The following is a 57,153-nucleotide window of genomic DNA, read 5'->3' as shown; positions in this document are numbered from 1 at the left end:
GGAGCTCGACGCGATGCGCGACGTGATGTCGCTGAAGTCGCGGCTCGATCCGACCTCGATCAACGCGCTGATGCAGATGCAGCATGCGCAGGGAACCAAGACGCCATGACCACCCACAGCATCATCCAGCGCCTTCAGGATTTCGTCTTCTACTATCCGTTCTTCATGTCGTATCTGTGGATGATCGGTGGCGTCGTCCATTACTTCCTGCTCGAGGAAGGCCGCGAGCTGTCGACGCGCACGATCGCGGCGAGCGGAATCCCGAAGATCTCGATCGTCGTGCCGTGCTTCAACGAAGCGGCGAACGCGCGCGCCGTGATCCGCCACCTGAACGCGATGGACTACCCGAACTACGACATCATCGCGGTCAACGACGGCAGCAAGGACCGCACCGGCGAGATCCTCAACGAGCTGGCCGTCGAGATCCCGCGGCTGCTCGTGATCCATCACGCGCGCAACGAAGGCAAGGCGGTCGGGCTCACCACCGCGGCCGCGGTATCGAACGCGGAATACCTGCTCTGCATCGACGGCGACGCGCTGCTCGCGCACGACGCGATCGGCTGGATGCTCGAGCATTTCCTGACCGATCCGGGCGTCGGCGCGGTCACGGGCAACCCGCGCATCCGCACGCGCACGTCGCTGCTGGGGCGCATGCAGGTCGGCGAATTCTCGTCGATCGTCGGGCTGATCAAGCGCACGCAGCAGGTGTACGGCCGCATCTTCACGGTATCGGGCGTGATCACGATGTTCCGCAAGACCGCGCTCGCCGATGTCGGCTACTGGAGCTCGGACATGCTGACCGAGGACATCGACATTAGCTGGAAGCTGCAGTGCCGCGACTGGCGCGTCGTGTACGAGCCGCACGCGCTCAGCTGGATCCTGATGCCCGAGACGCTGAAGGGGCTCTACCGGCAGCGGCTGCGCTGGGCGAAGGGCGGCATCCAGGTGCTGCTCAAGTACGCGGGCACGCTCGCGCGACCGACGCAGATGATGATGTGGCCGCTGTTCGTCGAGTACCTGATCGGCATCGCGTGGGCCTATTCGATGTCGTTCATCCTGCTGCTCGCGCTGATCGACGTCGTCTATCCGCTTCCGCAGACCTGGCATGTGTCCGTGGTGCCGCACTGGCACGGGATGCTGCTGGTCGCGACCTGCATCCTGCAGCTGATCATCGGCAGCATGATCGATCGTCGTTACGACGAAAAACTCCTGATGTATTTCCTTGACACCGTCTGGTACCCCGTCGCGTTCTGGTTGATCAGCATGGTCACCACCGTCGTCGCCCTGCCCGCCGTCGTATTGCGGGGCCGCGGCAAGCGCGCCGTTTGGGTCAGTCCCGACCGAGGCATTCAACATGAAGAACGCACCGATTATTGACCTTTCCCTGCGCGCCCCGCGCGAACTGATCGCCGAACGCGGCGGCATCGTCGGGCCCGTGCTCGTCGCGTGGTTCCGCCTCGTGCGGCCCGCGCTGGTCGGAGGTGTGTGGGCATCGATCTGCATCTATACGTACCGCTACCTGCTGCCGTTCAACCAGGCCGAGATGCCGATCGAGCAGATCGTGTTCTACGTGACGAGCATCGCGCTGATCGCCGGCACGATCGTCACGTGGCTGATCGCGGGACGTGTCGTGCACCCCCTCGCGTACCGGTTGCGCGTCTCGAAGATGCTGCGGCGCTCGGCCAGCGTGAAGATGCGCTCGCTGCCGCCGACCGCGCTCGCGGGCGCCCGCCGGCGCGGCGCGCGGCGCACGTCGCGCATTCTCGTCGCGTCGCACGATGCGAACGGCTCGATCTCGGGCATCGAATGGATCGCGCACGCGGGACCGCAGCCCCGCGAATAGGTCACCGGAGACGTGCCGCGCCGGACGCGACGCATGCCGCGCGACGCGACACCGCTCCCGGATTCGCGCCGTCGCATGTCGTGCGCCGGCCTGCAACTTCCTGTAGACGAGGTGAATCATGTGCGGAATCGTCGGAGCAAGCGGCCTGAACAATCAGGTGCCGCAACTGGTCAATGCACTGAGCCGGCTCGAGTATCGCGGTTACGACTCGTGCGGCATCGCCGTGCTGCGTGACGGCCGCCTGCGCAGCGAACGCACGCTGCGGCGCGTGGCGGACCTGCAGGACCGCGTGCTGACGCTCGGCCTCGAAGCGCAGACGTGCATCGCGCACACGCGCTGGGCGACACACGGCGCGCCGTCGGAAATGAACGCGCACCCGATCATGTCGGGCGACACGATCGCGGTCGTGCACAACGGGATCATCGAAAACCACGATGCGTTGCGCGCCGAACTGCGGGAGCGCGGTTACACGTTTCGCGGCGAGACCGACACCGAGGTGATCGCGCATCTGATCCACAGCATGTATCGCGACGACCTGTTCGATGCCGTCACCCGCGCGGTCAAGCGGCTGCACGGCGCGTACGCGATCGCCGTGCTGAGCGCGCGCGAGCCGCAGCGGCTCGTCGCCGCGCGCGCGGGCTCGCCGCTCGTGATCGGCATCGGCGCGGACCAGAACTACCTCGCGTCCGACTGCGCGGCGCTCGGCGACCTGACCGACCGCTTCGTCTACCTGGAAGACGGCGACGTCGCGCTGATCACGCCGGAACGGATCGACGTGGTGGACGCGATCGGGAGCGAGGCACAGCGTCCGCTATGCCTGGTCAAGGCACGCGACGACGACGCCGCGCTCGGCCCGTATCAGCACTTCATGCAGAAGGAAATCTTCGAGCAACCGAAGGCAATCGCCGCCACCATCGACGGTGTCGACACGATCTCGCCCGCGCTGTTCGGCGGCAGCGACAGCACGCGCGCGCTGCTGTCGAAGACCCGGAGCGTGCTGCTGCTCGGCTGCGGCACCAGCTACTACGCGGGCCTGACCGCGAAATACTGGCTCGAGGGCATCGCGGGCATTCCGGCGCAGGTCGAGATCGCGAGCGAATACCGCTACCGCGACACCGTGCCCGATCCGCGCACGCTGGTCGTCGGTATTTCGCAGTCCGGCGAAACCGCCGACACCATCGGCGCGATCGAGCGCGCGCGCGCGATGGGCCAGGATATGTCGATGGCGATCTGCAACGTGGCGACCAGCTCGATCGCGCGCGGCGCGCCACTCAGCTTCCTGACGCGGGCCGGCATCGAGCTCGGCGTCGCATCGACCAAGGCATTCACGACACAGCTCGTCGCGCTGTTCGTGCTGACGCTGACGCTCGCGCAGCAACGCGGCCGGCTCGATGCGGCGCATGTCGCGATGCACCTGAAGAAACTGCACGAACTGCCGGATCGCATCGCTCACGCACTCGCGCTGGAAACGCAGATCATGGGCTGGGCCGCGAAGTTCGCGCGCACCGAGAACGCGCTGTTCCTCGGGCGCGGCATTCACTACCCGATCGCGCTGGAAGGCGCGCTGAAGCTCAAGGAAGTCTCGTACATCCATGCGGAAGGCTATCCGGCCGGCGAACTGAAGCACGGCCCGCTCGCACTCGTCACGAGCGCGATGCCGGTCGTCACGATCGCGCCGGACGACCGCCTGTTCCAGAAGCTGAAGTCCAACATGGCCGAGGTGCGCGCACGCGGCGGGCGGCTGTACGTGCTCGCGGGCCATCATCTCGAGATCGACGCCGACCGCGATACGCACCTGATCCGCGTACGCGAATCCGGGGACGCGCTGTCGCCGATCGTCAATGTGATCCCGTTGCAGCTGCTCGCGTATCACGTCGGGTGCGCGCGCGGCGCCGACGTCGACAAGCCGCGCAACCTCGCGAAATCGGTCACCGTCGAATGATGCGACGGCCGGTCGCGACGCCGATCGCCACCGTGCGCGCCCATGCGGGCGCGCGCGCCGCCGCGTGGCGTGTCGCGACCGTGCTCTGCGGCGCGTGTTGCGCCATCGCGGCACCGTCGCACACGTTCGCCGGCCCGCCGGTCGTGCATACCGTCACCGTGCAGGCGCCCGCGTCGCCGCAGGACAGCGGCGACCCGCGGCGCTTCATGCACGGAATCGGTGTGGCCGACGCCGGCGACGGCCGGCGCTGGGTGTTCTTCAGCAGCTCGGGCATCGCGCCGCGCGGCGCGCTGCGCAACGGCAACTGGCCGCACGACGTGTACGTCGGCGAATGGCTGCCGGGCAAGCCGCGCCTGCTGCGCGTCCGCACGTTCATCAGCCGTCCGGAAGCGCAGGAGCCCGTATCGATCGCGCAGAATCCGCGCGGCGACATCTTCGTCACGTTCGAGGACGGCTGGAACACGCCGCAGGAGGTCAGCCAGCGCTACGGCGTCTATCGGCGCGACCTGAAGCCGATCAAGCCCTACCCGAACGACGTCGAGGCGGGCGGTCACTCCGGGCATGTCGCCGCGGTGGGCGAACGCTTCGTCGTGTTCTATTCCGCCGACTGGATCGACGGCGGCGGCGTCGACAACCTCGGCACCGGCAACGGCGTCTACGTGAAAACCTACGATGCCGACGGACGCGTGCTGAATCACGTGCCGGTCGCGCCGCACCGCCGCGAATGGTGGCCCGTGGTCGCCGGCTCGCCGCACCGCGCGCTGCTCGTCTGGCAGAAATACATCGAAGGCAGCACGGACGCGACGCTCGAATACGCGATGTTCGATCCGGTCACGGCGAAGCTCGACAAGCTCGGGCCGCTGAGCGACGCGATCCAGTACTACGTGTATTCGTCCGCGTACGTGCCGGCGATCGACCGCTTCGTCGTCGTCACGACGACGGCGGACAACCGCGGTGTCGCGATGCTGATCGACCCGGACGGCCGCCGCCTCGCGACGCTCGACTGCCTGCCGGCGTCGGTGCGGGAATCCGGAATCGGCGTCGACGGCACGCATGCGTATGTGCCGACGCGCGACGGGCGGCTGCTGACGCTGGCGCTTTCGGCAACCGGCATGTCGGTGAGCGGCGCGCAGCGCTCGCCGATTCCGTGGGGCTCGACCGGCATCGCCGGGTTCGCGGCACGCGGCGGCACGATGCATTTCGTGTCGCTGACGCCGTCCGGGACGCGCGAAGCCGATTTCGATACGGCACGGGAAGCGCCTTTACCGAAGACCGACGCGCAGTGTCCGACACATTGACGGCGACGCGAACGGGACCGGACCGACACCGCCGCCCCGTGTAATTGCGCCGATCCCCCATCGAATTCGCCAGCGACGCCCGTACCGGCTAGACTGTCGCCCGATTCCATCCATCGGCCGCGCGCTCGCCTTTCTGCCGCCGCCGGAACGCCCCCACGGAGAACGAATGCTGAAGCGCCGGTGGTTTTCGCTGTTGCTGGTGACGGTGTGTCTGATCGCGACGCGCGCGTCCGCGCAGGGCTCGCTCGAACTCGAGACCGACGGCACGCCTCGCGTGCTGACGCGCCAGGCGCTGCTCGCGCGCGCCGACGCGACGGACATCCACGTGCCGCGCGACATCGCGTACGGCCGGCCGATGACGTTCCGCGCGGTGCCGTTCGCCGCCCTGCTCGGCGACACGCCGCTGCCGGCGGACGGCGTGCTCGAAACGCGCGCGGCCGACGGTTTCGCCGCGCAACTGCCGCTGGATCTCGCGCGCCGCCGTGCGCCGGCCGGCGCCGTCGCGTGGCTCGCGATCGAGGACCCCGCGCATCCGTGGCCGAAGCTGCCGGGCAAGCAGGTCAGCGCCGGGCCGTTCTATCTCGTGTGGCTCGGGGCGGATGCATCGTCGGTGCGCGGCGAGCAATGGCCGTATCAGATCGTGCGCATCACGATCGAATCGTCGCCGCTCGCGCGCTGGCCATCGCTCGCCGTCGATCCCGCGCTGCCGGCGAACGATCCGGCCCGCGCGGGCCAGCGCCTGTTCGTCACGCAATGCCTCGCGTGCCATCGCCTCGACGGCGCGGGCAGCAGCCAGGCCGGCCCCGACCTCAACGCGCCGATGAATCCGGTCGACTACTTCCAGCCCGCCGCGCTGCGCCGCTACATCCGCAATCCGGCATCGGTGCGCGACTGGCCGGGTCGCGTGATGCCGGCATTCCCGCCCGATCAGTTGAGCGACCGGGAGCTCGACCAGATCGTCGCCTACCTCGCGTTCATGGCGCGGCACAAGTCGGGCAAGTAAGCCGCGCCCGTCACGCGCGCATCACGCGCCCGGTTCCTGCGCGCTTTGCAGCACCGCGCGCAGCAGCACGTCGGCGCCCGCCGCCGACCATTCCGGCGTGATCGCCTCGGCCTCGTTGTGGCTCAGCCCGTCGACGCACGGCACGAAGATCATGCCCGTCGGCGCGACGCGCGCGATGTAGCACGCGTCGTGACCCGCACCGGAAACGATGTCCATGTGCGGCAGCCCGAGCGCCTGCGCCGCATCGCGCACCGCGTCGATGCAGCGCGGTGCGAACGGCACCGGCGGGTACGTGAAGATCTGCTCGATCCGCGCACCGAGGCCGGCGTCGGCCGCGACGCGGGCCAGTTCCGCACGCAGCGCCGCGTCGAGCTCGTCGAGCACCGCATCGTCAGGATGACGAAACTCGACCGTGAAGAAGCAGCCGCCCGGCACCGTGTTGCGCGAATTCGGCCGCGCCTCGATCATCCCGACCGTCGCGCGCGCGTGCGGCGCATGGCGACGGCCGAGCGCATCGACGAATTCGATCATCCGCGCGGCACCCACCAGCGTGTCGCGCCGGAATTCCATCGGCGTGGTGCCCGCGTGCGCGTCGACGCCCGTCAGCGTCACCTCGTACCAGCGCTGCCCCTGCCCGGCGGTCACGACGCCGATCGTCTTGCCGGCGCGTTCGAGAACAGCGCCCTGTTCGATATGCAATTCGTAGGCGGCATGCACCGGATAGCCGCCGACAGGCTCGGCGCCCGCGTACCCGATCCGCGCGAGTTCCTCGCCGATCGTCCTGCCCGCGCCATCCGTTCGCGACAGACCGTATTCGAGCGGATAGACGCCCGCGAACACCCCGGCCGAGATCATCGCCGGCGCAAAGCGCGAACCTTCCTCGTTGGTCCAGATCACGACGTCGATCGGACGCTCGGTCTCGATGCCCGCATCGTTCAGCGCACGCACGACCTCGAGGCCGCCGAGCACGCCGTAGATGCCGTCGTAGCGGCCGCCGGTCGGCTGCGAATCGGCGTGCGAGCCCGTCATCACCGGCGCGGCATCGGGATGGCGGCCCGCGCGGCGCGCGAACACGTTGCCCATCCGGTCCACCCGCACCGTGCAGCCGGCATCGCGCGCCCACTGCACGAACAGGTCGCGCGACTCGCGGTCGAGGTCGGTCAGCGCGAGACGGCAGACGCCGCCTTTCGGCGTCGCGCCGATTTGCGCCATCCGTTCGAGCGACGCCCACAGCCGCGCGCCGTCGACGCGCGGCGCATCCGCGAAATCGTCACGCATTGCCGGCCTCCGGGGCGCCGACCTGCGGCGCCGCCCGCAGCGCATAGCGGAAATCGCAGCGCGTGCCGCCCTGCATGATCGTGCTCGTGCGCGTCAGCGCGATGCGCGGGTCGTAACCCTCGATGAAATAGCTGTCGCGCGCGCAGCTCAGCAGGTGGCCGATCTCGCCAAGCCCCATCGCGTGATACATCTCCGCGTAGCTGCAGCGATGCACGTCGTAGTCGTAGTGCGCGTCGTCCGCGCGATGCACCTCGACGTCGAGCGCATCGTCCTTCTCCCACAGCACCTGCAGCGCGATGAACGATTGCACGCTCGTGCCGTCGGGCTCCTGCGCCGCGAACGTGCGGCCCGCGTCGACGGCCGCGCCGCGCACGGCTTCCGCGATCACGGCCTGCGCGCGCTCGGCGCCGAATTCGCGCTTCATGACCTCGTAGATCGGCTTGATGATTTCCGCTTCGATGCGGCGCCGCGCGAGGATGCCGAGGCGCGTGTCCTCGGGTGCCGCCGTGGATGCGTGTGTCGTGTCGGTCATGGGATTCGTCTCCGTCGTCATTTCGTTGCCGGGTGCGCGCCGCCGAGCACGTCGACGACGGTCCACTTGCCGCCGCGCACCTGGTAGATCGTGAATGCCGGGTCCTTCAGATTGCCTTCGGCGTCGAACGCGACCCGGCCGGTCACGCCGGGCCGGTCGATCGCGCGCACGGCCGCGACCAGCTTCGCCGGCTGCGTCGTGCCGGCCTTCTGCGCGGCCGCGATCAGCGTGGCCGCCGCGTCGTACGCGAACGGCGCGTGCAGTTCGATCGGCGCGTGAAAGCGTGCGCGGTACTGCGTGTCGAACGCCTTGCCGCCCGGCATCCGGTCGAGCGGCAGGCCCGGTTCGAGCGCCGTCACGCCGTCGCCGTCCTTGCCCGCGAGCGACAGGAAGGTCTGGCTCACGAAGCCGCCGGCGCCGAGCAGCGGCGCGTTCACGCCGAGCTGGCGCATCCGGCGCGCGATCGGCGCGGCCTGCGCGTCGAGCCCGCCGAAGAACACGAGATCCGCGCGCTTGCCCTTGATCGCGGTCAGCACGCCGCTGAAGTCGGTCGTCTTGTCGTTCACGTACTGGCGATCGACGATCGTGCCGCCGTTCGCCTGCACGCCCTTGATGAACTGGTCGGCCAGCCCCGCGCCGAACGACGTGCGATCGTCGATCACCGCGATACGTGTGGCCTTCAGCGTCTTCACCGCATAGGCGCCGGTGAAGTTGCCGCCCGCATCGTCGTGACCCATGATGCGGAACGCCGTCGCGTAGCCCTGCTGCGTGTACGGGTGGCCGGTGGACGCCGGCGCGATCTGCGGAATGCCGGCATCTCGATAGACGCGCGACGCCGGCACGCTGCAGCCCGTGTTCCAGTGACCGACGACGCCGATCACGTGCTGGTCGACGAGCTGCTGCGCGACCGCGACGGCCGTGCGCGGATCGGATTGATCGTCGGCCGCGACGAGCTTGTAGACGACCGGCTTGCCGCCGATGCTCGGATGCGTCGCGTTCGCGTCGTCGATCGCGAGCTGCGCACCGTTCTGCAGGTCCTTGCCGATCCGCGCGGACGGGCCGGTGAGCGGCGCGGCGAGACCGATCAGGATCGTCTGCGGCGCGGACTGCGCGAAGGCGGGAACGGCGGCGATCAGCGTGGCCGCGGAGAATGCGAGGCTGGCGGGAAGAAAAGCGATTTTCATGTGCGGGGATCGGGGACTCGAATCAAAACATGAAAAATATTAAATATTCAGCTCCAACACCCCAAATACTCAATTGTTGGATGCTTATGCCATTCCCGACACAATAACGTAATCGCCTGTAAATACGGGATATTTTCATGTTGTCGCTTACCCTGATTTTTCGATAAAATTCGACACATGAAAAATATCGAACAATTGCCGCACGATCCGCCGCTGCGCGCCGTCCGCGCGTTCGAGGCATTCGCGCGTCTCGGCTCGGTCACCGCGGCGGCGCACGAGCTCGACATCACGCCGTCCGCGGTCAGCCACCAGCTGCAGCTGCTCGAAGCGTTCATCCAGACGCCGCTGACCGTGCGCGAAGGCCGGCTGCTCGCGCTCACCGACGAGGGGCGCGACTACTACCGCTCGATCAGCGCCGCGTTCTCGGTGCTGCGCAGCGCGACGCGCTTCGTGCGCGATCGGACGTCGCTGCGGCAAATCACGATCAGCCTGATTCCGCTGCTCGGCATCGGCTGGTTCATTCCTCGGCTGCACGCGTTCCTCGCCGACAACACCGATGTCGACGTGACCGTGCTGTATGCGCATCACCGCAACTATCGAAGCGACGCGTCCGACCTGTCGATCCGCTTCGGCACCGGCGACTGGCCCGGCTACCGCTGCGAGCGGCTGCTGCCGGGCGCGATGGTGCCGATGTGCAGCCCGTCGTTCCTGAAGCGCCACGGGCCGTTCCGCACGCCGGCCGATCTCGCGCGGGCGCCGCTCGTGCACGACGAGGATCGCAGCACCTGGGTCAACTGGCTGCAAGGCGCCGGCGTGCGGCACGTGTCGCACGCGGTGGGGCCGATGTTCGAGGACGGGCAACTGACGCTGAGCGCGGCGCGCGCGGATCTCGGCGCGGCGCTGCTGCGCCCGCCGCTGGTCGAGCGCGAACTGGCGAGCGGCGAACTCGTGAAGCTGTTCGACCATGCGCTCGACGACGGACGCGACTACTACCTGTGCACGCGCGAGGATACGGACATGCCGGACGGCGCGAGACGGCTGGCGGAATGGCTCAGGCGGATGGCTGCATAAGCGCGCGGGCCCGCCGTTGCGTCACACCGCCCGCCCCCATCCGCGCGCGACCGCATGGGCGACCGTCGCGCGCGCCAGCTCCTGCGTGCTGTCGATCAACGCGAACGGTGCATCGCGCAACGCGCGCGCCGCGATCGGAATTTCCGTGCAGCCCATCACCGCCACGCCCACGTCCCGTCGTACCAGCGTCGCGAGCGCGCGCGTCAGGCACCGCACCGACGCGTCGATCTTCCCCGCCTTGACCGCCGCGATGCACGCGGCGATATCGCGCTGCGCGGCCACGCCCGGCATCACCGGCTCGAAACCGCGCGCACGCAGCGCCGCCTGGTAAAAGCCCGACACCAGCGTGCCGCCCGTGGCGAGCACCGCGACGCGCCGCACGCCAGCCGGCAACGCGGCCACCGACGCATCGACGATATGCAGGATCGGCGCCGCGCTGCGTTCGCGCAGCGGCGCATACCAGTGATGCGCCGAATTGCACGGAATCGCGATCACGTCCACGCCGCAGCCGTTCAGCAGCGCGATGCCATCGAGCAGCGCCGGCAGCGGATCGGTCCCGCCGCCGATAATCGCGCGCGAGCGATCGGGCGTTCGCGTCAGGTTCGCGACGATCATCGGCAGGTGCTCCTGGTCGCAGCGTGCGCGTGTCAGGCCAATCACGCGATGCATGAAGTCGACCGTGGCCAGCGGCCCCATTCCGCCCAGTACGCCGACGAGTGCCATGACGCTTCTCCTCCTTCACGCGCGCGGCGGCCGCGCGCAGATCGCGGATACGACGGCCGAGTTGCCGATCACCAGCAACAGCGTCCGCAATATTTCGCAGAACGGATCGATCGCCGCGAACAGCACGAACGCGGCCTCGAACGGCAGGTGCAGTGCCGCGCACACCATGCCGGCGAGCGACACCGTCACGACGCCCGACGTGCCGGTCGACGCGAATCCGGCCAGCACCGATGCGACCAGCACGACGCAAAGCTCGCCGGGGCCGAGCGATCGTTCGTAGAGTTGCGCGACGAACAGCGTCGCGCTCGCGTAATAAACCATCGGCCCGACGCGCAGCAGCGACACGGCAAGCGGAACGACCAGTTCGACGCGCGCACGGGCGAAACCGAAGCCGTCGGCCAGGCACTCGATCATGCTCGGCATGCAGGCCACGCTGCTGCGCGTGGCGAGCGCCATCGCGAACGGCGTGCGCAACCCGGCGAGCGTCTCGGCCAGCGTCGCGCCCGAGCGTTTCCAGATCACGACGATCGCGGCCGCGATCAGCACGAGCGCGACGACGGCGAACGCGGCGACGAAGCGGACCATCGCCTCGAGCGGCCCGAACCCCGACGTGCCGATCTGCGCGGCGCCGCCGCAGAACAGCACGATCGGCGTCGGATACGCGAGCCAGTGCATGATTTTCTGACACGTGAAATAGACGGTCTCCAGCGTCTGGCTCAGCGCCGCCGAGATGCTCGCCGGCACGCGTCCCGACGCGAAACCGAAGAACAGCGAGAACACCAGCGCCTTCAGCGTGTCGCCGCTCGCGAGCGCCGCGAAGAAGTTGCCGGGCACCAGCGCGATCAGCATGTCGGCAAGGCCCGACGATTTCTCCGCGGGATCGGTGCCGTACAGCGTCATCACGGTGTCGCTCGCCGCGCTGTCGCTGCCGACCAGCGCGCCGAAGGCCTTCAGCGTCGCGTTCGACAGATGCTCGCCCGGCCGCATCGCGACCAGCACGACCGCGCCGACCGCCACGACGAACACCGACGCGCAGCCGAAGGTCGCGATCACGCGCATCACGAGATCCGACGCGCTGCCGTCGCGCAGCAGCCGCTGCAGGCTGAAGATCACGGCGGCCGTCATGAACGGCAGCGCCGTCATCTTCAGCAGGCCGACGTATACCTGGCCCACATAGTCGAACTTCGGCGCGGCGGCCGGCCACAGCACGCCCGCCACGATCCCGAGCGCGAGGCTGCCGAACACCGTCAACGGATGGATCGCGAACGCATGCAGCCGCTCGATGCGGGGCATGATCCTGATGTTCTCGTTCATGTTCATGTCAGCGACCCATCGCATCGAGCAAGGATTTCACGTCGAGCCGCTTGTTGCGCTCGGCCAGGAACTGATTGACGAACGCGAGCAGCGTCGGCGTGGACACCGGCACGCCGACGGCAAGCGCGTCGGTGAGGTCGTCGAAGGTCGCGACGCGCAAGCGGATCGGCGCGGTCGGGTCGTCCTGCATCACCAGCTTGATCGCCAGTTCGTCGCGATACACGGCCGTGACGGCACCGGCGTTCAGCGCGTCGAGCGTCGCCTGCCAGCTCGGATACGTGCGCACCCGCGCGGCCGGGAAGTCGTTGCGCACGTATTCCGCGTAGGCCGACCCCGCGACGACGCCGATCGTGCCGCGGTAATCGCGCACGACTTCCGGCAGCGCGCGCCCTTTCGCGAGTTCCGCGAAGCTGACGCGGTTGATCAGCAGCGCGCGTCGCAGGTTGATGTACGGCGTGCTGAAGCGGACCACCTGCGCACGCGGCAACGTGCGCGACAGCTTGCTGATCGCGACGTCGGCCTGCCCGGTCGCGAGCAGGTGAACGACATCGTCGAACGTGCGCGCATCGCGGTCGAACTGCACGGACACGCCGAGCTTTTTCGCGAGTTCGTCGGCGAGATCGATGTCGACGCCCGCCAATGCGCCGTTGCGCGACATGAAGAACGGCGGCTGATCGACGCCGAGCACCGCGACGACGAGCGCGCCGCGCGAGACGATGCGGGCGAACTCGGGCGCGAGCAGCCGGCCGTCGGGCATCTGCACGAGGCCGGTCGACGTGGTGGCGGGTGTCGCCGTCGCGGCCGGCGCGGACGCATCGACGGCGAGCGCCGGCGCGGCACACGAGAGGGTCACGAATACGCAGGCCACACCGCGCAGGAGCCGATGCAGGCATCGCCGCGTGGGGACGATCTCGCGGAACCACGCGAGCAGCGCACACAGGACGCGTCCGGAAAAAAGGTTCATGGCGGCAGTGGGACGAAGCGTGTCTGACGACCGCGCAGCCGTTCGTGCCGAACGGGCGCCGGGCCCTTGCGCGGGGCGCGTCGCCGTCGCCCGGCGCCGCGCCCTCCCGCACGCCCAATGTGTCAGAAGCGCCGGCTGGCCGAAATCCGTCGGAAGGCCCGGCCCGGATGGCACGGGTCGACCGGACGGCCCGTCGCGACGGGGGCCGGAAGCAGATAGAAATTCCCGATGCCGCGGATTGAAACAAGCAATTTCACAAACCTGGGGTGAACCCGGATACTGGCAACACTTCATCAACACCCAAGCAAAGGAACTCGCAAGATGCCGATCATCAACACCCAAATCAAACCGTTCAAGGCAACCGCATACCACAACGGCGATTTCGTGCCCGTGTCCGAAGAGAACTTCAAGGGCAAGTGGTCCGTCGTCGTGTTCTACCCGGCCGACTTCACGTTCGTCTGCCCGACCGAGCTGGGCGACCTCGCCGACCGCTACGCGGAATTCCAGAAGCTGGGTGTCGAGATCTACGGCGTATCGACCGATACGCACTTCACGCACAAGGCATGGCACGACACGTCGGACACGATCGGCAAGATCAAGTACCCGATGATCGGCGACCCGACGCTCACGCTGTCGCGCAACTTCGACGTGCTGATCGAGGAAGAAGGGATGGCGCTGCGCGGCACGTTCGTGATCAACCCGGAAGGCGAGATCAAGCTGTGCGAAATCCACGACAACGGCATCGGCCGCGACGCAGGCGAACTGCTGCGCAAGGTGCAGGCCGCGCAATACATCGCGGCGCACCCGGGTGAAGTGTGCCCGGCCAAGTGGACGCCGGGTGCGGAAACGCTGACCCCGTCGCTCGACCTGATCGGCAAGATCTGACGTTCGCGCCGCGCGCCTCGCACGAGGCGCGCGCGTCACGCGAATGCGGGCCGCCTCGTGCGGCCCGCGCCCTTCTCCGGCACGACGTGCCCGACCATAATTATCAATACGGAATCCGAAACGCCATGCTCGACGCCAATCTCAAGAACCAACTGAAAGCGTACCTCGAAAAGATCACGCGCCCGATCGAACTCGTCGCGTCGCTCGACGACAGCGCGAAATCGCAGGAACTGCTTGCGCTGCTGAACGAGATTGCGTCGCTGACGTCGCGCGTGACCGTAACCGAACGCCGCGACGATGCCGAGCGCAAGCCGTCGTTCTCGATCGGCGAACCCGGCAAGCCGGCCGGCATCCGCTTCGCCGGCATCCCGATGGGCCATGAATTCACGTCGCTCGTGCTCGCACTGCTGCAGACGGGCGGCCATCCGCTCAAGCTCGACGACGACGTGATCGAACAGATCCGCGCGCTCGACGGCGATTACGCGTTCGAGACGTATTTCTCGTTGTCGTGCCAGAACTGCCCGGAAGTCGTGCAGGCGCTGAACGTGATGTCGCTGATCAACCCGCGCATCCGCCACGTCGCGATCGACGGCGCATTGTTCCAGAACGAAGTCGAAGCACGCCAGATCATGGCCGTGCCGACGATGTTCCTGAATGGCGAATCGTTCGGCCAGGGCCGCAGCAGCGTGAAGGAAATCCTCGCGAAGCTCGACACGGGCGCCAGCGCCCGCGCCGCGAAGTCGCTCGAGAACAAGCCGGTGTTCGACACGCTGATCGTCGGCGGCGGCCCGGCCGGTGCGGCCGCCGCGATCTATTCGGCGCGCAAGGGCATCGCGACGGGCGTCGTCGCCGAGCGTTTCGGCGGCCAGGTGCTCGACACGATGGCGATCGAGAACTTCGTGTCGGTGCAGGAAACGGAAGGACCGAAGTTCGCCGCGGCGCTCGAGCAGCACGTGAAGCAGTACGACGTCGACATCATGGACGTGCAGCGCGCCGACGCGCTGATTCCGGGCGACGTGCACCAGATCCGCCTCGCGAATGGCGCCGTGCTGAAGGCGAAGACGATCATTCTCGCGACCGGCGCGCGCTGGCGCGAAATCAACGTGCCGGGCGAGCGCGAATACCGCAACCGCGGTGTCGCATACTGCCCGCACTGCGACGGCCCGCTGTTCAAGGGCAAGCGCGTGGCGGTGGTCGGCGGCGGCAACTCGGGTGTCGAGGCCGCGATCGACCTGGCCGGCATCGTGAAGGAAGTCACGCTGATCGAATACGGCGCGCAACTGCGCGCGGACGAAGTGCTGCAGCGCAAGCTGCGCAGCCTGCCGAACGTGACGATCGTCACGCAGGCGCAGACGACCGAGCTGACCGGCGACGGCAGCAAGCTGAACGGGCTCGTCTACAAGGATCTGCGTTCGGGTGAAACGAAGCGGGTCGATCTCGAAGGCGTGTTCGTGCAGATCGGCCTCGTGCCCAACACCGAATGGCTGAAGGGCACGATCGAACTGTCGAAGCACGGCGAGATCGTCGTCGATGCGCGCGGTGCGACGTCGGTGCCGGGCGTGTTTGCCGCCGGCGACGTGACGACGGTGCCGTTCAAGCAGATCGTGATCGCGGTGGGCGAAGGCGCGAAGGCATCGCTCGGCGCGTTCGATCACCTGATCCGGCAAGACGCGACGCCCGCTGCCGCCGACGCCCCGCAGGCCGAAGAAGCGATCGCCGCGTAACGCGCGACGCACCACACAGGTTCGTGTCTCTTGGCCCCGCATGCCCTGGTCGGCGTGCGGGGCCCTTTTTCATCCTGCATCGAGCGGCGCTGCGCGAGCGCGGCCGCTCCCTTCTCACTGCGCCACGCCGGGCCCCGCGTTCGCCGGTGTGGCTGCCTTGAAGCTGCTCGACTGCTTGACGAGCTGGTCGGTCATCGCGGCGGCGACCGGATTCGCGCCCGTCGTCGCGTGCTGCCGATCGGCGCTCGGCGTCGCCACGTATTGCGGCGGCGGCAACGATGGATCGAGCTTTGCCGATTCCCGCACGAGTGCAGCGGTTTCAGGCGTTTCGGATTTCATCGCGGGAGTCGCGGCCGCGTGCCGCTCGAGCCCGTCGCGCTTGCGCGCCGCGCGCTGGGTCGGCTGCTCCGCCTGCTGACTCGGCCGAGCCGCCTGCGTCGCCTGGGCCGGCGGCGTCGATTGCACGGGTTGCGCTGCTTGTACCGGCGCTTTTACGGGCGGAGCGGGCTGGGCTTTCGGCGGGGTCGCAACCTCCGGCTCGACCGTCACGACATGGACGGTCGGCGGCGGCGCACTCGGTTTCGCCGGTGGCGCCGGCGCGGCGACGACCGGCGCAACGGCAGCGGATGCCGGCGCCGCCCTCGTACGCGCAGGAGCCGCGGACGGCGGCCGTGCGGCCGCTGGTTGCGGCACGGCCTCATCGACATGCTTGGAAGGGACGGCGACCGCCGCAGGCGGCGCGATCGCGCCTTGTGCGGTGTGTCCGTCGTTCGCTGCCGTCATGGCGGCGGCAGGCGCCGTAGAGTCGCCGATACCGGCCTCCGCGATCGCGCGGTGGTCCGCACGCAGGAGCATCACGTAGCCGGTGCCGGCCGCGGCAACCAGCAGGCCGCCGGCGATCATCAATGTCTTACGGGTACTAGTCATGCTTGCTCACCGATCTTATCGACGTGAACAAGCCATCATACGCGTGCGATCGCGGCTGATCCCGCACGAATACAATTGGTTTCATTGATGTCGACCCCAGAGCGGCGCGGCCTTGCAACACCGCCTCGCCCTATCGTCAGACGGTTCGACATCGCCCCCAGCGATATTGCATCGGACGATCGAAGTCGCGGAAGGTCGGCCATTCTCGCCGCACCACCGCGAGCCAGGGAACGTACCGCGTGTCGAGAAACGGCGCCACACCTTGCCGCGCCGGTGCGTATGAACGACACACGCAATGAACGCGATCAACAGCCCCCCGCATGCGGCGATTACTCCGGAAACGGTAAATCCGTTTGTCCGTTCGCGCGCATGCCGAACGTGTTGAGCGTCATCGCCACGAGCGCGTAATAGCCGAGCAGCGCGACGAGGTTCACGACGGTCTCGTGGCCGAAACGCGCCTGCGCGCGCGCGAACGTCGCATCGCTCACGCGCCGCGTGTCGTACAGCTCGGTCGCGAACGCATGGATCAGCGCATCGTCGTCCGATTCGAACGCCGGCTCGACGCCGCGGCGGATCGCGTCGGCGGTCGCGGCCGGCACGCCGGCATCGAGCGCGATCGGATGGTGGATGTGCCACTCGGCCTGCGAGCGCCAGCGCGCGGCCGTCACGAGAATCGCGAGCTCGGACAGACGCAGCGGTAGACCCGTGCGATAGCGGCAGAACGCGCCGAGCCGCTGCGCATGCTGCGCGAGCTCGGGACTCGCGATCCAGCCGAGGAACGGCCCGTTCAGGTTGCCGCGCGGGCCGCTGAGAATGTCGGCGAGCACGGCCTTCTGCTCGTCGGTGGCCGATGCGGGATCGAAGGGAGGCAGTCTGTCCGTCATGGTGAGGATTCGATGAGATAAAGGTTCACGCGCCGGCCGATGCGAGCGCCGCATCGATCGCGCCGGACAGCCGTTCGACGATCGTGTCGATCTGCTGCGCAGTGCACACGAACGGCGGTGCGATCAGGATGTGATCGCCGTGCACGCCGTCGATCGTGCCGCCCATCGGATACACCATCAGGCCGCGCTGCATCGCCTCGCGCTTGACCGCCGCATGCAGCTTCAGCGCGGGATCGAACGTCGCCTTGCTGTCGCGATCGCGCACGAGCTCGACGCCGACGAACAGCCCGCGGCCGCGCACGTCGCCGACATGCGGATGCGCGCCGTAATGCTCGCGCAGCGACGCGCGCAGTTGCTCGCCGCGCGCCTTCACGTTGTCGAGCAGCTTCTCTTCGGCGATCACGCGCTGCACTTCGAGCGCGGCCGCGCAGGCCGTTGCATGACCGAGATACGTGTGGCCGTGCTGGAAGAAACCCGAGCCGTCGACGATCGTGCGGTAGATGTGATCGCTCACCAGCGTCGCGCCGATCGGCTGGTACCCTGCGCCGAGCCCCTTCGCGATCGTCAGCAGGTCGGGCGCGACGCCATCTTCGTCGCACGCGAACAGGTAACCGGTGCGCCCCATCCCCGACATGATTTCGTCGAGGATCAATAGCACGCCGTACTTGTCGCACACCGCGCGAATCTTCTTCAGGTAGCTACGCACCGGCGGCACCGCGCCGGCCGTCGCGCCGACCACCGTTTCCGCGACGAATGCCGCGACGTTTTCCGCGCCGAGCTCGACGATCTTCCGCTCCAGCTCGTCAGCCAGTCGCTGTGCATAGGCTTCGTCGGTTTCATCGGCCTGCTGGTCGCGATACGCGTAGCACGGGCTCACGTGATGCGCCTCGATCAGCAGCGGCAGGAACGGCTCGCGCCGCCATGCGTTGCCGCCGATCGCGAGTGCGCCGAGCGTGTTGCCGTGATAGCTCTGGCGACGTGCGATGAAATGGCGGCGCTGCGGCTCGCCCTTCTCGACGAAATACTGACGCGCGAGCTTCAATGCGGCTTCGATCGCCTCGGATCCGCCCGACACGAAATACACGTGTTCGAGACCGGCCGGCGCGGCCTCGACGAGCCGGTCGGCCAATTCTTCCGCCACGTCCGTCGTGAAGAACGACGTATGCGCGTACGGCAGTTGCTGCACCTGCCGCTTGATCGCATCGATCACGCGCTGGTTGCTGTGGCCGAGGCACGACACGGCCGCGCCACCGCACGCGTCGATGTAGCGTTTGCCGGTCGAATCGATGATCTCGATGCCGTCGCCTGCAACGGCGACGGGCAAGGTGGCGCGTGGAGCGCGATGAAAAACGGTCGTCATGCGTTGCCTCATGGATCAGGACGCGCTGCGCGCGTGCGCGGACGGCACGATGCGCGACGCGAAGCGCCGCGTGCCGTGCTGGTGAATGGTGAAGTCGATCGCGGTGTCGCGAATCGCGAACACGGCGGTCGCCAACGTGTTTTCGTCGTCGGGGTCGGCCGGATCGTCGCGATAGATCGGCAGTCCTTCCGGTGCGCGGTCGCCGAGCACGCGCAGCAACGCGGCTTCGTCGATCGCGTCGATGCCCGGCGTCAGCGCATCGACACGCCGCTGACGATCGCCGGACGATTGCGTGACGATCTGCGCTTCCCCCTCGCATCCCGGATGCACGAGATGGTTCGCGTGACCGGCAAGACGCGCGACTTCGACGACCGAGCAGCGCGCGACGCTCGCCTCGATGCTCAGGAGCCGCGGATCGCCGGTCGCGCCGAGCGTGTGGTGAAAGCCGCTCGCGCGCGCATGCGTGCGCAGCACGTCGGCGGCCGCATCAAGCGATGTGGCGTCGAGCACGGCGCGCGCGAGGATCATCCGCGGCACGCCGAGCGCCGGCGTGCGGATCCGCAAGTTGTTGATCGCCTGCGCGATGCCCGCGCGGTTCGCGGCGAACGTATGCCCGGGCAGCGAGCCCGGGTAGTAGAAACTGATGAAGCCCGGCTTGCCCTGCGGCTGCACATCGACCAGCAGGCAGCGCTCGCGCAGGTACGGATCGCCGTCCTCGTTGTGCGCGATCCAGCGCGTGCCGTGCGCGTCGCGCCCGGCGAGCGTCGTGCAGCCGTCCGGTGCGTGATGGATCAGTTCGCCGCGGCAGTTCCACAGAAAGATGTCCTCGGCCGGCCAGCCGACGCCCGCCGCGATCCCGTCCAGTTCCGCGACGAGATCGGGGTACGCGGCCAGCGCGGCCTGTCGCAGCGCGGCGACGAACGGATGGCCGCGCCAGCGGCGCACGGCCTGCCATGCTCTGCTCTGCTGCATGTACGCATCGAACACGGGGCGGGCAAGCTCGCCGAGGCGCACGCCGATGTCGAACGGCGTGCCGGCGATGACGGGAGATGGGGAAAGCGGCATGTCGGATGATTCGGTTTCGTTCAGGACACGTGTTTCAGGAATTCCTTCAGGCGCGGTGTCGGCGGGCGGTCGATCAGGTCGACCGGATGGCCGTCCTCGGCGATGCCGCCCTGATCCATGAACAGCAACCGCGTGCCGACCCGCTTCGCGAAGCCGATCTCGTGCGTGACGACGATCATCGTCATCCCTTCGGTCGCGAGATCCTGCATCACTTTCAGCACCTCGTGGCGCAATTCCGGATCGAGCGCCGACGTCGGCTCGTCGAACAGCATCAGCCGCGGCCGGATCGCGAGCGCGCGTGCGATCGCGACGCGCTGCTGCTGACCGCCCGACAGCTCCGACGGATAATGATTCGCGCGCGATTCGAGGCCGACCTTGTCGAGCAGCGCCATCGCCTGGTCGCGCGCGTCGGCGCGCGACGCGCCGCGTACCTGGGTCGGCCCGAACATCACGTTCTCGAGCGCGGTCATCTGCGGAAACAGGTTGAACTGCTGGAACACCATGCCGGCTTCGAGCCGGATGTTGCGGATCGTCGATGCGTTGCCGCGCACGCTCTGGCCGTCGACCAGCAGCTCGCCGCTCGTGATTTTCTCGAGCGCGTTGATACAGCGCAACATCGTCGACTTGCCCGAGCCCGACGGACCGATCACGACGACCACCTCGCCCGCATCGATCTTCAGGTCGATATGCTTCAGCACCGGCACATGGCCGAAGCTCTTCGACACGTTCTGGAATTCGATCATGCTCATAAGATGCGCATCCTCTTTTCGACGAGCCGAAGCGTCAGCGTCATCGCGCCGGTCAGCATCAGGTAGATGACCGCCACCGCGGTCCAGATCTCGACCGCCTGGAAATTGCCGGCAATGATTTCCTGCCCCTTGCGCGTCAATTCGCCGACGCCGATCACGATGAACAGCGACGTGTCCTTGAGGCTCACGATGCATTGGTTGCCGAGCGGCGGAATCAGGCGCCGGAATGCGAGCGGCCCGACCACCTTCAGCAGCACGCGCGGCATCGACAGGCCCATCGCGAGCCCCGCTTCCGTCAGCCCCTTCGGGATCGACAGCAGCGCGCCGCGCACCACTTCCGCGAGATACGCGCCCGAATTCACCGTGATCGCGATGATCGCGGCCGTCAGGCCGTCGATCCGGATATGCGCGAGCAGCGGCAACGCGAAATACAGGAACATCACCTGCACGACGATCGGCGTGCCGCGGATCAGTTCAATATAAACCTGTGCGAGCACGTTCATCGCCTTCGGTCCGTATGCGCGGAACATGCCCGCGATCATCCCCACGACGAATCCGCCCACCAGCCCGAAAAATGCGATGAACACCGTCAACCGGACCCCGTCCATCAGGTCCGGCAACGCCGCCCAGATCGCCGACCAATCGAAATTCACCTGTCGCTCCCCGTCCGATTCAAGACCGGCGCGGCCGCCCGGCCGCGCCATACTGTGCCGTCACGCTCACATCTTCGGCGGCTCGGCGCCGAACCACTTCTTGTAGATCTGCGCGTAGCGGCCGTCGGCCTTGATCTTCACGAGCGACGCGTTGACCTTCGGCACGAGCGCGCTGCCCTTCGGAAAGCCGATCCCGTACTTGTCGCCGCTGACCGGCTGGCCCGCGACCTTCACCTTGCCCTTGCCCTCGTTGTTCACGAAGAACAGCACGTTCGGCGTGTCGTGCATCGCCGCGTCGACGCGGCCGGCCTCGAGCGCGAGATATGCCTGGTCGATGTTCGGGAACTGGCGGATCTCCTTCGGCTTCAGGTGCGCCTTGATCCAGTCGATCGTCGCGGTGCCCGTCTTCGCGGCGATCACCTTGCCGTTCAGGTCGTCGATCGACTTGATCGTCGTGTTGTCCGTCTGCACCATCGCCGCGAGGCCGCTGTCGTAGTACGGCGCGGAGAAGTCGATCGCCTTCTTCCGCTCTTCCCTGATGGTCATCCCCGACAGCGCGACGTCGATGTTCTGCGTCTGCAGCGCCGGGATCAGGCCCGCGAAATCCATCGGCTGGATCGTGTATTTCCAGCCCTGGTCCTTCGCGATCTCCGCCCACAGGTCGAGATCGAAGCCGACGTACTTGTCGCCCTGCTTGAACTCGAACGGCATGAACGACGTATCGGTCCCGACGACGAGCGTCTTGGTATCCGCGTGCGCGATGCTGGCGCCGAGCGCGGCGACCACCGCGACGGCTTTCAGGAAGGAACGGCGACTCATGACTTTTCTCCGCATGGTTGAGCGATGTAACCGGCCGGCTGGCCGGGGAACGACGACATCAAGCCGCACCGCAACATGCGATGTTGAATTAGACCTTAGTGCAACAAGTGTTGTCAACACGGATACTACGACAACAAAAAAATACTCAACAGGAAAATGAATCGAGACAAACCCGAGCCGCACGGGCGGGATTGATCGGAGGAAAGGCGTGCGCGGATGGGCGCATGGCGTGGAAGCGGGGAACGCCCGGCAATTCGGCGTGACCGGAGGGCCCCGTTGCGCGCCGACGCCGCGGCGATCGTGATGCCGGCCACCGCCGGCGCGGCTCAACGAACGGCGTGTACCGCGAGCGACAACGCCGTTCGGCACGGCCTCGAAGCGCGGTCGGTCACGCCGCCACCCCGCTCGCCTGATGCGAGACCAGCCGCGCATACGCGCCCTGCCGCGCGATCAGCGCCGCATGCGTGCCCGCCTCGATGATCCTGCCGTGCTCGATCACGAGGATCGTGTCCGCGTTGCGGACGGTCGACAACCGGTGCGCGATGATGATCGACGTCCGCTGCGCCATCAGGTCCTCCAGCGCCGCGCGGATCTGCTGCTCGCTGATCGTGTCGAGATGCGAAGTCGCTTCATCGAGGATCAGCACCGGCGCATCCTTCAGGAACGCACGCGCGATCGCGACGCGCTGGCGCTGCCCGCCGGACAACTGCACGCCGCGCTCGCCGACCCGCGTCGCGAGCCCGTCCGGCAGCCGCGCGACGAAATCGCCGAGCGCCGCCTGATCGATCGCGCGCTGCACGTCCTCGTCCGATGCATCGTTCGCGGCAAGCCGGATGTTCGCTTCGAGCGTGTCGTTGAACAGATAGGTGTCCTGAGCGACGAGTGCGATGTGCCGGCGCAGATCGTCGAGCCTCAGGTCGCGCAAATCGGTGCCGCCGAGCGTCACGCGCCCGTGTTGCGGATCCCAGAAGCGCAGCAGCAGGCTCGCGACGGTCGACTTGCCGGCGCCCGATGCACCCACCAGCGCGACCGTGCTGCCGGGCGGCACCTCGAAGCTCACGCGATCGATCGCCGGCACCCCGCGTCCCGGGTACGTGAAACCCGCTTCCTCGAACCGCACGGTCGCGTTGCCGGACAGCGCGTGCGTGCCGTCGACGACCGTCACCGGCTCCTTCTCGAGCGCGCGCAGGCGCCGCGTCGACGCGATCGTGTCGGCCAGTTGCCGCGCGACCTGGCCGATCTCCGCCACCGGCATGAACGCGGCCACCGCGACCAGCACCAGCAGCGGCAACGATTCGTGCGCGAACCAGCCACGCGCGCACAGCAGCGCGCCGAGCGCAGCGACGGCCAGCCCGCCGAGCCCGCTCGCGACTTCGAGCGCGGCGCTCTGCGACGACAGGTCGTCGAGCAGCTTCGCGCGCTGCTGCCCGTACGCGTCGGCTTCCGCGACGAACGCGGCACGCCGCCGCGCGAGCGCCTGGAACGCGGTCAGTTCCGCCAGCCCCTGGATCGTTTCGGTCAGATGCGCGCCGAGCTGGCCGAGCGCCTCGCGGGCACCGGTGCCGAGCCGGTCGACGTCGCGCCGCGCCAGCACGGGCGCCAGCCCGGCCCACAGCAGGAACGGCAGCAACGCCAGCGCGAGCGGCCATGCGACCGACGCGAGCAGCGCCAGCACGCCGGCCGGCACCAGCACGGCGACGAACGCCGGCGCGAGCGTATGCGCGTAGAAGTATTCGACGGTCTCGACGTCCTGCGTCGCGAGCGCGACCAGGTCACCGGAACGGCGGCGCAGCAACCCGGCCGGCGCGAGCCGTTCGAGCGTCGCGAACAGCGCGATGCGCATTTCGGCGAGCAGCCGGTACGCCATGTCGTGCGCGAGCCACGATTCGAGCCAGTGCAGCACGGCCGCGACCGGCGCGACGACGAGCAGCGCCGCGACGAGCGCGCCGTTCGCGTGTCCGGCCGACACGCCGCCGACCACCAGCGCACCGATCACGCCGACGCCGATGAACGCGAGCACGCGACCGATTCCGAACAGCACGGTCAGCACGACCTTGCCCTTCCACGGACTGACGAAACGCAGCAGCGCGCGCAACGTTTCGGGCCAGCCGATGGTCGCCGCATCGTCGTTCAGCGGCCTGACCTGCGGGCCCGACGCGGCGCGCGCGCCCGCGCCGCTGGCGGTCGCGGCCATGCCGACGGCTTCGGCGGCGGCCTCCAGTTGCGGCCCCATCAGCCGGCGATACGGGCCGTCGCGCGCGATCAGTGCCGCATGCGTGCCCTCGTCGACCACCCGCCCGTGGTCGAGCACCAGGATCCGATCGGCGCCGATCACGCTGGACAGCCGGTGCGCGAGCACGAGCGTCGTGCGCCCGCGCGTGAGCCGGTCGAGCGCCTGCTGAATCAGCGCCTCGTTCTCGGCATCGACCGACGACAGCGCCTCGTCGAGCAGCAGGATCGGCGCGTCGCGCAACAGCGCACGCGCGATCGCGATGCGCTGGCGCTGACCGCCCGACAGCATCAGCCCGCGTTCGCCGATGCGCGTCGCATAGCCGTCGGGCAACGCCGAGATGAAATCGTGCGCGTTGGCGGCGCGCGCGGCCGCGATCATGTCCGCGTCGCTCGCATCGGGACGGCCGAGCCGCAGGTTGTCGGCGACGCTGCCGTCGAACAGCGTCGCGTCCTGTGCGACCACCGCGATCATCTCGCGCACCTGTTCGGCGTCGAGCGTGCGCACGTCGTGGCCGCCGATGCGGATTGTGCCGCCCTGGGCATCGTGCTGGCGCAGCAGCAGGCGCACGATGGTCGACTTGCCGGCACCGCTCGGGCCGACGATCGCGACCGTCTCGCCTTCGCGCACCGTGAAGCCCAGCGACGCATGCGCGTCCGCGCGACGCCCCGGATACGCGAAGCTGACGCCGTCGAACACGATCTCCGGCCGCACGTGCGGCACGCGCGGTGCGACTGCGGGCGGTGCGTCGCCGCCCGCGTCGAGCAGCGCGTGAATCGCGTTCGCCGCCGACTGGCCGATCATCCCCTGGTGCAGCACGCCGCGCAGGTCGCGCAGCGGCCGGAAGATTTCGCTGCCGGCCATCAGCACGATCAGCAGCGCCTCGAGACTCATGTCGCCATGGCGCACGCGCCATGCGCCGACCGCGATCGCCGCCGCCGCGCCGAGGCCGGTGCCGAGATCGGTGAAGAGCCGCGTCAGCAGCCCGAGCGCGAGCACCCAGAACGTGCTGTCGGACAGCGCGCGCGCCTTGGCCGCCAGCTTCGCGCCGAACGCACCGCTTTGCCCGAACGCCTTCAGCGTCGGCAAGCCCTGTACCGCGTCGAGAAACTCCTCGCCGAACGCCTTGAACGCGGCCGAGCGTGCGAGCGCCGCGCGCCGATCGGCGCGATGCACGAATTGCGGCAGCGCGAGCGTGACGAGCGCCGCGACCAGCAGGATCGCGGCCGTCGGCACGTCCCACCACGCGAGCACCGCGAAGATCATGACCGGCGCGCACGCGGCGATCACGAGCTGCGGCAGGTAGACGCCGAAGAAGGTCTGCAGTTGCTCGACGCCGTCGACGACGGCCAGCATCACGCCGCCCGTGCGCTCGCCGCTGAACCAGGCGGGGCCGAGCGCGGCGATCCGGTCGAACAGCCGCGCGCGCAGCGCGGACTGCACGCGCCCGGCCGTGTGCTGCGCGAGCACCGTGCGACGATGATCGAGCCATGCACGCAGCAGCACGCAAGCCGCCGTTGCGGCGACGGTTTCCACAATATCGCGCGCCGGAGCGCCGGCAAAAACGAGCGCCAGCACGCGGCCGAGAAACACGAAACGCAGGATGCCGACACTCATCGCGAGCAGCCCGAGCGCAACCGCGGCGGCAACCCGCCAGCGCATTCCGGCCATCATCGCCCATAGTCGTCGGTCGAAATACATGAAGCCCTCCGGTCGGTTTTGGTTGTGATTCGATTGACCGGACCAAGGCTACCCGCGCACCCGACGCGCGGCAAAAGATGATTTTTCAACGGGTGTTGAGTCAACTACAATACCCCGCATGTCGCACCTTCCTCCCCTCAGCGCGCTGCGTGCTTTCGAGGCGGCCGTCCGCCTTGGCGGGTTCGCGCGCGCGGCGGCCGAGCTGAACGTGTCGACGAGCGCCGTCAGTCACCAGATCCGCGCGCTCGAGGCATCGCTGGGTGCCCGCCTGCTCGAACGCAGCACCGGGCTCGGCGGCATCGGCCTCACGCAAGCGGGCGCCCGCCTGCTGCCGGCCGTCAGCGACGCGCTGTCGAAGCTGACCGACGCCTGCGACGAGATTCGCGGCACCACCGCGCAACGCCTGACGGTGTCCGCCAACGCGCCGTTTTCGTCGATGTGGCTCGCGCGCCGCCTCGCGGAGTTCTCGTCGCTGCATCCCGAAACGCCGCTGCATGCCGTCGTGGTCGAGGACGAACCGGATTTCGCGCGCAGCGGCGTCGATCTCGCGATCGTGCACGTGCCCGCGCACCGGCTGCGCGACGACGATGACGTGTTGCTGCGCGAAACCGTGTTTCCGGTCTGCAGTCCCGAACTGTATCCGCATGCATCGGGATATGTATGCCGCTCGCGGTTGCTGCAGGAGATGCACGAGGACAGCCCTGAAATCGACTGGCGCAACTGGGCCGTGCACTTCGGCTTGCCGGACGACTTCGAAACGAAGATCGTCCGCTACAGCAGTTTCAGTCAGGTGATCGGCGCGGCGCTGGGCAGCGCGGGCATCGCGCTCGGGCGCGTGCCGCTGATCGAGCCCGAACTGCGCAGCGGCCGCCTGGTGCCGCTGGTGCCGGGCCTCGCACGCGATGCGTCATGGCGCTTCGTGCTGCGCCGCAATCCGTCGGCGCGGCATCGGCTGCTCGATCCGTTGATCGCGTTCCTGCGCCGCGAAGCCGATGCACCACCGTTCCAGCTCGCGAAGATCGTTGCGCCCGCATCCAACGACAGTCACGCGCGCGGCGCGGGCGGTGCGTAGCGAACCCGCGCGCCAGGCCCGCGCCGGGGTCGCCCGTTCATCCTCTCGTCACGGCGCGGCAAAGAACAACGCGACGACGCAGGCCATCCCCGCGAACCACACGAGCGAGCGCAGCGACGCCCAGTTCAGCAGGTACGTCAGCACATAGACGACGCGAAGCGCGACGAACCCCATCGCGAGCTGATCGACGTGATGCGCGTTCGCGCCGTTGTGCCATGCGACGACCAGTGCGGCCGTAAACAGCGCCAGCGCTTCCCACGCGTTCTGGTGCGCGGCCTGCGCCCGCGCGCGCCAGCCTTCGAGCCTTGCCAGGTACTCGCGCGGCGCGCGGTTGTCGTAGCCCTTGCGGGCCTTGGCCAGGAACGTCATCGGGAACGGCAACAGCGCCACGATGAACAGGCAGATCTGGGACGTCGTCATCAAAGTCTCCTCCTTTATGATTACATTGATCAATGACACGGTCGCGCAGAGCTTAGCATTGCGGCGAGCTGTTCGCGCACCGGTTTTCTAGACGGGAGACTCGGCAAGTCAGCCTGCCAAAGGCCGTGACGGCATGGATCCGACACAAAAAATTCCACCAAATCGCCGACAAATACGTTAATTAAAACTGGTCGAACACCAATAAGATAGCGCTCAACACTGGCTTGGCGTGTTGCCGCGCCAGCCTGCTCACCCGCGCCGCGCCGCCGCGTGCGCCGAACGACTTTCGACCCGAGCCCGCTCATGCCCCGTCCCATCGTCGCCCATATCCGTCCCGACGCCGTCCGCCACAACCTCGACTTCATCCGCCGCACCGCCGCGCAATCGCGCGTATGGGCCGTGGTCAAGGCCAACGCATACGGTCACGGGATCGAGCGGATCTATCCGGGCCTCGCGGCCGCCGACGGCATCGCGCTGCTCGATCTCGACGAAGCCGTGCGCGTGCGGGAGCTCGGCTGGGACAAGCCGGTGCTGCTGCTCGAAGGGATCTTCGAACCGGCCGACGTCGAACTGGCCGATCGCCATCGGCTGACGGTGGCCGTGCACTGCGACGCGCAGCTCGATCTGCTGATCGCCGCGAAGCCCCGGCAGCCGATCGACATCCAGCTGAAGATGAACTCCGGGATGAACCGGCTCGGCTACCGGCCCGACGCATTCCGCGCCGCGTGGGAACGCGCGGCGGCCGCGCCGTCGATCGGAAAGATCACGCTGATGATGCATTTCGCGAACGCCGACGAAGGCGAAGTCGACTGGCAGCTCGATCGATTCGATGCGGCCACGGCCGGAATTCCGGGCGAGCGCTCGGCATCGAATTCGGCGGCCGTGCTGTGGCATCCGCGCGCGCATCGCGACTGGGTGCGGCCGGGCACGATCCTGTATGGCGCGTCGCCGACCGGCGCGTCGCGGCACATCGCCGACACGCCGCTGATGGCCGCGATGACGCTGACGAGCAAGATCATCGGCGTGCAGACGCTCGCGCCGGGGGAAACGGTCGGTTATGGCCGTCGCTTCACGGCAGACCGGCCGATGCGGATCGGCGTCGTCGCGTGCGGCTACGCGGACGGCTATCCGCGCCACGCGCCGACCGGCACGCCGATCGCGGTGGACGGCGTGACGACGCGCGTCGTCGGCCGCGTGTCGATGGACATGCTGACCGTCGACCTGACGCCGTGCCCGAACGCGGGCATCGGCTCGAGCGTCGAACTGTGGGGCGATCAGGTGAAGGTCGACGACGTCGCGGAAGCCAGCGGCACGATCGGCTACGAGCTGATGTGCGCACTCGCGCGCCGCGTGCCGGTCGTGACCGTGCCGCCCGGCGCGTCTACGATGCAGCCGGCGCTGCGCACGGGCAGCTACGGGCGTTGATGCCCGGCGCGGATGCGGCGGCACGCGCGCTGGCGCGGGCAAGGCGCACGCGCGGCCGCCGCGCTACGCACGCCACACCGGCTTGCGTTTCTCCAGGAACGCGTCGATCCCCTCGCCGGCGTCCTCTTCCATCATGTTGCGCGCCATCACGTCGCCCGCAAACGCGTACGCGTCGTCGAGCGGCAGTTCGCGCTGCCGGTAGAACATCTGCTTGCCGTAGCGCACCGCCGCCGGGCTCTTCGCGACGATCTCCGCGACCTTGCGCGCGACGGCCGCGTCGAGCGCATCCTCGGGCACGGCCTCGTTGACGAGCCCCCAGGCAGCCGCCGTCGCCGCATCGACGAAACGCCCGGTGACGAGCATGTCGAACGCGCGCTTCGCCGACACGTTGCGGCTCAATGCGACGGCCGGCGTCGAGCAGAACAGCCCGACGTTGATTCCGGATACCGCGAAGCGCGCGGTGTCCGCTGCGACGGCGAGATCGCACGCGGCGACGAGCTGGCAGCCGGCCGCCGTCGCGATGCCGTGCACGCGTACGATCACCGGCACCGGCAACGCGCGCATCGCGAGCATCACGCGGCTGCATTGCGCGAACAGCGTGCGGTAGTAATCGAGTTCGGGTTTGGCGCGCATCTGCCGCAGGTCGTGGCCCGCGCAGAACGCCTTGCCCTCGGCGGCGAGCACGACGCAGCGCACGTGCGGATCGGCGGCCAGCGAATCGAACGCGTCCTGCAGGCTCGCCAGCATCGCCTCCGACAACGCGTTGAACTGTTGCGGCCGGTTCAGCCGCAGCGTGACGACCCCGTCGCGCACGTCGCGCAGCAGGATCGGCTCGGGTGTTTCGTGACGGGATTCCATGATGCTCCGCTCGACGGGGTTCGATCGGGCGCGAATCCGCAGCACGGGCAGCACGGGCGACACGCGCCCGGATTCGCGATCGACACGATCACGAATCGTCCTCCACATTGCGCGCGGCGTCCAGCGGGGTCGACCGGCCGGCCGGCGAAGCCGGCTTGCACGCCCGCCGCACCGTGAAACGAAGGCCACCCAGGCTGCCCATCGATCGCCGCTCGACGGCGATGCATCCCCCGCGTGCGCGCTCAGCCCGCGAGCTTCTTCAGCGCGTCGAGCACCGCGTCGCCCTTGAACGGCTTCACGATCCAGCCCTTCACGCCGGCGGCCTTGCCGCGCTCCTTCATCGCCGGGCTGCTTTCGGTCGTCAGCATCACGACGTTGACCGACGTATTCGCCAGCTCGCCGCGGATCTTCTCGACCATCGTCAGGCCGTCCATGTTCGGCATGTTCACGTCGCTGATCACGAGGCGCACGCCGGGCGTCGCCTTGAGCTTCGCGAGCCCGTCCTTGCCGTCCACCGCCGTCGCGACGTCGAGCCCGTGATTGCGCAGGAACCCCGCGACCTCGTCACGCACCGTGCCCGAATCGTCGACCACCAGAATCTTTGCCATACCGTATTCCCCTTTCCTTGTTGCTGACTTCAACATTCAAAACAGTTCGAGTTCGCCCGACTCGACCATCGGCCCCACGTCCTGCACGGACTCGCGGAAATCCTCCGGCGACCAGCTCAGGCTGAACACGAAACGCTGGTCGAGCCGCACCGATCGTCCCGACTCGGGGTCGGTCATCCGGTACTTGAAACACAGCTGCGGACAGTCGCCGCCGAACGAAATGAATTTCTGCTTGTGATTGACGACGAGCGGCACCTGCACGGGATGCCGGGCGAGCGCCTCCGCGTCGCCGAGATAGCGGTTCTTGAACGCGCCCCACACGAGGTTGGTCAACTCGCCGAGCACGTTGTTCACGTCGCGGAAATCGGGTGCGCGGCCATCGTCGCGCGTGCCACCGATCATGTCGAGCAGCGGTTGCTCGCTCGTCTGCAGCAGCATGTAGCCGCGGCACCACGCGCTTTCCAGCGCGATCAGGCTGAACACCTCGCCGAAGATGATCTGGTCGCGCACGATGCACGGCGTGTCGCGCTCGATCGCGAGGCCCGGAAACAGGCTGTCGAGCCGCGCCTCGGTGATCTCCGCGATGCCGCGCACGAGTGCGTTCGGGTAGTCGCGGCCGAACAGGTATTCGTCGATCGCGCGCTTGAGCGGCGTCAGGTCGTCGGCGACGTAGGCCGCGCACGCGACGCGCGCGAGCGCATCGGGCAGCCCGTCGCGCGAAGCATTCGACGCGCGGCGCAGGATGATCGGCAGCTCGGGCCGCAGCGCATCGATCTGCGTCGCGATGATCGCGCTTTCGTCCGGCGAGCCGCCGTAGTCCTCGGCGAGCAGGATCGCGCCGAGATCGATGTTCGAGCGCAGCACCTTCAGCAGCCGGTTGCGCCGCACGGTCAGGCCGACCAGGTTGTGCTCGTCGCAGAAGCGCTTGATCGTCGCCGCATGCGCGCGGCTGTCGTCGAGCACGAGCACCTTGCTGACGGGTTGGTCTACGGTCATCTCGCGGAGTCCTTCCTCACAATCGGTCAAAACAGTTCGAGCTCGCCGCCCGTGTCCACGCTTGCCGCTTCCGGCACGTGGAAATCGACCGGCGCGTTCGCGCACACGCACAGCGTCGCGCCGATCCGCACGTCGCCGTCGAGCGTCACGTCGTACGCGGCCACGTGGTCGGGATGCAACGCCGGCAGGTAGTCGACGCTCGCGCCGCTCAACAGGTAAGGCGTCGACATCCCGAGATCGGGGAACGGCGCGGTCAGCGCCTGGTTGATCGCGCCGCAGCACAGGTTCGCGACTTCCATGAACGCCTCGGAAAGCGGCCGCTGCGCGCTCGCGCCGGGCGTCGCGGCGGCGAAATGACGACGCGTCGGTTCGTCGTCGCGAAAGCGCAGCGCGAGCAGCAGCCGGAAATGCAGTGCCGAGATCGTCAGCACTGCGACGTGTTCGGGCACCTTCGGCGTCGCGCGCGACTTCGCGCGTGACGGATCGTGCGACGCGTCGTGCGCATCGCCGGCGGCCGGCCTGATTTCGCACGCGCCGCCGGACGCGAGCCGCGTGCGCGCCGCATCGAAGAAGATCCGCTCGAAACCGGCCCGGGCCTGCGCGCTGATCACGCCGCCGCTCCGTCGAGCCGCGCATGCAGCTGCCCGGCCAGCGTCTCGACCGTCGCGAGCGCGGCCGTGATCATCTTGCCGCCGGCCTGGATGTCCTGGAACGTCGCGGCCGTCACGAGATCGTTGCGATTCAGGCTGTCGCGATAGCTGTTCGACAGTTGCTGCGAGCGCGCGGCGAGCCCGCGCACCTCGCTCGCGACGATCGAGAAGCCCCGCCCGGCCGTGCCCGCGCGCGCGGCCTCGATCGACGCGTTCAGCGACACGATCGACACGTGCGCGACGATCGCCGACAGCTCCTGGTTCTTCGTGCGCATGTCCTGGTTCTGCGTGGTCAGCGAGATCATCTGCTCGTGCCAGCGTTCGAACGTGCCGGCCAGCCCGCGCAGCCGCGCGGCTTCGTCGGCGAGCTTCGTCGCATGCTGCGACAGCGCGGCGCGCTCGGCCGCGACCGCCTGCAGCGCGTCGCGCTGCTCGCCAGTGCCGGCCACCTCGCGCGCCAGCGCCTCTTCGAGCGCCGCTTCGCGCCGCGCCCACGCCTGCGCCGCTTCGGCATGTGCGGCAACGGCTTCATCGGCCCGTGCATCGGCCGCGCCGAGCGCGGCGCGCAACGCCCCGGCTTCGCGCGTCAGCGCGGCAACGAGCCGTGCTCGCGCGATGCGACACACGATCGCGGCCACCGCCGCGACCACCAGGCCGCCCGCCAGCGCGGCGCCGATCGGGATCATCCACGCTTGCACGATCACTCCGCCACGTCGACGTTCGCGATGCCGGCGCCGGTCGGCTGCCCGGCGTCGCGGGCCGCGCCGTCCGCCGCGAATCGCGCCGGCAGCGACACGATCGTCTCGAACGCGCGATACGACGCGCCGACGCGATCGTCGGTGAAGCGCAGCGCGATGTCGCCGCCGTCGCGCTTCAGGAAGTTGCGCACCGCGTCCATCCCGACGCCGCGCCCCGATACTTCGGTCACCGCGCGCGCGGTCGAGAAGCCCGGGCGAAAGATCAGTTCGGCCACCGCTTCGTCGGTCAGCGCGGCTTCGTTGCCGGCGTCGATCCAGCCGCGCTCGCGCGCGATCCCGCGAATCCGGTCGAGCGCGAGGCCGCGGCCGTCGTCGCCGAGCACGAAGCGCAACGCATCGTCCTCCACGTCGACCGCGATGTCGATCTTGCCGGCCGGCGCCTTGCCGGCCGCGCGACGCTCTTCCGACGTTTCGATCCCGTGGTCGATCGCGTTGCGCAACAGGTGCATGAACACGTTCTTCAGCGTCGCGCCGATCTCGCTGCGCACGCGATGGCCGTTGCTGTCGATATGCACGACGGGCGCCGGCTTGCCGAGTTCGGCCGCGAGCGACGGCAGCGATTCGATCACGCCGCCCAGCGCATCGCCGATGCCCTGCGTTCCGAACTGGCTCAGCAGGCGGCGCACCGAATCGCGCGCCGCGCGCCAGTCGCTTGCGTTCGCCGGATCGGCGCCGTCGAGCATGCGCAGGCTCTCGCTGATATGCGCGCGCTCGACCATCAGGTAGTCGGCGCCGCCGTGCTGCGCCGCCTCGCCATGCCGGCCGAGCGTGACCGCGTTGATCGTCGCGTAGTGGTCGACTGCCTCGCGCACGCGGGCCAGGTCGTCCATCAGCGCATCGCGATTCCACTCGGGGCCGCCGTCCGCGCGGCGCAGCGATTCGTACGCCTGCTCCGCTTCGTGCACGATGTTGGTCAGATGCTGCAGGCTGTACGTGCGCGCGTTGCCCTTGATCGTGTGCATGTTGCGGAACAGTGCCGCGACGATCGAATGATCGGCGCGTTCGTGCTGGCGGATCATCCGCTCGTTCTCGCTGAGGAAGCCCTTCGCGCTGTGCACGAAGTCGTGGAACTTGTCCTGGCTGATCGACAGGATCTCGCCGATCATCTCGAGGCGGCGCTGCTGCTCGCCGGCCTGCGCGGTCAGCTCGCGAATCTCGGTCACGTCGCGCACGCACAGCATCAGGCGCACGACCGTGTCGGTCTCGTCGGTGATCGCCGACCAGCTCAGGTCGAGCCATTTCTCGCGGCCGTCCGGCATCCGCTTGGCGACTTCGTTGACGAGCAGGTGCTCGTTGAACGCGAAGTTCATGCTGTCCTCGCCGAGGCATGCATGCACGGCCGCGTCGACCTGCGAGCGCGCGTCGGAGCCGATGCTCGAATCGTCGAATACGAGCGCCATCAGGTCGCGTCCGGCGATGTCGCCGGTCTCGAAGATGGTCTCGAGGTAAGCCGAATACTCCGCATGCACGACGCCGCCTTCGACGACCGTCAGGATCCCTTGCTGCATGTTCTGCAGCATCGCCTGGATGTCGGCCGTCTTCTGCTTCAGTTGCGCGGCGTTCTCCTGGATCTTCTCGATCATCCCGTTGAACGCGACGATCGAATGACCGATCTCGTCCATCCGGCCCACCGGCACGCGGCGCGTGAAGTCCTGGCTCGCGGCGATCTCGCTCATCGCCGTCTGCATCCCGATCAGCGGACGCGTGATCTGGCGATACAGCACGAAGCCGAGCGCGGTCAGCAGCACGACCACCGTGCCCGCCACGCCCGCGATCGCGGTGGCCGTCGTCGCGAGCATGCCGTTCAGCGCGCGGATCGCATCGTCCTTCTGGCGGTTCTTCTCGACGCGCAGCGTGTCGACGATGCCCTCGAGTTCGTCGCGATACTGCGCGACGTTCGCGAACAGGTACGCCTGCGCCATCTCGGGCTTGCCGTCGGTCTTCATCTTCACGGTGTCGTCGATCGCGGCGAAGTAGTTCGCGGCGCTGTCCTTCGCCTGCTCGACGAGGCCTTCCTGCGCGCGGCCGACCGCCGATTTCGCCTGGGCGTCGAGCGCCGCGCGCAGCGCGCCCTGCTTCGCCTTCAGCTCGTCGCGCGCCTGCGCGGCGGTGTTCGCGTCGGGCGCGTACACCAGCGTCATCGTCGCGATCTGGATGTTCTTCACGTCGGCGACGAGATCCGCCGACGCGAGCGCGCTCGGCACGATTCCCTGGGTAACCTGACGCACCTCGGACGCGCTCTTGCGCGTCTGGTACACGGCGTACACGCCGATCGCGGACAGCGCGAAAAACGTCAGGACGACTAGCAGCGTAATGCGATGACGGATGGTCATGAGTACAGCTCCCCGCAGCGATCCGGCTTCGATCGCCCTTTTGTCTATTGAAAGAATGTGAGCGCCGAATTATCGGGGATGGTGTATGACTGTCCGATGACTGAAAATCAATCGGTCGTTGAGAAAATCGCAATGATCAATTGCGGCGAGAAAATCCTAAAGTTTTTCTCGAATCGGCCGTTAACCCCCGGCCTGAGCGGCCCGGCGGGCGTTGCCGGCAGCCTCGATAAATCGAATCCGGATATTCATTCTTTTATTTTCGATCCGGTAATTCAATCCGGCCGAATACCGGTAAAACGTTTGCGCATTATCCGCGAATCGAATCGGGCATGCACCTTCTGCCGCGCGGCCGGATTCGCCGCGCCGGCCGACATGGCGAATGGCCGACGATTCATTCCGATCAGGAAACAATCAATCGCCGTCCGGCGATTCACCTTCCCTCCCGCGCGTTCTAGACTGTCGGATCACTTCCCCAACCGGACCCTTGCAATGACCGACGTCCTGCCGCTGACCACCGACTCCGAATCCGGCCTCCACTACCGGCTGCGCCCGGCCGCGGGCCGCCCCGTGGGCCGCCTGTTGCTGCTGCACGGCGTCGGCGGCAACGAAACCAATCTGCTGAATCTGGCCGGCACGATCGACCCGCGCATCGAAATCGCGTTCGTGCGCGGCCCGCTGACGTTCGGCCCCGGCCAGCACGCGTGGTTTCCGGTGCGCTTCGGCCCGAACGGCCCGGAAATCGATGCGGCCCGCGCGGAGGCGAGCCGTGTTCAGCTGATCGCGCTGCTGCGCGCATTGCGCGCCCGGGGCACCGACGACGAACACGCGGCCCTGCCCACCGTGATCGCCGGCTTCAGCCAGGGCGGCATCATGAGCGCGAGCGTCGCGCTCACGTCACCGGCCGATGTCGCCGCGTTCGCGGTGCTGTGCGGGCGCATCCTGCCGGAGATCGATCCGCTGATCGCGCCGCGCGACGCATTGAGCGCGCTGCACGCGCTGGTGATGCACGGCCGCTTCGACGACAAGCTGCCGGTCGCGTGGGCCGAAACCGCCGACGCGAAGCTGACGGCGCTCGGCGTCGCGCACGACACGCGCCTCTACGACGCCGGCCACGAACTCACGGCGGAGATGGCCGGCGACTTCGGCCGCTGGGTCGCTGCGCGCACCGGATCGAACTGAGCGCACGGGCGGTCGGCCCGCCCGTGCGTATCGTCAGACGTTGCTCGCCGGATCGGCGCCGATCGGCGCGGCGGCCGCGGCGGACGCCTCTCGCGCGGCACCGCGCTTCGCAAGCTTCCAGCCCACGACGAGCGCGAGCACGACGACCGGGATCATCCCGACGGTCCACGTGCCGCCCGGGTAATCGAACGCCATCATCACCAGCACGCTGACCAGGAACCCGAGCGTGAGCCACGACGTGAACGGCGCGCCGGGCATCCGGAACGACACGGGGCTCAGCTCGCCGCGATTGACCGCGCGGCGGAACAGGATCTGGCACATCACGATGAAGCCCCAGGTCGTGATGATCCCGAGCGACGCCATGTTCAGCACGATCTCGAACGCCTGCGCCGGAACGATGTAGTTCAGCGGCACGCCGATCGCATTGACCGCGACCGTGACGAGGATCCCGCCGTACGGCACGCCGCGCGCGTTCATCCGCGACACGAAGCGCGGCGCCGAGCCGCCCATCGCCAGCGAACGCAGCACGCGCCCGGTCGAATAGAGGCCGGAATTCAGGCTCGACAGCGCGGCGGTCAGCACCACGACGTTCATCACCGTGCCGACGTACGGCACGCCGAGCTTGCCGAAGAACGTGACGAACGGGCTTTCGTGCGCGCTGTACGCGGTCCACGGCAGCAGCATCGTCAGCAGCACGACCGAGCCGACGTAGAACAGCGCGATGCGCCACATCACGCTGTTGATCGCCTTCGGCAGCACCTTGCGCGCATCGGCGGTCTCGCCCGCGGCGACGCCGACGAGCTCGATGCTCGCATACGCGAACACGACGCCCTGCACGATCAGCACGGCCGGCAGGATCCCGTGCGGGAAGATTCCGCCGTGATCCGCGATCAGGTGCAGCCCCGGCATCTGCCCGGCGACCGGATGACCGCTCGCGAGAAACACGGCGCCGACGGCGAGGAACAGCGCGAGCGTCCCGACCTTGACGATCGAGAACCAGAACTCCATCTCGCCGAACACCTTCACGCCGATCATGTTCATCACCGACACGATCCCCAGCGCGCCGAGCGCGAACACCCACTGCGGCACGTCCGTGAACACGGCCCAGTACTTCATGTAGATCGCGACGGCGGTGATGTCGACGATGCCGGTGGTGGCCCAGTTCAGGTAGTACATCCAGCCCGCGACGAACGACGCGCGCTCGCCCATGAACTCCCGTGCGTACGACACGAACGAGCCGCTGGTCGGCCGATGCATCACGAGCTCGCCGAGCGCGCGCATGATCAGGAATGCGAATACGCCGCACACGAGATACACGACCGCCAGCGCGGGGCCCGCGCTCTGCAGGCGGCCGCCCGCGCCGAGAAAGAGGCCGGTGCCGATCGCTCCGCCCATCGCGATCATCTGCACGTGGCGCGGCTTCAACTGTTTCTCATAGCCGGATTCGTGCGACGCGAACATCGCGTCTCGGTCGGCATGACGGGGATCCGCGCCGCCGGCCGTGTCGGCCGCGCGCTCGCTGGCGTGCTTCATGGTGTGTCTCCGTTTCTTGATGTGTCGCGCCCGTCGACGGGGCGCTGCGGGAACGGCCGCGCACGGGCGTCCGGCGGCATGCGCCGGCGCCGCGCGGCCGGAATCAGTACGCGCGCGGACGGATCAGCGCTTCGGGCTGCAGCGCTTCGTCCAGTTGCGCGGCGGTCATCAGCTGGCGATCGAGCACGACTTCGCGGATCGACTTGCCGCTCGCGTGGGCCTCGGCGGCCACGGCCGTCGCGCGCTTGTAGCCGATGTACGGGTTCAGCGCGGTCGCGAGCGCGACCGACCGCTCCATCGTTTCGCGCAACCGCTCGGGGTTCGCGGTGATTCCGCTCACGCAGCGGTCCGCGAGCGTCGTGCAGGCCGCCGTCAGGTGGCCGAAGCTGCGGAACAGCGCGCTCGCGATCACCGGCTCGAACGCGTTGAGCTGAAGCTGGCCGGCCTCGGCGGCGAACGTCACCGTGAGGTCGTTGCCGAATACTTCGAATGCGACCTGGTTCACGACTTCCGGAATCACCGGGTTCACCTTGCCCGGCATGATCGACGAGCCGGCCTGCACCGGCGGCAGGTTGATCTCGCCGAAGCCGGCGCGCGGGCCGCTCGACAGCAGCCGCAGGTCGTTGCAGATCTTCGACAGCTTGACCGCGATCCGCTTCAGCACGCCGGAAACCTGCACGAACGCGCCGCAGTCCTGCGTCGCTTCGATCAGGTTCGGCGCGGTGCTCAGGTCCAGGCCGGTGATGCGTCGCAGCGCGGCCAGCGCCTTCTGCGCGTACTCCGGATGCGCGGTGATGCCGGTGCCGATCGCGGTCGCGCCGAGATTGATCTCGCGCATCAGCAAGCCGGCTTCCTGCAGGCGCGCGATGTCTTCCGTCACCATCACCGCGTAGGTCGAGAATTCCTGGCCGAGCGTCATCGGCACGGCGTCCTGCAGCTGCGTGCGGCCGAGCTTCAACAGATCCGAGAACGCGTCGGCCTTCTCCGCGAACGCATCGCGCAGGCGCGCCATCGCGTCGAGCAGATGCTCGACCGCGAAGCAGGTCGCGATCCGGATCGCGGTCGGATAGACGTCGTTCGTGCTCTGCGCGAGATTGACGTGCTCGTTGGGATGGAGGTATTCGTACTGCCCGCGTGCATGCCCCATGATTTCGAGCGCGCGGTTGCAGATCACCTCGTTGGCGTTCATGTTGGTCGACGTGCCGGCCCCGCCCTGGATGATGTCCACCACGAACTGATCGTGCAGCCGGCCCTCGCGGATCTCGACACAGGCGGCGGCGATCGCGTCGCGATACGCGTCCGGCAGCAGCCCGAGCTCGCAGTTCGCATCGGCAGCGGCTTCCTTCACCGCCGCGAGCGCCATGACGAGGTACGGCAGCGACGCGATCGTGCGCCCCGATATGTCGAAGTTCTCCTTCGCGCGCAGCGTATGGACGCCGTAGTACGCCGAATCCGGAATGCTTCGTTTCCCTAAAAGATCCGCCTCGACGCGGAAGCCGCTTTCCGTCATGGTGCCCCTCCTGAATTGTCTCTGCCGACGTGGGAAACCGGCTGCGTTCACCGCTTCCCCGTACGACGGGATCGCATTCTATGCCTTTGCATAAAGAACCTCGCTTCTGTATTATCGAAAGCGGTTTTGCGTGGGATGCAACAGCGAGAGACGAATGAAAACAACGGCGAGAGACACCGGCATCGATCACCTCGGCGCGATGCGCGCGTTCGTGCGGGTCGTCGAAATGGGAAGTTTTTCCGCGGTCGCGAAGGAGATGCGCGTGTCGACGTCGACGGTCGCGCGCAAGATCACGGCGATCGAGGACGCCCTCGGCGTCGCGCTGCTGCATCGCTCGACGCACAGCGTGACGCTGACCGAGGCCGGCCACATCTACCTGGAACGCGCGGTCACGCTGATCGCCGATCTCGACGACACGCTGCGCGTCGTCGCCGAGCTCAATTCGCAGCCGAGCGGCCCGCTGAAGCTCACCGCGCCGGTCGCGTTCGGCCGCCGCCATCTCGCGCCGCTGATCGCGCCGTTTCTCGCGCGCTATCCGACGATCCAGCTCGACGTGCGGCTCACCGACAACCACAACGACCTCGTCGCCGGCGGCTTCGACCTCGACATTCACGAAGGCGAGAACTACCTGGACAACCTGGTCGTGCACCGGCTGTCGCGCAACGACAGCATCCTGTGCGCGACGCCCGGCTACCTCGACCGCTGCGGGCGCCCCGCGACGCCGGACGACCTGCTGCATCACAACTGCCTGCGCTACGTGCATCCGGAGGGCGATCCGCGCTGGGAGCTCGTGCGCGGCGATGCACGGCACAGCGTGCTGCCGGCCGGCAACCTCGTCACCGACCATTCGGAACTGCAGCTGGACGCGACCTGCGCGGGCCTCGGCATCGCCGAATTCGAGATCTGGCTGGTGCGCGACCTGCTCGCGAGCGGCCGGCTCGAAGCCGTGCTGCCGCGCTACCGGCTGCAGAACAAGCTCACGGGCGACTACATCTACATCGCGTATCTGGCGAACCGGCGCAGCTCGGCAAAGTTGCGCGTGCTGAAGGACTTCCTCGCGGAGCATCTCGCGCACATCGGCGAGCTGTCGGAAGTCGAGCTGACGAAGATTCGCGACGCGGGCGCGTAGCGGCGGCCGTCGCGCCGGCCGGCAAGCCAGCGCCGACGCCGCATGCACCTTCGGCACGCGGCATCGGCACGACAGCCGCCATCAGGCCGGCTGCAATTCGAACGGGAACGTCGCGTGCCCGATCTCGACGCCCTGCGTGTTCAGCATCCGCGGCCGGTGGAACGCGGCGAGCCGCGCGCGCTGCGCGTCCGTGCCGATCCGCAGCCGTTCGAGCAGTTCGCTGACCATCATGTACAGCACGTCGATGTTGCCGTCCTCGATCTTCACCGAGAGGCCGAGCGCGCCGTCGGCGCCGAGTTCCCGCGTGCGCGCCGATGCGCGTACGCCGATCCCGTAGCACGCGTCCGCGCCGAGCTTGCCGACGACCTGCCCGTCGAAGGCCTCCATCAGCACCGTGCAGTAGCGCCCTTCTCCGGCGACCAGCTCGGGATGGGCCGTCATCGCATGGTGAATGCGCGCCAGCGCGCGCACGCGATCGGTCGTCGCCGCGCCGCCGGCTTCAACCGTATCCGCACCGTCTGCCAGCGATGCATAAAGACGCGCGAGGCGGTCGAGCGGGAACGCCGGCGTCGGCAGGTTGCAGCCGTCGATCGCCCAGTCGACCTCGTCGTCGGGCAGGCCGCACGCATCGGCGACCACGTGCTTCACGCGCATCTGCATCGGATGCACCGGCAGATGGTAGTCGGCGATCGCGGCGCCGATCGCCCGCGCGCCGGCCAGCATCCCGACGTGCTTGCCCGAGCAGTTGCTGCACACGCCGGTCGGCGTGTAGTCGCGCTTGATCCACGACCGGTACACCGCGTCCGACAGCGGCGCATGGCCGCCGCACCGCAAATCCGACTCCTGCGCGTCGACCTTCGCCAGCATCGCCCGCGTGCGCGCGATGTGCCGCTCCTCGCTGCTGTGCGACGCGCACATCAGCGCGATGTCCGCTTCGTCGAAACCGAAACGCTCCGGCGCGCCCGTCTCGATCACGGACAGCGCCTGGGCCGGCTTCGCCGCCGAGCGCGCGAGCGTCATCCGGAACGGATCGCCGAGCCGGAACAGCAGCTTGCCGCCGGCATCCACCACCGCCACATCGGCGACGTGCGTGTTCTCGATCGCATTGCCGCGGTACGTCACGACCGCTGCGCGTTGGGTGTCCATCTGTGCTGTCTCCTTCGTCGGGGCCTGATATGCCGGGGCCCGTGCAACCGGTACGGCAGTGTATCGACTCTGCCGCCGGGTCGAGCCGGGCGCCCCGTGGAAAGCGGTATTGCGCCGGACGCAAAGCCGTCACGCCCGCCGGGCTCGAACGCGGGCCTCGGCGGCGGCGCCGCTCCCATCACCGCGACGAACCAGGATCTCGCGCCCGAGCGCTAGCGCAACATCGAGCTCGGCTTCGCAGGTACCCGACGCCGCGACTACGCGTCCAGCGCCAGCAGCGCGAACGTCGCGAGCCAGTGCTCGCCCATGTAGTCGCCGGCCACGTGCGCGAGCGCGCTCGCGAGGTGCCGGTCGGCCGCATCGCGCAGCTTCGCGCGCCGCGCATCGCCTTCCGGCAGCGCGCCGGCGAGCGAGCGCTGGCACCACGCGCGGCTCAGATTCAATCCGTCCAGATGCGCGATCTTGCCGTCGCTGCGGTCGCTGACCGTCGCCGGCTCGAACAGCGTCGCCGGCTCGCCGCGCGCGAGATCGGGCAGGAAACGCGCGAACCAGCCGTCGAATTCGGCGGCCGGCAGCACGCGCCGCATCAGCTCCGCCTCCATCAGCGCGGGCGACAGGAACTCGTCGCCCGACGGCTCCCACGCCTGGCACGCGACATCGTTCAGGTGCCAGCGTTTCGCCGTTTCGACGATCAGCGCCGCGAGCCCGTCGCGCTGCGTCGCGCGCGCGAAGTCGAGCGCGAGCGCCAGCGCGAACGCGGTGTTGAAGTGCGTGCCGACCCGCAGCGGATAGGTGGCCTTCGGCAGGAAGGTCTCGAAACGCGCGACGAACAGGTCGGCGAGCGGCGCGAGCGTCTTCGCCCAGCGCGCGGCCTGCGGCACCACGCCCTTCAGCGCGAGCCGCTCCAGCTGCGCGGACAGCGCCAGCAGCCACGCCCATCCGTAAGGCCGCTCGAAGCCGCTGTTGTGCGGCAGCGCCAGATACGCGCGTTCGCCGGCGACGTTCGCGTCGGTGAAGTGCGCGTCGACGACGGCGATGATCCGCTCGGCCTCCGGCAGCGCCGGATAGCGTTCGAGCACGCTCAGCACGAGCCAGTAGCCGTGCACGCACGAATGCCAGTCGTAGCTGCCGTAGAAGATCGGATGCAGCGCGCGCGGCCCCTGCACGTCGTGCGGGCCTTCGAGCGAATGCGTGAGCTTGTTCGGATATTCGCGGGTCAGGTGCGCGAGCGCGAGCGACGCGAATTTCGATGCGAGTTCGGGGGTCAGCCGGTCGGTCATGGGCACCTCGTCAGAAGCGGAATACGAACGCGTACATCAGCAGCGTGTTGACGGCCAGCAGCAGCACGGCGGTCGGCCACTGCGCCTTGATCACGCCGTTCTTGTCCTTCAGTTCGAGCAGCGCGGCCGGCACGATGTTGAAGTTCGCGGCCATCGGCGTCATCAGCGTACCGCAGAAGCCGCTCAGCATCCCGATCGCGCCGAGGATCGCCGGGTTGCCGTGAAATTGATGGACGATCAGCGGCAGGCCGATGCCGGCCGTCATCACGGGGAACGCGGCGAATCCGTTGCCCATGATCATCGTGAACAGCGCCATGCCGACCGTATAGGCGGCGACGACTGCGAACGGCGAATCGATCGGCACCCACTCCCTCACGAGCCCCGACACCACGCCACCGACGCCCGCGACCGCGAACAGCGCGCCGAGCGCCGCGAGCATCTGCGGCAGGATCGCGGCCCAGCCGACCGCGTCCATCGTGTGACGCGCCTCCTTCAGCGCGTGAACGGGCGAATCGCGCAGCATCGCGAGCGCGACGGCGAACGCGACGAGCGTGCCGAGCACGAGCGAGATCAGCGTCACGCTCTTCGGATCGACGAACGGCACCCGTTTCAGCGCGAACGTGCCGATCAGCGTGACGATGGGAATCAGCAACGCCGGCAGGAACAGCCGATTGCCGAAGCGCAGCGCCTTCGCGTCGCGCCGCGCGCCCGCCGCTTCGCTGGATTCGTCCGACTTGCCGCGTCCGAGCTTGCCCGAGCCCGCGATCAGCGCGAGCGCGATCGCGAGGCAGCCCGTCAGGAAGTGCGGCAGCCGCGCGCCGAACAGGAACGTGAGCGCGTAGATCGCCCAGAACGCGAAGTTGACGACGCGGCGCGGGTTCGTGCGGTCCGTCAGGTTGAAGCACGCGAACGCGCCGAACATCAGGCCGGCGAGCGTGTACAGCGGTTCGAGGCCGATCATCGCGCGCCCTCCCGCCCGAATGCGCCGAAGCTGCGCGACAGCCGGTGATCGAGCAGCGCGAGCCGCGTGCAGTGGATCAGCAGCGCGGCGATCGCCGTCGGGATCGCCCAGACCGACAGGCGCAGCGGCTCGACCACGATCCCGTTCTGTTCGAGGAAGCCCTTGATCAGCAGGATCGACTGGATCGCGATGAAGATGTCCTCGCCGAAGAACACGGCGACATTGTCGGCGGCCGACGCATGCGCGCGGATCTGCTGGCGCACGGATTCAGGCAGGTCGCCGAGCCGGCTGACGGCCGCGGCCTCGGCCATCGGCGCGATCAGCGGCCGCACCATCTGCGCGTGGCCGCCGAGCGACGTGAGGCCGAGCGCGGCCGTCACCTGGCGCAGCACGAAATACAGCATCAGCACGCGGCCGGTGGTCGCCGCGTGCACGCGCGAGATCATCCGCTTCGCCTGCTCCTTGAGCCCGTTGCGTTCGAGCAGCGCGATCACCGGCAGCGTCAGCCAGATCAACCCCATGTAGCGGTTGTCGGTGAACGCCTTGCCGAATGCGCTGACGATGTCGACGAGATTCATCCCGCCCGCCAGCCCCGTCGCGAGGCCCGCGATCGTCACCACCAGCAGCGCGTTGAAGCGCAGCGCGAAACCGATCACGACGATCGGCACCCCAATCAGCACCAGCATTGCCCCTCCTTGCGATGGATTCGCGGCGCCGTGAAGGCGCGCCGCCCGCCCGGTTTCGACCGGGTTCAGGCGGCAAAATCTAACACGAGACTTTATCGATAAAAAGTCGACAATTTGAAGCTTCGGGTAAACGTTGAAACCGATGCCACGTTGCACCGGCCGTGTGTCCGCCGTGTTTCGGCGGAACGAATCGCGGGCGGCGGCGGCGCCGGGCGGTGGCAACGCGCGCGGCAACGCACGATTCCGGCCGGCGTGCCGTTGACGGCCCGCGCCCCCGCCGCGCATGGCGGAGCGCCGGTGCGCCGACTACACTGGAAGGCATCGCAACGTTCGGGAGAGCCGCCATGATCGACGTATTCCAGACCATCGGCAGCCGCGCGTTCTCCGCTCATCTGGCGAAGGACGGGATGGTGACGCTGATGGAACAACGCCACGAAGTCGACCGCGTGACGCTCGCGACCGCCTATGCCGCGCTCGTCGAGGAATCGGAGCAGGAAGCCGATCTGCTCGACGCAACGGTCGAAGGGATGATGCGCGCGCTGATCCAGGGGTACGCCCGCAGCCATTGAACGACTGGACGCGCACCGCGCGCGGTGTGCCGGCCCGCGCGGCCGGCTCGCCGGTGCCTGCGCGTGCGCCCGTGCCGGGCGCCGCGCTTCGCGCCGTCACGAACGCGTCGACGACGGATTGCCGCGCTGCCGCATGATCCTGCACATCGCTGCCCGTATTCCCGGGCGGCAAAAAATGCCGTCTACCCATAGAGGAAAGGGTCGGAATCGACGCAATGCGCAATTTTTTCGATTGCCGCCGCTCGCGCCGCATGACAGCATTCGGGGCGTCGCCAGTCGAAAAGAATTTCGTGCCATCCGCCCGCCGATGCCGTTCGGCGGCGCCGGCCCGGCACTGCCTTTCATGAACCCGGCCCATATCCAACACTACGAACCGACCGGAGTATCCCGCTTGTGAACATCGGCATCGTCAACGACCTCCCGCTTGCCGTCGAGGCGATGCGCCGCGCGCTCGCGCACCGGCCCGAGCATCGCGTGCTGTGGGTCGCGACCGACGGCGCGCAAGCCGTCGAAATGTGCGCCGCGCAACCGCCCGACGTCGTGCTGATGGACCTGGTCATGCCGAAGTTCGACGGCATCGAGGCGACGCGGCGGATCATGCGCTCCAGCCGCCCGTGCGCGATCCTGATCGTGACGAGCTGCATCGGTGCGAACGCGTGGCGCGTGTTCGAAGCGATGGGCGCCGGCGCGCTCGACGCGGTCGACACGCCACGCCTCGGCGAAGGCGCGGGCGGCGACACCGCGCGGCTGCTGCTCGCGAAGATCGACCAGATCGGCCGGCTGCTCGACGCGCCCGGCGGCGTCCGCGCGGCCGGCACGGCCTCGCGCGCGAGCGGCGGCCCGCTGATCGCGATCGGCGCGTCCGCCGGCGGCCCCGGCGCGCTCGCGTCGATCCTCGGCAGCCTGCCGGCCGACTTCAGCGCGCCGATCGTGATCGTCCAGCACGTCGATCGCGCGTTCGCGGAAGGGATGGCGCAATGGCTCGACGGCCAGACGCCGCTGACCGTGCGCGTCGCGCACGAAGGCGACCGCCCTCAGCCCGGCGTCGCGCTGCTCGCGGCGACCGACGATCACCTGCGCGTCACGCGCACCGGCACGCTCGAATACACGCGCGAACCGGCCGCCACGCCGTACCGGCCGTCGGTCGACGTATTCTTCAACAGCCTGACCGAGCACTGGCCGGGACGCGTGATCGGCGTGCTGCTGACCGGCATGGGACGCGACGGCGCGATCGGCCTGAAGGCACTGCGCATGAAGGGCTGTCATACGATCGCGCAGGACGAGGCGACCAGCGCCGTCTACGGCATGCCGAAGGCGGCCGCGACGCTCGGCGCCGCGCGCGCGATCCTGCCGCTCGAGCGCATCGCGGGCGAGCTGGTGGCGCTCGCGCGAATCTGAACCCGATGAAACCCTGTCACACCCATCGCTACCATGGCGCAACCCTGCATCGATCATGACTAGCGACTTCACCCGCCCGCCCGGCGGGCTGCATGCGGCGTTCGACGCCGCGCACGCGGCGCCCACGCCGCACGCCGACGCGCCCGCGATGGTCCTGCTGGTCGACGACCAGACGATCGTCGCGGAAGCCATCCGACGCGCGCTCGTCGACGAGGACGGCATCGACTTCCACTACTGCCCGCGCTCGGACGACGCGCTGGCGACCGCGATCGAGACGCGGCCGACCGTGATCCTGCAGGATCTCGTGATGCCCGGCACCGACGGGCTGAGCCTCGTGAAGGCGTACCGTGCGAATCCGGCGACGCGCGACGTGCCGATCATCGTGCTGTCGACGCAGGAAGAGCCGGTGATCAAGAGCGCCGCGTTCGCGGCCGGCGCGAACGACTACCTCGTGAAATTGCCGGACCGCATCGAGCTGATCGCGCGGATCCGCTATCACTCGCGCTCGTACATGAACCTGCTGCAGCGGGACGAGGCCTATCGCGCGCTGCGGCAATCGCAGCAGCAACTGCTGGAGGCCAATCTCGAACTGCGGCGCCTGACGCATTCGGACGGCCTGACCGGGCTGTCGAACCGCCGCTATCTCGACGAATATCTGGCCGCCGAATGGCGGCGCGGCACGCGCGAGCGCAGCGAGCTGTCGCTGCTGATGATCGACGTCGACAACTTCAAGCTGTACAACGACACGTACGGCCACGTGTCGGGCGACGGCGTGCTCAAGCAGGTCGCGGCCACCATCGAACGCTGTCTCGGGCAATCCGGCGATCTCGCCGCGCGCTTCGGCGGCGAGGAGTTCGCGGTCGTGATGCCGGCCACGTCGCCGGGCGCCGCGCGGCTGCTCGGCGAGAAGATCCGCCTCGCGGTCGAGTCGTTGCGGCTCGAGCACGCGCACTCGTCGACGGGGCGCTACGTGACGATCAGCATCGGCGGCGCGAGCATCGTGCCGGCCGCCGGCCTGCCGACGACGTCGCTGATCGAGGCGGCCGATCGCGCGCTGTACCGCGCGAAGCACGACGGCAAGAATCGCGTCGAGATCGATGCGCCGCCCGCACCGCCGGCACCCACTGCCCCGCCTGCGTCGCCGGACGGCGGCGGTCTCGCGTGAACGCCTAGACGGCGACGAGCCGGCGCGCGTAGTCGGCCGGGTCGAGCGGCCGGCCGAACAGGTAACCCTGCTGCATGTCGCAGCCGATCTGCTGCAGGAACCACGACTGCGCCTCGGTCTCGACGCCTTCCGCGGTGACCTTCATCCCGAGCGAATGCGCCATCGCGACGACGGCCTGCGTGATCGCGACCGAGTCGCGATGATCGGGCACGCCCGACACGAACGAACGGTCGACCTTCAGGTTGTGCAGCGGAAAACGCTTCAGGTACGCGAGCGACGAATAACCGGTGCCGAAGTCGTCGACCGAGATCCGCACGTTCATGTCCGTGAGCGCCTCGAGCATCGGCAGCACGGTGTCCGTGTCGTTCATCAGCAGTCCTTCGGTAATTTCCAGTTCGAGCGCGCCCGGATCGAGCCGCGTCTGTTCGAGGCAGCGGTCGACCGACTCGACGAGCCCCTCGTGGAACTGCCGCGGCGACAGGTTGACCGCCAGCATCAGGTCGGGGGCGATCGTGCGACGCCATTCGGCGGCTTGCCGGCAGGCCGTTTCGAGCACCCACTGGCCGATCGCGACGATGAGCCCGGTATCTTCCGCGACCGGGATGAATTCCGCCGGCGACATCGGCCCGAGCTCGGGGCTCGTCCAGCGCAGCAGCGCTTCGGCGCCGACCGTGCGGCCGCTGCGCGCGTCGACGACCGGCTGATAGGCGAGCCGCAGCGCATCCGAAGCGATCGCGCGCCGCAGCGACTGCTCGATCGCGAAGCGGCGCTGCAGGCGCAGGTTCAACTGCGCGGTAAAGAACGTGAAGTGGTTGCGGCCGCGCTGCTTCGCGTCGTACATCGCGGAGTCGGCGTTGCGCATCAGCGTGACCGCATCGTCGCCGTCGCGCGGCGCGACGCTGATCCCGATCGACACGCCGAGCCAGTACTCGTTGTTCGCGATCGCGAACGGCTTCGCGATCGTGTCGATCACCTCGCGCGCGAGCACGGCGAGCGCGTCGGGATCGTCGCAGTCGTCGACGAGGATCACGAACTCGTCGCCGCCGACGCGCGTGAGCGCGTGGCGCCCGCCCGCGCACGCCGCGAGGCGCGCCGCGACGCTGCGCAGCAGCGCGTCGCCGGCGTCGTGCCCGGCCGTGTCGTTGACCTTCTTGAAGCCGACGAGATCGATGAACAGGACCGCGACACGCGCGGGCCCGGCCGCCGCATCGCGCGCGCCGAACAGCTCGCGCATCCGGTCGGAAAGCCAGCGCCGGTTGTAGAGGCCCGTCAGCGCGTCGCGCGTCGCCAGGTAGCGCAACTGCTGCTGCGCTTCGCGCACGGGGCCGATGTCGTGAAACGACACGAGCACCGATTCGGGTTGCGTCTCGCCCGGCTTCACGATCGGCACCGCGTTGCCGCGCACCCAGATGACGTCGCCGTCGGCGAGCCCGAAGCCGACCGAGTAGTCGAGCTGCGGCGTGGCCGTGGTCAGCGCGCGCCGGCTCGGCCAGTCGTCTGGCGCGATCGGCGTGCCGTCCTCGTACAGCTTGTACAGGATCACCGTCGACAGCCGGCGGCCGACGAGGTCGCCCTTCGCGCGCATCATCCGGTTCGCGCTCGGATTGCTCGCGACCACCACGCCGTCGGGCGACACGACGAGAATCCCTTCGTTCAGGCTGTTGACGACCAGGCGGTGATGCTCCTCGCTGCGCACGAGCTGCCGCGCGATCCAGTCCTGGTGCACCGCGAGGCCGACGCTGTTGCCGATGTCGCGCAACAGGTCGGTTTCCGCGTCGGTGGGCCGGCGCGGCGTCCGGTGATAGACCGCGAACGCGCCGAGCACGGTGCCCGCTTCGTCCAGAAACGGCACCGACCAGCACGCGCGCAGGCCGAACGGCAACGCGAACGAACGAAAGTCGGCCCACAGCGGATCGGTTTCGATGTCGTCGACGGCGACCATCCGGCGCTCGTACATCGCCGTGCCGCACGAGCCCGCGGCGGGCCCGATCGACGCCCCGTCGATCGCCGCGCTGTACTGCGCGGGAAGCGACGGCGCGGCGCCGACGCGCACGTGCACGCCGTCCGCGTCGAGCAGCAGGATCGTGCACGAGGCGCCGTCGCCGAGCAGCGCCTCGGCGCGCCGGCAAACCTCGACGAGCAGTTCCGGCAGCGGTGTGTTGCGCGTGATCAGCCTCAGCACGCTCTGCTCGGATGCGAGCACTTCGGCTGCGAGGCCGAGGCTGTAGCGAGAACTTTGCGGTTCGGTATTCGACATGAATCCTGCCGTCAGTTCGACCGGGTCTGATGCGCCCGATTCGTTAGCGATGCTTCGTGCCGTTTTCCGCACCGGGATGACGTCGTGCCCCCGGTGCGTCCCCATTCGGGTGCGCCCCTGATGCGCACCAAAATACATTTAATACCAATCCGTGCAGCCCTGCGCGTCCCTGCGCATCAGGGGTTACGCGTGGTCGCGGCCGGCCTGTCGCCGGAACCCGATTCGTCTGATTATTACGCCGCCGTCAGTCCTTGCGGATATGTTCGGCGAGGAAGTCGATCAGCAGCCGCACGCGCGGCAGGAGCCCGCGCCGCGACGGAAACACCGCGTGAATCACGCCACCCTTCGGCGCCCACCCCGGCAGCACGTCGATCAGCGTGCCGTCGCGCAGGGCGTCCTCGACGACCATGCACGGCAGCTGCACGATGCCGACGCCGTGCATCGCCGCATCGCGCAACGCGTGCATGTCGTCGGAGATGTAGCGCGGGTGATGGCGCAGTTGCGCCTGCTCGCCGTGCGGCCCGACCAGCTGCCACGCATGATGCCGCGCCGGCCCCCAGTCGAGGCTCGGCTCGCCGGCCAGATCGGCCGGTTCGGTCGGCACGGCGCGCCCGTTCAGCCACTGCGGCGCGGCCACCAGCCGCTGCGGGCTGTCGCCGAGAATCCGCATCACGAGGTCGCTGTCCTCCAGCGGCGGGAAGCGCACGCGCAGCGCCAGGTCGAAGCCTTCGCTCAACAGGTCGACGCGGCGGTTCGTCGCCTCGAGATGCACGTGCACCGCCGGATGGATCGCCATGAAGCGCGCGATGAGCTCGCTCACGCGATATTCGAGCAGCGCGGTCGGGCAGCTTACGCGGACGATCCCGCGCGGCACCGCGTGCCGGCGCTCGATCACCTCGCGCGCCGCGTCGGCTTCGACCAGCACCGCGAGGCAGCGCTCGTAGAATTCGCGGCCGGTTTCCGTGACCGTGAAATGACGCGTCGTCCGCTGCAGCAGCCGCACGTCATATTGCGCTTCCAGCGCGGCGATGCGCCGGCTCAGCGTCGACTTCGGGACATTCAGCGCCCGCCCCGCCTGCGTGAATCCGCCGTGCTCGACCACCTTCACGAAATAGTAGAGGTCGTTCAGGTCATCCATGATTGTTCCACCCATAGAACACTGACGGCATTTTAAGGGGCTGGAAACGCGGTTGTTGCACGACTAGCATCTTTATTCGATGACCAAGCCGGCAGCATTCGCCCGCCGTGCAACCGCATCGGACGCCTGCGACGGCACGGGCGTACCGCCGCGACGACGATCCCGACGCCGCGGTCGACCTGCCCTGGACCGTCGGGATTTCTCTCACTTCCTGCTCTGTCTCTGGAGGCAACCATGGCAAGCGAACCGATTCGCGATCCCGCGAATGACCACCTGCTCACCCCGCAGAACGCGGCGTTCATCGTCATCGATTACCAGCCGGTCCAGGTGAACTCCATCGCGTCGATGGATCGCCAGTTGCTGATCAACAACATCGTCGGCGCATCGAAGGCCGCGGTCACGTACAACCTGCCGATCGTCCACTCGACCGTCAACGTGAAGACCGGCCTGAACAAGCCGCCGATCCCGCAGTTGCGCGCCGCGCTCGAAGGTTATCCGACCTACGACCGCACCAGCATCAACTCGTGGGAAGACGTCGAGTTCCGCAAGGCCGTCGAGGCCACCGGCCGCAAGAAACTGATCATGACGGCGCTGTGGACCGAGGCATGCCTGACCTTCCCGGCACTCGACGCGCTGAAGGCCGGCTATGAAGTCTATGTGGTCGTCGACGCCGTCGGCGGCACGTCGGTCGCCGCGCACGAAGCCGCGCTGCGTCGCATCGAGCAGGCCGGCGGCCAGATGATCAGCGTCGCGCAGTTGTTCTGCGAACTGCAGCGCGACTGGGCGCGCAGCGAAACCGTTCCCGCGTTCATGAAACTGTTCATCGAAACCGGCGGCACCGCAGGCATCCAGTTCGCATACGACAAGAGCTGATTCCGGCGCGAACCCGACACGCATCGCAGCCGCACGCGCGCGTTGCGTGACTTGACCCGCCCGCGCCGGTCGGCCCGGGCGGGCGACGACACGGCCAGCCGCGTTCGCGGATACGTGCTTCAATGTCGTTCGAACCGGCGTCGCGCGTTGTCACCACGCCGCGCATCGCGCCTCCCTCGACCGACCTTCACGGAATCCCATGACGAACCCTGCCGACATCAAGGCGCTCGTTTTCGACGTGTTCGGAACGATCGTCGACTGGAGAAACGGCGTCGCGCGCGAAGCCGCCACGTTCCTGGCGCGCCATGCGCCGGATCGCGATCCGTTCGAATTCGCCGATACATGGCGTCGCGAATATGCGCCGTCGATGGAGGAAATCCGCAGCGGGCGCAGGCGCTACGTGCGGCTCGACGTGCTGCATCGCGAGAACCTCGTGCGCACGCTCGACCGCTACGGGATCGACGGCGTGCCCGACGCGGAGATCGACGCGCTCAACCTCGCGTGGCACCGGCTCGATCCATGGCCCGATTCCGTCGCGGCGCTACAGCGGCTGAAACGGCGCTACATCATCGCGCCGCTGTCGAACGGCAACATCCGGCTGATGATCGACGTCGCGAAACACGGCGGCCTGCCGTGGGACGCGATTCTCGGCGCCGAAGTCGCGCACGCGTACAAGCCGTCGCCGAAGGTCTACACCGAAGCGGTCGAGATTCTCGGCGTCGAGCCGGCCGAGGTTTGCCTGGTCGCCGCGCACAACGGCGATCTGGCCGCCGCGCGGCAACTGGGGCTCGCGACCGCGTTCGTGCTGCGGCCGACCGAACACGGGCCGAACCAGACGTCGGATCTGAAAGCCGACGGCGCGTGGGATTTCGACGTCAAGAACCTGCACGAACTCGCGGACCGGCTCGGCTGTCCGGGTTGACGCACGGCCGCGTGCCCGGAAGGCGATCACGACATGAACGCACGGGTCGTCACCGCGGCCCGGTTGCGTTCGTCCTCGTCGCCGATCGACACGGGACGGATCGCCCGTGACGCACCGCCGCGCTCAATCGCCGACGAATCGCAACTGCTCCGACTCCCCCATCAGCAATGCCCGGTTCGCGTCCGCCGCCGCGCGCAGGTAATCCCATAGCGCCGTCACGCGGCGCAGCTTGCGCAGGTCCTCGCGACACGTCAGCCAGAAGCACCGCGTGACCACCACGTCGTCCGGCAGCACCGGCACCAGCGCCGGCTGCGTGGCCGCCATGAAGCACGGCAGGATCGCGAGCGCGCCGCCCTGCAGCGCCGCGAACACCTGCGCGATCACGCTCGTCGTGCGCAATCCGGCGGTCGCGCCGGGCACCGCGCGCTCCAGATACAGCAGCTCGCTGCTGAACGCGAGATCGTCGACGTAGCTGATGAACGCATGCCGCGCGAGATCGTCGGTGCACGTGATCGGCGCGTGGCTCGCCAGATAGTCGCGCGTCGCGTAGAGCCGCAACTGGTAATCGCACAGCTTCGTGACCACGTAAGGCCCGCGTTCGGGCCGCTCGAGCGTGATCGCCAGATCGGCCTCGCGCTTCGGCAGGTTGACGAAATGCGGGACCGGCAGCAGATCGACCGTCACGTGCGGATGCGCGACGCGAAACCGCGCCAGCTGCGGCGCGAGGAAAAAGCAGCCGAACCCTTCGGTCGATCCGATCCGCACGTGGCCCGACAGCGCCTCGCCGGTATTGGCGACCTGGTCGCACGCGGACTGCACGGTCGTCTCCATCGCGTCCGCGTACGCGACGAGCCGCTGCCCCTCGGCCGTCAGCGTGAAGCCGCCGGAGCGCGACTTGTCGAACAGCAGCGTGCCCATCGCGGCCTCGAGCGCGCGAATGCGCCGCGCGACCGTCGTGTAGTCGACGCCGAGACGCTTCGCCGCCCCGCTCGCGCGCTGCGTGCGGGCGACTTCGAGGAAGAAGCGCAGGTCGTCCCAGTTCAGGTTGCCGGAAACCGGCTCGGTGGCATGTCGCATCGGCGGGAAAAAGGGCAGGAGTCTCCGGGCCGGCCGTCGATATGCATAAATGCACATCCAACCGGTTTTCTTGTCGGTACATCGTGGATCCGCGCATAACTATACTCGACCGTGACCTGCGGACCATGAGCCGCGGGCAATAAATACGGAGACACCATGCAGACGCGATCCACCCTCGATGAGCATGCCGCCGTCGCGACGCCGGCCCCCGCCCGCACCGCGAGGCACTACCTGCTGGCCGGCTGGGCCAGCATGGCCGGCACCACGATCGAGTGGTACGACTTTTTCCTCTACGGCACCGCCGCCGCGCTCGTGTTCAACCGCATCTTCTTCCCGTCGCTGGACCCCGTCGTCGGCACGCTCGCCGCGTTCGGCACGTTCGCGGTCGGCTTCATCGGGCGGCCGATGGGCGGCATCGTGTTCGGCCACTTCGGCGACCGCATCGGCCGCAAGTCGATGCTGATGATCACGCTGCTGCTGATGGGCGTGCCGAGCATGATCATCGGGCTGATCCCGTCGTACGACCGCATCGGCTACTGGGCCGCCGCCCTGCTGATCGCGATGCGCTTCCTGCAGGGGATGGCGGTCGGCGGCGAATGGGGCGGCGCGGTGCTGATGGCGGTCGAGCACGCGCCGAAGGGCCGCAAGGGGCTGTTCGGCAGCCTGCCGCAGACGGGCGTCGGGCTCGGGCTGATCCTGTCGTCGGTCGCCATGGCGGCGGTGGCCGCGCTGCCCGAAGCGGACATGCTGTCGTGGGGCTGGCGCGTGCCGTTCCTCGCGAGCATCGCGCTCGTCGGCCTCGGCTGGTTCATCCGCGCGAAGGTGCCCGAGTCGCCGGACTTCGAAAAGATGCAGCGCCAGGGCAAGGCCGAGAAGTCGCCGGTGACGGCCGCGCTGCGTCGCCACCCGCGCGAGGTGCTGACGATCGTCGGCGCGCGCGCCGCCGAGAACACGTGGTTCTACATGGTCGTCACGTTCGCGCTCGCCTACGCAACGCAGCAGCTGCATCTGCCGAAGGCCGACATGCTGCACGCGATCACGGCCGGCGCGGCGCTGTCGCTCGTCACGATGCCGCTGTGCGGGCATCTGAGCGACCGCATCGGCCAGCGCCGGATGTTCGCGATCGGCCTCGTGCTGATGTGCGCGTTCGCCGCGCCGTTCTTCATGATGCTCGGCACGCAGCAGACGTCGACCGCATGGTGGGCGATCGTGCTCGGCCTCGGCGTCGTGTTCCCGATTCTTTATGCACCGGAGTCGCTGCTGTTCGCGCAGCAGTTCCCGGCGGAGATCCGCTACAGCGGCATCTCGCTGTCGGTGCAGCTCGCCGGCGTGATCGGCGGCGGCTTCGCGCCGATGATCGCGACGTCGCTGCTCAAGGCCGATGGCGGCCAACCGCACTACGTGATCGCGTACCTCGTCGGCTTCGGCGTGTTCGCGCTCGCGTGCACCGCACTGATGCGTCCGGCACGGACGTAACGCATCGACGCACGCCGTCCCGTCCTTACCCGGTTTCCATTCGACCTGCCGTCCGCCGTGGCCGAACGCGCGACGGACGCAGGGCACCCATTTTCTTCGCACCACCGTTTCCGGAGAGTTCCATGAACGCCGCAGTTCCCCAGACCACCCTCGCCCTGCCCACCGCCAAGCTGCTGATCGACGGCGCGTTCGTCGATTCGCAAAGCGCCGAATGGGGCGACATCGTCAACCCCGCGACGCAGGAAGCGATCGGCCGCGTGCCGTACGCGACGCTCGACGAGGTCGATGCCGCGATCGCGTCCGCGCAGCGCGCGTTCCAGACCTGGAAGACGACGCCGATCGGCGCGCGGCTGCGCATCATGCTGAAGTTCCAGGACCTGGTGCGCCGCAATCTCGAACGGATCGCGCACACGCTGACGGCCGAGCAAGGCAAGACGCTGCCCGATGCGCAGGGCGACATCTTCCGCGGCCTCGAAGTGGTCGAGCACGCATGCTCGATCGGCACGCTGCAGCAGGGCGAGTTCGCGGAGAACGTCGCGGGCGGCGTCGACACCTACACGCTGCGCCAGCCGATCGGCGTGTGCGCGGGCATCACGCCGTTCAACTTCCCCGGCATGATCCCGCTGTGGATGTTCCCGATGGCGATCGTGTGCGGCAACACGTTCGTGCTGAAACCGTCCGAGCAGGACCCGCTGTCGACGATGCAGCTCGTCGAGCTCGCGATCGAGGCCGGCGTGCCGAAGGGCGTGCTGAACGTCGTGCACGGCGGCAAGACGGTGGTCGATCGCCTCTGCACGCACCCGGACATCAAGGCGATCTCGTTCGTCGGCTCGACGCGCGTCGGCACGCACGTGTACAACCTCGGCAGCCAGCACGGCAAGCGCGTGCAGTCGATGATGGGCGCGAAGAATCACGCGGTCGTGCTGCCGGATGCGCATCGCGAGCAGTCGATCAACGCGCTGGTCGGCGCGGGCTTCGGCGCGGCCGGCCAGCGCTGCATGGCGACGTCGGTCGTCGTGCTGGTCGGCAAGGCGCGCGACTGGCTGCCCGATCTGGTCGAGAAGGCGAAAGCGCTGAAGGTCAACGCCGGCGCGGAAGCCGGCACGGACGTCGGCCCGGTCGTGTCGAAGGCGGCGAAGGCGCGCATCCTGTCGCTGATCGACGCGGGCGTGAAGGAAGGCGCGACGCTGCTGCTCGACGGCCGCGACGTGAAGGTGCCCGGCTACGAGCACGGCAACTTCGTCGGCCCGACGATCTTCTCGGGCGTGACGACCGACATGTCGATCTACACGGAAGAAATCTTCGGGCCGGTGGTGGTCGTGCTCGAAGCCGACACGCTCGACGACGCGATCGCGCTCGTCAACGCGAACCCGATGGGCAACGGCGTCGGCCTCTTCACGCAGAGCGGCGCGGCCGCACGCAAGTTCCAGAGCGAAATCGACGTCGGCCAGGTCGGCATCAACATCCCGATCCCGGTGCCGGTCCCCTACTTCAGCTTCACGGGCTCGCGCGGCTCGAAGCTCGGCGATCTCGGCCCGTACGGCAAGCAGGTCGTGCAGTTCTACACGCAGACGAAGACGGTCAC

At 68.3% G+C, this 57,153-nt stretch carries 51 protein-coding genes (2 of these 51 running past the window's edge); 21 read left to right on the top strand and 30 right to left on the bottom strand.

Translation table 11 applies throughout. The features are described from left to right. The 6 genes from pgaB to WS49_RS04825 form a co-directional block, all read left to right on the top strand. Positions 1-109, top strand: partial view of a poly-beta-1,6-N-acetyl-D-glucosamine N-deacetylase PgaB gene (gene pgaB / locus WS49_RS04850; RefSeq protein ID WP_059524962.1) — the final stretch only. Its footprint begins 1,985 nt before the window's first position; only the last 109 of its 2,094 coding nucleotides appear in the window; its start codon lies beyond the left edge, outside the window; it ends in the stop codon at positions 107-109. Beyond that, entirely contained in the window at positions 106-1,377 is a 1,272-nt protein-coding gene (gene pgaC / locus WS49_RS04845) for a poly-beta-1,6-N-acetyl-D-glucosamine synthase (protein WP_059524960.1), read from the top strand. The genes pgaB and pgaC overlap by 4 nt, the downstream gene beginning before the upstream one ends. Continuing rightward, a complete protein-coding gene (locus WS49_RS04840; protein ID WP_059524958.1) occupies positions 1,355-1,843 on the top strand; it encodes a hypothetical protein in 489 nt (162 codons plus the stop codon). The genes pgaC and WS49_RS04840 overlap by 23 nt, the downstream gene beginning before the upstream one ends. Positions 1,844-1,961: 118 nt before the next feature. Beyond that, positions 1,962-3,785 carry a glutamine--fructose-6-phosphate transaminase (isomerizing) gene (gene glmS / locus WS49_RS04835; RefSeq protein WP_059524957.1) on the top strand — a complete coding sequence of 608 codons (1,824 nt, stop codon included), beginning with the start codon at positions 1,962-1,964 and terminating at the stop codon, positions 3,783-3,785. Continuing rightward, positions 3,785-5,083: a hypothetical protein gene (locus WS49_RS04830; RefSeq protein WP_082725474.1), complete on the top strand. Its 1,299-nt coding sequence runs from the start codon at positions 3,785-3,787 to the stop codon at positions 5,081-5,083. Before glmS ends, WS49_RS04830 begins: the two co-directional genes overlap by 1 nt. 166 nt (positions 5,084-5,249) lie before the next feature. Continuing rightward, positions 5,250-6,086 carry a c-type cytochrome gene (locus tag WS49_RS04825; RefSeq protein WP_059524955.1) on the top strand — a complete coding sequence of 279 codons (837 nt, stop codon included), beginning with the start codon at positions 5,250-5,252 and terminating at the stop codon, positions 6,084-6,086. Positions 6,087-6,107: 21 nt separating this feature from the next. On the opposite strand, the gene WS49_RS04820 is transcribed toward WS49_RS04825, so the two are convergent. Genes WS49_RS04820 through WS49_RS04810 form a run of 3 tightly spaced genes read right to left on the bottom strand, consistent with a single transcriptional unit; the run spans position 6,108 to position 9,080 of the window. Beyond that, a complete protein-coding gene (locus tag WS49_RS04820; protein ID WP_059524953.1) occupies positions 6,108-7,364 on the bottom strand; it encodes a Zn-dependent hydrolase in 1,257 nt (418 codons plus the stop codon). Beyond that, entirely contained in the window at positions 7,357-7,896 is a 540-nt protein-coding gene (locus tag WS49_RS04815) for an L-2-amino-thiazoline-4-carboxylic acid hydrolase (protein WP_059525667.1), read from the bottom strand. Before WS49_RS04815 ends, WS49_RS04820 begins: the two co-directional genes overlap by 8 nt. Before the next feature lie 17 nt (positions 7,897-7,913). Further along, entirely contained in the window at positions 7,914-9,080 is a 1,167-nt protein-coding gene (locus tag WS49_RS04810; protein WP_059524951.1) for a branched-chain amino acid ABC transporter substrate-binding protein, read from the bottom strand. Positions 9,081-9,257: 177 nt separating this feature from the next. On the opposite strand from WS49_RS04810, the gene WS49_RS04805 reads away from it, so the two are divergent. Beyond that, positions 9,258-10,151 (top strand): LysR substrate-binding domain-containing protein, encoded by an 894-nt coding sequence (locus WS49_RS04805; RefSeq protein ID WP_059524948.1) that lies wholly within the window; start codon positions 9,258-9,260, stop codon positions 10,149-10,151. A 21-nt stretch (positions 10,152-10,172) separates the two neighbouring features. On the opposite strand, the gene WS49_RS04800 is transcribed toward WS49_RS04805, so the two are convergent. Genes WS49_RS04800 through WS49_RS04790 form a run of 3 tightly spaced genes read right to left on the bottom strand, consistent with a single transcriptional unit; the run spans position 10,173 to position 13,152 of the window. Continuing rightward, the gene (locus tag WS49_RS04800; protein ID WP_059524946.1) at positions 10,173-10,874 is read right to left on the bottom strand and encodes an aspartate/glutamate racemase family protein; all 702 of its coding nucleotides are present in this window, start codon (positions 10,872-10,874) and stop codon (positions 10,173-10,175) included. A gap of 15 nt (positions 10,875-10,889) precedes the next feature. Further along, positions 10,890-12,194: a dicarboxylate/amino acid:cation symporter gene (locus WS49_RS04795; RefSeq protein ID WP_059524944.1), complete on the bottom strand. Its 1,305-nt coding sequence runs from the start codon at positions 12,192-12,194 to the stop codon at positions 10,890-10,892. Between the two features lies 1 nt (position 12,195). Next, the gene (locus WS49_RS04790; protein ID WP_059524942.1) at positions 12,196-13,152 is read right to left on the bottom strand and encodes an ABC transporter substrate-binding protein; all 957 of its coding nucleotides are present in this window, start codon (positions 13,150-13,152) and stop codon (positions 12,196-12,198) included. A gap of 321 nt (positions 13,153-13,473) precedes the next feature. On the opposite strand from WS49_RS04790, the gene ahpC reads away from it, so the two are divergent. Beyond that, positions 13,474-14,037, top strand: coding sequence for an alkyl hydroperoxide reductase subunit C (gene ahpC / locus WS49_RS04785; RefSeq protein ID WP_006488685.1), 564 nt, complete (start codon positions 13,474-13,476; stop codon positions 14,035-14,037). A gap of 125 nt (positions 14,038-14,162) precedes the next feature. Further along, on the top strand, positions 14,163-15,761 hold the full coding sequence (gene ahpF / locus WS49_RS04780) for an alkyl hydroperoxide reductase subunit F (RefSeq protein ID WP_059524940.1): 1,599 nt from the start codon (positions 14,163-14,165) through the stop codon (positions 15,759-15,761). 114 nt (positions 15,762-15,875) lie between these two features. On the opposite strand, the gene WS49_RS04775 is transcribed toward ahpF, so the two are convergent. The 8 genes from WS49_RS04775 to WS49_RS04740 all read right to left on the bottom strand — a co-directional run bounded on the left by WS49_RS04775 (position 15,876) and on the right by WS49_RS04740 (position 26,149). Beyond that, positions 15,876-16,688 carry a hypothetical protein gene (locus WS49_RS04775; protein ID WP_059524939.1) on the bottom strand — a complete coding sequence of 271 codons (813 nt, stop codon included), beginning with the start codon at positions 16,686-16,688 and terminating at the stop codon, positions 15,876-15,878. A gap of 329 nt (positions 16,689-17,017) precedes the next feature. Then, positions 17,018-17,572 (bottom strand): carboxymuconolactone decarboxylase family protein, encoded by a 555-nt coding sequence (locus WS49_RS04770; protein ID WP_059524937.1) that lies wholly within the window; start codon positions 17,570-17,572, stop codon positions 17,018-17,020. A gap of 25 nt (positions 17,573-17,597) precedes the next feature. Then, the gene (locus WS49_RS04765) at positions 17,598-18,932 is read right to left on the bottom strand and encodes an aspartate aminotransferase family protein (RefSeq protein WP_059524934.1); all 1,335 of its coding nucleotides are present in this window, start codon (positions 18,930-18,932) and stop codon (positions 17,598-17,600) included. A 15-nt stretch (positions 18,933-18,947) separates the two neighbouring features. Then, a complete protein-coding gene (locus WS49_RS04760) occupies positions 18,948-19,997 on the bottom strand; it encodes a C45 family autoproteolytic acyltransferase/hydolase (protein ID WP_059524932.1) in 1,050 nt (349 codons plus the stop codon). A gap of 20 nt (positions 19,998-20,017) precedes the next feature. Then, positions 20,018-20,746 (bottom strand): glutamine ABC transporter ATP-binding protein GlnQ, encoded by a 729-nt coding sequence (glnQ, locus tag WS49_RS04755; protein ID WP_059524930.1) that lies wholly within the window; start codon positions 20,744-20,746, stop codon positions 20,018-20,020. Beyond that, positions 20,743-21,450: a glutamine ABC transporter permease GlnP gene (gene glnP, locus WS49_RS04750; RefSeq protein ID WP_175912039.1), complete on the bottom strand. Its 708-nt coding sequence runs from the start codon at positions 21,448-21,450 to the stop codon at positions 20,743-20,745. The genes glnQ and glnP overlap by 4 nt, the downstream gene beginning before the upstream one ends. 15 nt (positions 21,451-21,465) lie before the next feature. Next, positions 21,466-22,218 (bottom strand): glutamine ABC transporter substrate-binding protein GlnH, encoded by a 753-nt coding sequence (glnH, locus tag WS49_RS04745; protein WP_059524927.1) that lies wholly within the window; start codon positions 22,216-22,218, stop codon positions 21,466-21,468. Positions 22,219-22,606: 388 nt separating this feature from the next. Continuing rightward, entirely contained in the window at positions 22,607-26,149 is a 3,543-nt protein-coding gene (locus WS49_RS04740; RefSeq protein WP_059524925.1) for an ABC transporter ATP-binding protein, read from the bottom strand. Positions 26,150-26,267: 118 nt separating this feature from the next. Between WS49_RS04740 and WS49_RS04735 the strand changes: the two genes are divergently transcribed. Beyond that, positions 26,268-27,221, top strand: coding sequence for a LysR family transcriptional regulator (locus WS49_RS04735; protein WP_059524923.1), 954 nt, complete (start codon positions 26,268-26,270; stop codon positions 27,219-27,221). Positions 27,222-27,269: 48 nt separating this feature from the next. Here WS49_RS04735 and WS49_RS04730 read toward each other — a convergent pair whose 3' ends face one another. Then, on the bottom strand, positions 27,270-27,641 hold the full coding sequence (locus WS49_RS04730) for an MAPEG family protein (protein WP_059524922.1): 372 nt from the start codon (positions 27,639-27,641) through the stop codon (positions 27,270-27,272). Between the two features lie 303 nt (positions 27,642-27,944). On the opposite strand from WS49_RS04730, the gene alr reads away from it, so the two are divergent. After that, positions 27,945-29,066: an alanine racemase gene (alr, locus tag WS49_RS04725; RefSeq protein ID WP_059524921.1), complete on the top strand. Its 1,122-nt coding sequence runs from the start codon at positions 27,945-27,947 to the stop codon at positions 29,064-29,066. Positions 29,067-29,129: 63 nt separating this feature from the next. Here the strand turns inward: alr and WS49_RS04720 are convergent, their stop codons facing one another. The 6 genes from WS49_RS04720 to WS49_RS04695 form a co-directional block, all read right to left on the bottom strand. Continuing rightward, the gene (locus tag WS49_RS04720) at positions 29,130-29,924 is read right to left on the bottom strand and encodes an enoyl-CoA hydratase (protein WP_059525665.1); all 795 of its coding nucleotides are present in this window, start codon (positions 29,922-29,924) and stop codon (positions 29,130-29,132) included. Between the two features lie 242 nt (positions 29,925-30,166). Beyond that, positions 30,167-30,532, bottom strand: coding sequence for a response regulator (locus WS49_RS04715; RefSeq protein WP_006765703.1), 366 nt, complete (start codon positions 30,530-30,532; stop codon positions 30,167-30,169). A 36-nt stretch (positions 30,533-30,568) separates the two neighbouring features. Further along, positions 30,569-31,528, bottom strand: coding sequence for a chemotaxis protein CheX (locus WS49_RS04710; RefSeq protein WP_059524919.1), 960 nt, complete (start codon positions 31,526-31,528; stop codon positions 30,569-30,571). A 26-nt stretch (positions 31,529-31,554) separates the two neighbouring features. Beyond that, the gene (locus tag WS49_RS04705; RefSeq protein WP_059524917.1) at positions 31,555-32,139 is read right to left on the bottom strand and encodes a hypothetical protein; all 585 of its coding nucleotides are present in this window, start codon (positions 32,137-32,139) and stop codon (positions 31,555-31,557) included. Continuing rightward, positions 32,136-32,876: a methyl-accepting chemotaxis protein gene (locus WS49_RS04700; protein ID WP_082725473.1), complete on the bottom strand. Its 741-nt coding sequence runs from the start codon at positions 32,874-32,876 to the stop codon at positions 32,136-32,138. Before WS49_RS04700 ends, WS49_RS04705 begins: the two co-directional genes overlap by 4 nt. Positions 32,877-32,878: 2 nt before the next feature. Continuing rightward, on the bottom strand, positions 32,879-35,269 hold the full coding sequence (locus WS49_RS04695; protein WP_059524915.1) for an ATP-binding protein: 2,391 nt from the start codon (positions 35,267-35,269) through the stop codon (positions 32,879-32,881). A 489-nt stretch (positions 35,270-35,758) separates the two neighbouring features. Between WS49_RS04695 and WS49_RS04690 the strand changes: the two genes are divergently transcribed. Then, positions 35,759-36,448, top strand: coding sequence for an alpha/beta hydrolase (locus WS49_RS04690; RefSeq protein ID WP_059524914.1), 690 nt, complete (start codon positions 35,759-35,761; stop codon positions 36,446-36,448). Between the two features lie 33 nt (positions 36,449-36,481). On the opposite strand, the gene WS49_RS04685 is transcribed toward WS49_RS04690, so the two are convergent. Beyond that, on the bottom strand, positions 36,482-37,981 hold the full coding sequence (locus WS49_RS04685; protein WP_059524912.1) for an amino acid permease: 1,500 nt from the start codon (positions 37,979-37,981) through the stop codon (positions 36,482-36,484). A 103-nt stretch (positions 37,982-38,084) separates the two neighbouring features. Further along, positions 38,085-39,491: an aspartate ammonia-lyase gene (gene aspA / locus WS49_RS04680; protein WP_059524910.1), complete on the bottom strand. Its 1,407-nt coding sequence runs from the start codon at positions 39,489-39,491 to the stop codon at positions 38,085-38,087. Positions 39,492-39,645: 154 nt separating this feature from the next. Here aspA and WS49_RS04675 point away from each other — a divergent pair, with 154 nt between their 5' ends. After that, the gene (locus WS49_RS04675) at positions 39,646-40,620 is read left to right on the top strand and encodes a LysR family transcriptional regulator (RefSeq protein ID WP_059524908.1); all 975 of its coding nucleotides are present in this window, start codon (positions 39,646-39,648) and stop codon (positions 40,618-40,620) included. An 81-nt stretch (positions 40,621-40,701) separates the two neighbouring features. On the opposite strand, the gene WS49_RS04670 is transcribed toward WS49_RS04675, so the two are convergent. The 4 genes from WS49_RS04670 to WS49_RS04655 form a co-directional block, all read right to left on the bottom strand. Next, the gene (locus WS49_RS04670; RefSeq protein WP_059524906.1) at positions 40,702-41,766 is read right to left on the bottom strand and encodes an asparaginase; all 1,065 of its coding nucleotides are present in this window, start codon (positions 41,764-41,766) and stop codon (positions 40,702-40,704) included. A 257-nt stretch (positions 41,767-42,023) separates the two neighbouring features. Then, on the bottom strand, positions 42,024-43,046 hold the full coding sequence (locus tag WS49_RS04665; RefSeq protein WP_059524904.1) for a DUF2891 domain-containing protein: 1,023 nt from the start codon (positions 43,044-43,046) through the stop codon (positions 42,024-42,026). Positions 43,047-43,056: 10 nt separating this feature from the next. After that, complete coding sequence (locus tag WS49_RS04660; protein ID WP_059524902.1) at positions 43,057-44,007, bottom strand: DUF979 domain-containing protein; 951 nt, start codon at positions 44,005-44,007, stop codon at positions 43,057-43,059. Continuing rightward, positions 44,004-44,693: a DUF969 domain-containing protein gene (locus WS49_RS04655; RefSeq protein WP_059524900.1), complete on the bottom strand. Its 690-nt coding sequence runs from the start codon at positions 44,691-44,693 to the stop codon at positions 44,004-44,006. The genes WS49_RS04660 and WS49_RS04655 overlap by 4 nt, the downstream gene beginning before the upstream one ends. Before the next feature lie 344 nt (positions 44,694-45,037). On the opposite strand from WS49_RS04655, the gene WS49_RS04650 reads away from it, so the two are divergent. The 4 genes from WS49_RS04650 to WS49_RS04640 all read left to right on the top strand — a co-directional run bounded on the left by WS49_RS04650 (position 45,038) and on the right by WS49_RS04640 (position 47,825). Continuing rightward, a complete protein-coding gene (locus WS49_RS04650) occupies positions 45,038-45,262 on the top strand; it encodes a hypothetical protein (RefSeq protein WP_039357299.1) in 225 nt (74 codons plus the stop codon). 133 nt (positions 45,263-45,395) lie between these two features. Beyond that, entirely contained in the window at positions 45,396-45,659 is a 264-nt protein-coding gene (locus tag WS49_RS34820; protein ID WP_156441344.1) for a hypothetical protein, read from the top strand. After that, positions 45,656-46,660, top strand: coding sequence for a chemotaxis response regulator protein-glutamate methylesterase (locus tag WS49_RS04645; RefSeq protein WP_059524898.1), 1,005 nt, complete (start codon positions 45,656-45,658; stop codon positions 46,658-46,660). The genes WS49_RS34820 and WS49_RS04645 overlap by 4 nt, the downstream gene beginning before the upstream one ends. A 55-nt stretch (positions 46,661-46,715) precedes the next feature. Then, complete coding sequence (locus tag WS49_RS04640; protein WP_059524897.1) at positions 46,716-47,825, top strand: diguanylate cyclase domain-containing protein; 1,110 nt, start codon at positions 46,716-46,718, stop codon at positions 47,823-47,825. Between the two features lie 4 nt (positions 47,826-47,829). On the opposite strand, the gene WS49_RS04635 is transcribed toward WS49_RS04640, so the two are convergent. Both WS49_RS04635 and WS49_RS04630 read right to left on the bottom strand, forming a co-directional pair. Continuing rightward, positions 47,830-50,082 (bottom strand): putative bifunctional diguanylate cyclase/phosphodiesterase, encoded by a 2,253-nt coding sequence (locus WS49_RS04635; RefSeq protein ID WP_059524895.1) that lies wholly within the window; start codon positions 50,080-50,082, stop codon positions 47,830-47,832. A 244-nt stretch (positions 50,083-50,326) separates the two neighbouring features. Further along, positions 50,327-51,220, bottom strand: coding sequence for a LysR substrate-binding domain-containing protein (locus tag WS49_RS04630; RefSeq protein ID WP_059524893.1), 894 nt, complete (start codon positions 51,218-51,220; stop codon positions 50,327-50,329). A 234-nt stretch (positions 51,221-51,454) separates the two neighbouring features. On the opposite strand from WS49_RS04630, the gene WS49_RS04625 reads away from it, so the two are divergent. Next, complete coding sequence (locus WS49_RS04625; RefSeq protein ID WP_059524891.1) at positions 51,455-52,093, top strand: hydrolase; 639 nt, start codon at positions 51,455-51,457, stop codon at positions 52,091-52,093. Positions 52,094-52,292: 199 nt separating this feature from the next. Further along, positions 52,293-53,015: a haloacid dehalogenase type II gene (locus WS49_RS04620; RefSeq protein WP_059524889.1), complete on the top strand. Its 723-nt coding sequence runs from the start codon at positions 52,293-52,295 to the stop codon at positions 53,013-53,015. A 123-nt stretch (positions 53,016-53,138) separates the two neighbouring features. On the opposite strand, the gene WS49_RS04615 is transcribed toward WS49_RS04620, so the two are convergent. Beyond that, complete coding sequence (locus tag WS49_RS04615) at positions 53,139-54,092, bottom strand: LysR family transcriptional regulator (protein WP_059524887.1); 954 nt, start codon at positions 54,090-54,092, stop codon at positions 53,139-53,141. A gap of 156 nt (positions 54,093-54,248) precedes the next feature. On the opposite strand from WS49_RS04615, the gene WS49_RS04610 reads away from it, so the two are divergent. After that, positions 54,249-55,568 (top strand): MFS transporter, encoded by a 1,320-nt coding sequence (locus WS49_RS04610; protein WP_059524885.1) that lies wholly within the window; start codon positions 54,249-54,251, stop codon positions 55,566-55,568. 122 nt (positions 55,569-55,690) lie between these two features. After that, positions 55,691-57,153: the 5' portion of a CoA-acylating methylmalonate-semialdehyde dehydrogenase gene (locus WS49_RS04605; RefSeq protein WP_059524883.1), read on the top strand. The gene runs 64 nt beyond the window's last position; the window shows 1,463 of its 1,527 coding nt (coding positions 1-1,463); its start codon is at positions 55,691-55,693; its stop codon lies off the right edge, out of view.

The sequence above is a fragment of the Burkholderia sp. RF7-non_BP4 genome, from assembly GCF_001521935.1.
Lineage (GTDB): Bacteria > Pseudomonadota > Gammaproteobacteria > Burkholderiales > Burkholderiaceae > Burkholderia > Burkholderia diffusa.
This window is presented reverse-complemented; position numbering and strand designations above follow the sequence as displayed.

Excerpts from the sequence above, each read along its gene's own strand:
- WS49_RS04840 (WP_059524958.1), top strand. The coding sequence starts at position 1,355 with ATGAAGAACGCACCGATTATTGACCTTTCCCTGCGCGCCCCGCGCGAA.
- WS49_RS04655 (WP_059524900.1), bottom strand. The coding sequence starts at position 44,693 with ATGCTGGTGCTGATTGGGGTGCCGATCGTCGTGATCGGTTTCGCGCTG.
- WS49_RS04710 (WP_059524919.1), bottom strand. The coding sequence starts at position 31,528 with ATGACCGTAGACCAACCCGTCAGCAAGGTGCTCGTGCTCGACGACAGC.
- WS49_RS04610 (WP_059524885.1), top strand. The coding sequence starts at position 54,249 with ATGCAGACGCGATCCACCCTCGATGAGCATGCCGCCGTCGCGACGCCG.
- WS49_RS04770 (WP_059524937.1), bottom strand. The coding sequence starts at position 17,572 with ATGACGGACAGACTGCCTCCCTTCGATCCCGCATCGGCCACCGACGAG.
- WS49_RS04740 (WP_059524925.1), bottom strand. The coding sequence starts at position 26,149 with ATGTATTTCGACCGACGACTATGGGCGATGATGGCCGGAATGCGCTGG.
- WS49_RS04815 (WP_059525667.1), bottom strand. The coding sequence starts at position 7,896 with ATGACCGACACGACACACGCATCCACGGCGGCACCCGAGGACACGCGC.
- WS49_RS04675 (WP_059524908.1), top strand. The coding sequence starts at position 39,646 with ATGAAAACAACGGCGAGAGACACCGGCATCGATCACCTCGGCGCGATG.
- WS49_RS04695 (WP_059524915.1), bottom strand. The coding sequence starts at position 35,269 with ATGACCATCCGTCATCGCATTACGCTGCTAGTCGTCCTGACGTTTTTC.
- pgaC (WP_059524960.1), top strand. The coding sequence starts at position 106 with ATGACCACCCACAGCATCATCCAGCGCCTTCAGGATTTCGTCTTCTAC.
- WS49_RS04690 (WP_059524914.1), top strand. The coding sequence starts at position 35,759 with ATGACCGACGTCCTGCCGCTGACCACCGACTCCGAATCCGGCCTCCAC.
- WS49_RS04760 (WP_059524932.1), bottom strand. The coding sequence starts at position 19,997 with ATGCCGCTTTCCCCATCTCCCGTCATCGCCGGCACGCCGTTCGACATC.
- WS49_RS04630 (WP_059524893.1), bottom strand. The coding sequence starts at position 51,220 with ATGGATGACCTGAACGACCTCTACTATTTCGTGAAGGTGGTCGAGCAC.
- WS49_RS04715 (WP_006765703.1), bottom strand. The coding sequence starts at position 30,532 with ATGGCAAAGATTCTGGTGGTCGACGATTCGGGCACGGTGCGTGACGAG.
- WS49_RS04790 (WP_059524942.1), bottom strand. The coding sequence starts at position 13,152 with ATGAACCTTTTTTCCGGACGCGTCCTGTGTGCGCTGCTCGCGTGGTTC.
- WS49_RS04640 (WP_059524897.1), top strand. The coding sequence starts at position 46,716 with ATGACTAGCGACTTCACCCGCCCGCCCGGCGGGCTGCATGCGGCGTTC.
- WS49_RS34820 (WP_156441344.1), top strand. The coding sequence starts at position 45,396 with ATGATCCTGCACATCGCTGCCCGTATTCCCGGGCGGCAAAAAATGCCG.
- WS49_RS04620 (WP_059524889.1), top strand. The coding sequence starts at position 52,293 with ATGACGAACCCTGCCGACATCAAGGCGCTCGTTTTCGACGTGTTCGGA.
- WS49_RS04650 (WP_039357299.1), top strand. The coding sequence starts at position 45,038 with ATGATCGACGTATTCCAGACCATCGGCAGCCGCGCGTTCTCCGCTCAT.
- WS49_RS04615 (WP_059524887.1), bottom strand. The coding sequence starts at position 54,092 with ATGCGACATGCCACCGAGCCGGTTTCCGGCAACCTGAACTGGGACGAC.
- WS49_RS04635 (WP_059524895.1), bottom strand. The coding sequence starts at position 50,082 with ATGTCGAATACCGAACCGCAAAGTTCTCGCTACAGCCTCGGCCTCGCA.
- glnQ (WP_059524930.1), bottom strand. The coding sequence starts at position 20,746 with ATGAGCATGATCGAATTCCAGAACGTGTCGAAGAGCTTCGGCCATGTG.
- WS49_RS04735 (WP_059524923.1), top strand. The coding sequence starts at position 26,268 with ATGTCGCACCTTCCTCCCCTCAGCGCGCTGCGTGCTTTCGAGGCGGCC.
- WS49_RS04660 (WP_059524902.1), bottom strand. The coding sequence starts at position 44,007 with ATGATCGGCCTCGAACCGCTGTACACGCTCGCCGGCCTGATGTTCGGC.
- glnP (WP_175912039.1), bottom strand. The coding sequence starts at position 21,450 with ATGGCGCGGCCGGGCGGCCGCGCCGGTCTTGAATCGGACGGGGAGCGA.
- glnH (WP_059524927.1), bottom strand. The coding sequence starts at position 22,218 with ATGAGTCGCCGTTCCTTCCTGAAAGCCGTCGCGGTGGTCGCCGCGCTC.
- ahpF (WP_059524940.1), top strand. The coding sequence starts at position 14,163 with ATGCTCGACGCCAATCTCAAGAACCAACTGAAAGCGTACCTCGAAAAG.
- WS49_RS04685 (WP_059524912.1), bottom strand. The coding sequence starts at position 37,981 with ATGAAGCACGCCAGCGAGCGCGCGGCCGACACGGCCGGCGGCGCGGAT.
- WS49_RS04625 (WP_059524891.1), top strand. The coding sequence starts at position 51,455 with ATGGCAAGCGAACCGATTCGCGATCCCGCGAATGACCACCTGCTCACC.
- WS49_RS04765 (WP_059524934.1), bottom strand. The coding sequence starts at position 18,932 with ATGACGACCGTTTTTCATCGCGCTCCACGCGCCACCTTGCCCGTCGCC.
- WS49_RS04665 (WP_059524904.1), bottom strand. The coding sequence starts at position 43,046 with ATGACCGACCGGCTGACCCCCGAACTCGCATCGAAATTCGCGTCGCTC.
- WS49_RS04795 (WP_059524944.1), bottom strand. The coding sequence starts at position 12,194 with ATGAACATGAACGAGAACATCAGGATCATGCCCCGCATCGAGCGGCTG.
- ahpC (WP_006488685.1), top strand. The coding sequence starts at position 13,474 with ATGCCGATCATCAACACCCAAATCAAACCGTTCAAGGCAACCGCATAC.
- WS49_RS04820 (WP_059524953.1), bottom strand. The coding sequence starts at position 7,364 with ATGCGTGACGATTTCGCGGATGCGCCGCGCGTCGACGGCGCGCGGCTG.
- WS49_RS04670 (WP_059524906.1), bottom strand. The coding sequence starts at position 41,766 with ATGGACACCCAACGCGCAGCGGTCGTGACGTACCGCGGCAATGCGATC.
- alr (WP_059524921.1), top strand. The coding sequence starts at position 27,945 with ATGCCCCGTCCCATCGTCGCCCATATCCGTCCCGACGCCGTCCGCCAC.
- WS49_RS04720 (WP_059525665.1), bottom strand. The coding sequence starts at position 29,924 with ATGGAATCCCGTCACGAAACACCCGAGCCGATCCTGCTGCGCGACGTG.
- glmS (WP_059524957.1), top strand. The coding sequence starts at position 1,962 with ATGTGCGGAATCGTCGGAGCAAGCGGCCTGAACAATCAGGTGCCGCAA.
- WS49_RS04805 (WP_059524948.1), top strand. The coding sequence starts at position 9,258 with ATGAAAAATATCGAACAATTGCCGCACGATCCGCCGCTGCGCGCCGTC.
- WS49_RS04825 (WP_059524955.1), top strand. The coding sequence starts at position 5,250 with ATGCTGAAGCGCCGGTGGTTTTCGCTGTTGCTGGTGACGGTGTGTCTG.
- WS49_RS04800 (WP_059524946.1), bottom strand. The coding sequence starts at position 10,874 with ATGGCACTCGTCGGCGTACTGGGCGGAATGGGGCCGCTGGCCACGGTC.
- WS49_RS04775 (WP_059524939.1), bottom strand. The coding sequence starts at position 16,688 with ATGACTAGTACCCGTAAGACATTGATGATCGCCGGCGGCCTGCTGGTT.
- aspA (WP_059524910.1), bottom strand. The coding sequence starts at position 39,491 with ATGACGGAAAGCGGCTTCCGCGTCGAGGCGGATCTTTTAGGGAAACGA.
- WS49_RS04730 (WP_059524922.1), bottom strand. The coding sequence starts at position 27,641 with ATGACGACGTCCCAGATCTGCCTGTTCATCGTGGCGCTGTTGCCGTTC.
- WS49_RS04810 (WP_059524951.1), bottom strand. The coding sequence starts at position 9,080 with ATGAAAATCGCTTTTCTTCCCGCCAGCCTCGCATTCTCCGCGGCCACG.
- WS49_RS04830 (WP_082725474.1), top strand. The coding sequence starts at position 3,785 with ATGCGACGGCCGGTCGCGACGCCGATCGCCACCGTGCGCGCCCATGCG.